At 55.3% G+C, this 56595-nt stretch carries 65 protein-coding genes, 2 tRNA genes and 1 other RNA gene (2 of these 68 only partly in view); 24 read left to right on the top strand and 44 right to left on the bottom strand.

The features are described from left to right. The 5 genes from DW724_RS02805 to DW724_RS02785 all read left to right on the top strand — a co-directional run. Nucleotides 1-683 carry the final stretch of a spore germination protein gene (locus tag DW724_RS02805; RefSeq protein ID WP_118760569.1) on the top strand. Its footprint begins 766 nt before the window's first position, so the window shows 683 of its 1449 coding nt (coding positions 767-1449); its start codon lies off the left edge, out of view; it ends in the stop codon at nt 681-683. After that, complete coding sequence (locus DW724_RS02800; RefSeq protein ID WP_118760568.1) at nt 680-1306, top strand: Ger(x)C family spore germination protein; 627 nt, start codon at nt 680-682, stop codon at nt 1304-1306. Before DW724_RS02805 ends, DW724_RS02800 begins: the two co-directional genes overlap by 4 nt. Beyond that, nucleotides 1299-2129: a hypothetical protein gene (locus DW724_RS02795; protein ID WP_118760567.1), complete on the top strand. Its 831-nt coding sequence runs from the start codon at nt 1299-1301 to the stop codon at nt 2127-2129. Before DW724_RS02800 ends, DW724_RS02795 begins: the two co-directional genes overlap by 8 nt. A 61-nt stretch (nt 2130-2190) precedes the next feature. Next, nucleotides 2191-2526: an arsenate reductase family protein gene (locus tag DW724_RS02790; protein ID WP_110436962.1), complete on the top strand. Its 336-nt coding sequence runs from the start codon at nt 2191-2193 to the stop codon at nt 2524-2526. A 207-nt stretch (nt 2527-2733) separates the two neighbouring features. Next, nucleotides 2734-3150: a hypothetical protein gene (locus DW724_RS02785; protein ID WP_118760566.1), complete on the top strand. Its 417-nt coding sequence runs from the start codon at nt 2734-2736 to the stop codon at nt 3148-3150. Nucleotides 3151-3506: 356 nt separating this feature from the next. On the opposite strand, the gene DW724_RS02780 is transcribed toward DW724_RS02785, so the two are convergent. From DW724_RS02780 to DW724_RS02750, 7 genes are all read right to left on the bottom strand, one after another. Beyond that, a complete protein-coding gene (locus DW724_RS02780) occupies nt 3507-4865 on the bottom strand; it encodes a PFL family protein (protein WP_110437238.1) in 1359 nt (452 codons plus the stop codon). Nucleotides 4866-4937: 72 nt separating this feature from the next. After that, nucleotides 4938-5207 (bottom strand): ACT domain-containing protein, encoded by a 270-nt coding sequence (locus DW724_RS02775; RefSeq protein ID WP_118285197.1) that lies wholly within the window; start codon nt 5205-5207, stop codon nt 4938-4940. 81 nt (nt 5208-5288) lie between these two features. Beyond that, nucleotides 5289-6431, bottom strand: coding sequence for a radical SAM family heme chaperone HemW (gene hemW, locus DW724_RS02770; protein WP_118760565.1), 1143 nt, complete (start codon nt 6429-6431; stop codon nt 5289-5291). Beyond that, nucleotides 6418-8229, bottom strand: coding sequence for a translation elongation factor 4 (lepA, locus tag DW724_RS02765; protein ID WP_118760564.1), 1812 nt, complete (start codon nt 8227-8229; stop codon nt 6418-6420). The genes hemW and lepA overlap by 14 nt, the downstream gene beginning before the upstream one ends. 431 nt (nt 8230-8660) lie before the next feature. Next, nucleotides 8661-8736 (bottom strand) — tRNA-Gly (locus tag DW724_RS02760). A gap of 264 nt (nt 8737-9000) precedes the next feature. Then, nucleotides 9001-9076, bottom strand: a tRNA-Phe gene (locus DW724_RS02755). A gap of 223 nt (nt 9077-9299) precedes the next feature. Beyond that, the gene (locus tag DW724_RS02750) at nt 9300-9986 is read right to left on the bottom strand and encodes a hypothetical protein (RefSeq protein ID WP_147358627.1); all 687 of its coding nucleotides are present in this window, start codon (nt 9984-9986) and stop codon (nt 9300-9302) included. 198 nt (nt 9987-10184) lie between these two features. On the opposite strand from DW724_RS02750, the gene DW724_RS02745 reads away from it, so the two are divergent. The 5 genes from DW724_RS02745 to DW724_RS02725 all read left to right on the top strand — a co-directional run bounded on the left by DW724_RS02745 (nt 10185) and on the right by DW724_RS02725 (nt 16458). Further along, the gene (locus DW724_RS02745) at nt 10185-10718 is read left to right on the top strand and encodes an RNA polymerase sigma factor (RefSeq protein WP_118760562.1); all 534 of its coding nucleotides are present in this window, start codon (nt 10185-10187) and stop codon (nt 10716-10718) included. After that, nucleotides 10719-11399, top strand: coding sequence for a DUF4367 domain-containing protein (locus tag DW724_RS02740; protein ID WP_118760561.1), 681 nt, complete (start codon nt 10719-10721; stop codon nt 11397-11399). A gap of 571 nt (nt 11400-11970) precedes the next feature. After that, the gene (locus DW724_RS02735; RefSeq protein ID WP_118760560.1) at nt 11971-13980 is read left to right on the top strand and encodes an S-layer homology domain-containing protein; all 2010 of its coding nucleotides are present in this window, start codon (nt 11971-11973) and stop codon (nt 13978-13980) included. A gap of 24 nt (nt 13981-14004) precedes the next feature. After that, nucleotides 14005-15435 (top strand): MBOAT family O-acyltransferase, encoded by a 1431-nt coding sequence (locus DW724_RS02730; RefSeq protein WP_158580192.1) that lies wholly within the window; start codon nt 14005-14007, stop codon nt 15433-15435. A gap of 12 nt (nt 15436-15447) precedes the next feature. Next, nucleotides 15448-16458 (top strand): hypothetical protein, encoded by a 1011-nt coding sequence (locus tag DW724_RS02725; protein WP_118760558.1) that lies wholly within the window; start codon nt 15448-15450, stop codon nt 16456-16458. A gap of 57 nt (nt 16459-16515) precedes the next feature. Here DW724_RS02725 and DW724_RS02720 read toward each other — a convergent pair whose 3' ends face one another. Beyond that, on the bottom strand, nt 16516-17931 hold the full coding sequence (locus DW724_RS02720; RefSeq protein WP_118760557.1) for an alanine/glycine:cation symporter family protein: 1416 nt from the start codon (nt 17929-17931) through the stop codon (nt 16516-16518). Between the two features lie 109 nt (nt 17932-18040). Continuing rightward, nucleotides 18041-18673, bottom strand: coding sequence for an alpha/beta hydrolase-fold protein (locus DW724_RS02715; RefSeq protein WP_118760556.1), 633 nt, complete (start codon nt 18671-18673; stop codon nt 18041-18043). Between the two features lie 133 nt (nt 18674-18806). Between DW724_RS02715 and glpK the strand changes: the two genes are divergently transcribed. Next, nucleotides 18807-20294 (top strand): glycerol kinase GlpK, encoded by a 1488-nt coding sequence (gene glpK, locus DW724_RS02710; protein WP_118760555.1) that lies wholly within the window; start codon nt 18807-18809, stop codon nt 20292-20294. A gap of 69 nt (nt 20295-20363) precedes the next feature. Here the strand turns inward: glpK and DW724_RS15525 are convergent, their stop codons facing one another. From DW724_RS15525 to DW724_RS02695, 4 genes are all read right to left on the bottom strand, one after another. Next, nucleotides 20364-20519: a hypothetical protein gene (locus tag DW724_RS15525; protein ID WP_158580191.1), complete on the bottom strand. Its 156-nt coding sequence runs from the start codon at nt 20517-20519 to the stop codon at nt 20364-20366. Next, nucleotides 20516-20893 (bottom strand): HAD family hydrolase, encoded by a 378-nt coding sequence (locus DW724_RS02705; RefSeq protein WP_330426313.1) that lies wholly within the window; start codon nt 20891-20893, stop codon nt 20516-20518. The genes DW724_RS15525 and DW724_RS02705 overlap by 4 nt, the downstream gene beginning before the upstream one ends. 142 nt (nt 20894-21035) lie before the next feature. Further along, nucleotides 21036-21710 carry a response regulator gene (locus DW724_RS02700; protein ID WP_118760553.1) on the bottom strand — a complete coding sequence of 225 codons (675 nt, stop codon included), beginning with the start codon at nt 21708-21710 and terminating at the stop codon, nt 21036-21038. 12 nt (nt 21711-21722) lie between these two features. Then, nucleotides 21723-23345 carry an ATP-binding protein gene (locus tag DW724_RS02695; RefSeq protein ID WP_158580189.1) on the bottom strand — a complete coding sequence of 541 codons (1623 nt, stop codon included), beginning with the start codon at nt 23343-23345 and terminating at the stop codon, nt 21723-21725. Between the two features lie 197 nt (nt 23346-23542). Between DW724_RS02695 and DW724_RS02690 the strand changes: the two genes are divergently transcribed. The 9 genes from DW724_RS02690 (at nt 23543) to DW724_RS02650 (ending at nt 30214) form a co-directional block, all read left to right on the top strand. Next, complete coding sequence (locus DW724_RS02690) at nt 23543-24229, top strand: F0F1 ATP synthase subunit A (protein ID WP_118760551.1); 687 nt, start codon at nt 23543-23545, stop codon at nt 24227-24229. Nucleotides 24230-24260: 31 nt separating this feature from the next. Continuing rightward, nucleotides 24261-24476: an ATP synthase F0 subunit C gene (atpE, locus tag DW724_RS02685; protein WP_110436420.1), complete on the top strand. Its 216-nt coding sequence runs from the start codon at nt 24261-24263 to the stop codon at nt 24474-24476. A gap of 15 nt (nt 24477-24491) precedes the next feature. Beyond that, nucleotides 24492-24983, top strand: a complete 492-nt coding sequence (gene atpF / locus DW724_RS02680) for a F0F1 ATP synthase subunit B (RefSeq protein ID WP_118760550.1) — start codon at nt 24492-24494, stop codon at nt 24981-24983. Beyond that, nucleotides 24980-25486, top strand: coding sequence for a F0F1 ATP synthase subunit delta (locus DW724_RS02675; RefSeq protein WP_118760549.1), 507 nt, complete (start codon nt 24980-24982; stop codon nt 25484-25486). The genes atpF and DW724_RS02675 overlap by 4 nt, the downstream gene beginning before the upstream one ends. A gap of 14 nt (nt 25487-25500) precedes the next feature. Then, nucleotides 25501-27009 carry a F0F1 ATP synthase subunit alpha gene (gene atpA / locus DW724_RS02670; protein ID WP_118760548.1) on the top strand — a complete coding sequence of 503 codons (1509 nt, stop codon included), beginning with the start codon at nt 25501-25503 and terminating at the stop codon, nt 27007-27009. Beyond that, nucleotides 26997-27950, top strand: a complete 954-nt coding sequence (atpG, locus tag DW724_RS02665) for an ATP synthase F1 subunit gamma (RefSeq protein WP_118760547.1) — start codon at nt 26997-26999, stop codon at nt 27948-27950. The genes atpA and atpG overlap by 13 nt, the downstream gene beginning before the upstream one ends. Nucleotides 27951-27967: 17 nt before the next feature. Next, on the top strand, nt 27968-29365 hold the full coding sequence (atpD, locus tag DW724_RS02660; protein WP_118760546.1) for a F0F1 ATP synthase subunit beta: 1398 nt from the start codon (nt 27968-27970) through the stop codon (nt 29363-29365). Continuing rightward, the gene (gene atpC / locus DW724_RS02655) at nt 29365-29763 is read left to right on the top strand and encodes an ATP synthase F1 subunit epsilon (RefSeq protein WP_110436414.1); all 399 of its coding nucleotides are present in this window, start codon (nt 29365-29367) and stop codon (nt 29761-29763) included. Before atpD ends, atpC begins: the two co-directional genes overlap by 1 nt. A gap of 112 nt (nt 29764-29875) precedes the next feature. Beyond that, the gene (locus DW724_RS02650; protein WP_442861248.1) at nt 29876-30214 is read left to right on the top strand and encodes a threonine/serine exporter family protein; all 339 of its coding nucleotides are present in this window, start codon (nt 29876-29878) and stop codon (nt 30212-30214) included. A 247-nt stretch (nt 30215-30461) separates the two neighbouring features. Here DW724_RS02650 and ssrA read toward each other — a convergent pair. The 5 genes from ssrA to DW724_RS02625 all read right to left on the bottom strand — a co-directional run bounded on the left by ssrA (nt 30462) and on the right by DW724_RS02625 (nt 33899). Further along, nucleotides 30462-30815, bottom strand: a transfer-messenger RNA (tmRNA) gene (ssrA, locus tag DW724_RS02645). 67 nt (nt 30816-30882) lie between these two features. Beyond that, a complete protein-coding gene (smpB, locus tag DW724_RS02640; protein WP_117490323.1) occupies nt 30883-31353 on the bottom strand; it encodes an SsrA-binding protein SmpB in 471 nt (156 codons plus the stop codon). Nucleotides 31354-31437: 84 nt separating this feature from the next. Further along, nucleotides 31438-32043 (bottom strand): Ltp family lipoprotein, encoded by a 606-nt coding sequence (locus DW724_RS02635; protein ID WP_202183500.1) that lies wholly within the window; start codon nt 32041-32043, stop codon nt 31438-31440. A gap of 435 nt (nt 32044-32478) precedes the next feature. Continuing rightward, on the bottom strand, nt 32479-33528 hold the full coding sequence (locus tag DW724_RS02630; RefSeq protein ID WP_118760545.1) for an IS30 family transposase: 1050 nt from the start codon (nt 33526-33528) through the stop codon (nt 32479-32481). A 125-nt stretch (nt 33529-33653) separates the two neighbouring features. Next, nucleotides 33654-33899, bottom strand: a complete 246-nt coding sequence (locus DW724_RS02625; protein WP_118760544.1) for a helix-turn-helix domain-containing protein — start codon at nt 33897-33899, stop codon at nt 33654-33656. A 165-nt stretch (nt 33900-34064) separates the two neighbouring features. Here DW724_RS02625 and DW724_RS02620 point away from each other — a divergent pair, with 165 nt between their 5' ends. Further along, complete coding sequence (locus tag DW724_RS02620) at nt 34065-34757, top strand: hypothetical protein (RefSeq protein ID WP_118760543.1); 693 nt, start codon at nt 34065-34067, stop codon at nt 34755-34757. Nucleotides 34758-34802: 45 nt separating this feature from the next. On the opposite strand, the gene DW724_RS02615 is transcribed toward DW724_RS02620, so the two are convergent. Continuing rightward, entirely contained in the window at nt 34803-35075 is a 273-nt protein-coding gene (locus tag DW724_RS02615; protein WP_177799781.1) for a hypothetical protein, read from the bottom strand. 277 nt (nt 35076-35352) lie between these two features. Between DW724_RS02615 and DW724_RS02610 the strand changes: the two genes are divergently transcribed. From DW724_RS02610 to DW724_RS02600, 3 genes are all read left to right on the top strand, one after another. Beyond that, a complete protein-coding gene (locus DW724_RS02610) occupies nt 35353-35895 on the top strand; it encodes a hypothetical protein (RefSeq protein ID WP_118760542.1) in 543 nt (180 codons plus the stop codon). A gap of 445 nt (nt 35896-36340) precedes the next feature. Next, nucleotides 36341-36754 carry a hypothetical protein gene (locus tag DW724_RS02605; protein ID WP_118760541.1) on the top strand — a complete coding sequence of 138 codons (414 nt, stop codon included), beginning with the start codon at nt 36341-36343 and terminating at the stop codon, nt 36752-36754. A 1-nt stretch (nt 36755) separates the two neighbouring features. After that, nucleotides 36756-37040, top strand: coding sequence for a hypothetical protein (locus DW724_RS02600; protein WP_243105675.1), 285 nt, complete (start codon nt 36756-36758; stop codon nt 37038-37040). A gap of 63 nt (nt 37041-37103) precedes the next feature. On the opposite strand, the gene DW724_RS02595 is transcribed toward DW724_RS02600, so the two are convergent. The 25 genes from DW724_RS02595 to DW724_RS02480 all read right to left on the bottom strand — a co-directional run. After that, nucleotides 37104-37505, bottom strand: coding sequence for a hypothetical protein (locus DW724_RS02595; RefSeq protein WP_118760540.1), 402 nt, complete (start codon nt 37503-37505; stop codon nt 37104-37106). A 22-nt stretch (nt 37506-37527) separates the two neighbouring features. After that, complete coding sequence (locus DW724_RS02590; protein WP_202183499.1) at nt 37528-39108, bottom strand: glycoside hydrolase family 73 protein; 1581 nt, start codon at nt 39106-39108, stop codon at nt 37528-37530. A 13-nt stretch (nt 39109-39121) separates the two neighbouring features. Continuing rightward, on the bottom strand, nt 39122-39487 hold the full coding sequence (locus tag DW724_RS02585; RefSeq protein WP_118648522.1) for a hypothetical protein: 366 nt from the start codon (nt 39485-39487) through the stop codon (nt 39122-39124). 15 nt (nt 39488-39502) lie between these two features. Continuing rightward, nucleotides 39503-39808: a hypothetical protein gene (locus DW724_RS02580; RefSeq protein WP_117490758.1), complete on the bottom strand. Its 306-nt coding sequence runs from the start codon at nt 39806-39808 to the stop codon at nt 39503-39505. A 5-nt stretch (nt 39809-39813) separates the two neighbouring features. Next, nucleotides 39814-40290 carry a putative ABC transporter permease gene (locus tag DW724_RS02575; RefSeq protein WP_118760539.1) on the bottom strand — a complete coding sequence of 159 codons (477 nt, stop codon included), beginning with the start codon at nt 40288-40290 and terminating at the stop codon, nt 39814-39816. Next, nucleotides 40287-40772: a DUF4376 domain-containing protein gene (locus tag DW724_RS02570; protein WP_118760538.1), complete on the bottom strand. Its 486-nt coding sequence runs from the start codon at nt 40770-40772 to the stop codon at nt 40287-40289. Before DW724_RS02570 ends, DW724_RS02575 begins: the two co-directional genes overlap by 4 nt. Continuing rightward, nucleotides 40769-42487 (bottom strand): DUF6273 domain-containing protein, encoded by a 1719-nt coding sequence (locus DW724_RS02565; protein WP_118760537.1) that lies wholly within the window; start codon nt 42485-42487, stop codon nt 40769-40771. Before DW724_RS02565 ends, DW724_RS02570 begins: the two co-directional genes overlap by 4 nt. Further along, nucleotides 42472-43596 carry an RNA-directed DNA polymerase gene (locus DW724_RS02560; protein ID WP_118760536.1) on the bottom strand — a complete coding sequence of 375 codons (1125 nt, stop codon included), beginning with the start codon at nt 43594-43596 and terminating at the stop codon, nt 42472-42474. The genes DW724_RS02565 and DW724_RS02560 overlap by 16 nt, the downstream gene beginning before the upstream one ends. A 366-nt stretch (nt 43597-43962) precedes the next feature. Next, nucleotides 43963-44412, bottom strand: coding sequence for a four helix bundle protein (locus tag DW724_RS02555; RefSeq protein ID WP_118760535.1), 450 nt, complete (start codon nt 44410-44412; stop codon nt 43963-43965). After that, nucleotides 44400-44630 carry a hypothetical protein gene (locus DW724_RS15400; RefSeq protein WP_147358625.1) on the bottom strand — a complete coding sequence of 77 codons (231 nt, stop codon included), beginning with the start codon at nt 44628-44630 and terminating at the stop codon, nt 44400-44402. Before DW724_RS15400 ends, DW724_RS02555 begins: the two co-directional genes overlap by 13 nt. Then, nucleotides 44624-45499, bottom strand: coding sequence for a phage tail protein (locus DW724_RS02550; protein ID WP_118760534.1), 876 nt, complete (start codon nt 45497-45499; stop codon nt 44624-44626). The genes DW724_RS15400 and DW724_RS02550 overlap by 7 nt, the downstream gene beginning before the upstream one ends. An 18-nt stretch (nt 45500-45517) precedes the next feature. Then, a complete protein-coding gene (locus tag DW724_RS02545; protein WP_118760533.1) occupies nt 45518-46177 on the bottom strand; it encodes a phage tail protein I in 660 nt (219 codons plus the stop codon). After that, nucleotides 46170-47297 (bottom strand): baseplate assembly protein, encoded by a 1128-nt coding sequence (locus tag DW724_RS02540; RefSeq protein ID WP_118760532.1) that lies wholly within the window; start codon nt 47295-47297, stop codon nt 46170-46172. Before DW724_RS02540 ends, DW724_RS02545 begins: the two co-directional genes overlap by 8 nt. Further along, nucleotides 47281-47604 carry a hypothetical protein gene (locus DW724_RS02535; RefSeq protein WP_118760531.1) on the bottom strand — a complete coding sequence of 108 codons (324 nt, stop codon included), beginning with the start codon at nt 47602-47604 and terminating at the stop codon, nt 47281-47283. Before DW724_RS02535 ends, DW724_RS02540 begins: the two co-directional genes overlap by 17 nt. A 12-nt stretch (nt 47605-47616) precedes the next feature. Next, the gene (locus DW724_RS02530) at nt 47617-48018 is read right to left on the bottom strand and encodes a phage tail protein (protein WP_118760530.1); all 402 of its coding nucleotides are present in this window, start codon (nt 48016-48018) and stop codon (nt 47617-47619) included. 3 nt (nt 48019-48021) lie between these two features. Continuing rightward, a complete protein-coding gene (locus DW724_RS02525; RefSeq protein ID WP_118760529.1) occupies nt 48022-48357 on the bottom strand; it encodes a hypothetical protein in 336 nt (111 codons plus the stop codon). Then, the gene (locus DW724_RS02520) at nt 48357-49391 is read right to left on the bottom strand and encodes a phage late control D family protein (RefSeq protein WP_118760528.1); all 1035 of its coding nucleotides are present in this window, start codon (nt 49389-49391) and stop codon (nt 48357-48359) included. The genes DW724_RS02525 and DW724_RS02520 overlap by 1 nt, the downstream gene beginning before the upstream one ends. Then, nucleotides 49388-49600 carry a tail protein X gene (locus tag DW724_RS02515; RefSeq protein WP_118760527.1) on the bottom strand — a complete coding sequence of 71 codons (213 nt, stop codon included), beginning with the start codon at nt 49598-49600 and terminating at the stop codon, nt 49388-49390. The genes DW724_RS02520 and DW724_RS02515 overlap by 4 nt, the downstream gene beginning before the upstream one ends. After that, nucleotides 49593-52892 (bottom strand): phage tail tape measure protein, encoded by a 3300-nt coding sequence (locus DW724_RS02510; protein WP_243105674.1) that lies wholly within the window; start codon nt 52890-52892, stop codon nt 49593-49595. The genes DW724_RS02515 and DW724_RS02510 overlap by 8 nt, the downstream gene beginning before the upstream one ends. A 162-nt stretch (nt 52893-53054) precedes the next feature. Further along, complete coding sequence (locus tag DW724_RS02505) at nt 53055-53465, bottom strand: phage tail assembly protein (protein ID WP_118760526.1); 411 nt, start codon at nt 53463-53465, stop codon at nt 53055-53057. Between the two features lie 83 nt (nt 53466-53548). Further along, nucleotides 53549-54064: a phage major tail tube protein gene (locus DW724_RS02500; protein WP_118760525.1), complete on the bottom strand. Its 516-nt coding sequence runs from the start codon at nt 54062-54064 to the stop codon at nt 53549-53551. A gap of 14 nt (nt 54065-54078) precedes the next feature. Further along, nucleotides 54079-55509: a phage tail sheath family protein gene (locus tag DW724_RS02495; RefSeq protein WP_118648492.1), complete on the bottom strand. Its 1431-nt coding sequence runs from the start codon at nt 55507-55509 to the stop codon at nt 54079-54081. A gap of 3 nt (nt 55510-55512) precedes the next feature. Then, complete coding sequence (locus tag DW724_RS02490) at nt 55513-56067, bottom strand: hypothetical protein (protein WP_118760524.1); 555 nt, start codon at nt 56065-56067, stop codon at nt 55513-55515. Continuing rightward, entirely contained in the window at nt 56058-56546 is a 489-nt protein-coding gene (locus tag DW724_RS02485) for a hypothetical protein (protein ID WP_118760523.1), read from the bottom strand. Before DW724_RS02485 ends, DW724_RS02490 begins: the two co-directional genes overlap by 10 nt. 4 nt (nt 56547-56550) lie before the next feature. Then, nucleotides 56551-56595 carry the end of a phage tail protein gene (locus DW724_RS02480; RefSeq protein ID WP_118648486.1) on the bottom strand. It continues 522 nt past the right edge of the window, so 45 of the gene's 567 nt are visible here — the last part of the coding sequence; its start codon lies beyond the right edge, outside the window; the stop codon is at nt 56551-56553.

Raw genomic sequence — 56595 nt, 5'->3', positions numbered from 1 at the left:
TCACAGCGCCGTTTCTGTTTCAGGAGTGCTTTCAGTCCAACGACGACTACTATATCAGCTTTCTGCAGGCAAATCTTTCGCGCATCCTGCGTGTCATCGGATTTGTATTCACGATCACGTTTCCCGCCATGTACGCCGCACTCATGCTCTATCACCGAGAATTAGTGCCCGCGCGGCTGCTGTTCGCTGTCTCTGCCGCACAGCGCGGCGTTCCCCTTCCCATCGGTTGGGAGATTCTCCTGATGCTGTTCGTGCTCGAGGCACTCAAGGAAGCCGGAGCGCGAACGCCCGGTGCCATGGGACAGACGATGAGCATTGTCGGCGGTCTGGTGCTCGGTGACGCAGCGGTTTCCGCGCGATTTGCCGCCGCACCGACCGTTATCGTAGTCGCTATCGCGGGTGTCACCGGTCTGATGGTGCCCAAGCTGCAGACTGCTGCCCTGTGGCTTCGCTTCGTGCTGCTCGCTGCTGCAGCCTCCTGGGGACTGTACGGCGTTGGTCTTGCACTCGGATTAACACTCGCAGCACTGTGCCGCATGCACTCGTGCTCGGTACCGTACCTGCTCAATCTGGTACCGCGCATCTCTGCCGAGCACGAAGACACCTGGCTTCGCTATCCATGGTTTTTCATGCGCTGCGACCGCTTTGCCGTCAAACGCCCGTCGAAGGAGGAACGCCCGTGAAGCTGCTCAGATTCCTGCCGCTGCTGCTGTTGCTGTGCGGCTGTGCGAGAGAGGTTTCGCCGGTGTCCGCACTTGCGCTCGACTGCGAAAACGGTGTATACTGCCTGACCGCCGAGGTTGTGCGGCAGGACTCGCCGGACGACACCGCCGCTCCGGCTTACCTGTCCGCTACCGGAACCGATGTGACGGACGCGCTGCGCAATCTGCGCAGTATCCTGCCGGGAGATCTGTATTTAAGCCATGCACAGGTGCTGCTTTTAAGTGAGGAAGCAGTTTCCGAGAGCATTCTTCCTCTGGCAGACTATCTTTGCCGCGAAAACGATGTGCGGCTCAGCCTGCGGGCAGCCGTCGTGCGGGACGGCTCTGCCGCCGAACTGCTGGAGAACGACAACGAGGTGTACGCGCTCAGCGAGCTGCTTGACCGCTCCGCGCAGGACGGTATTCTGCCGGATATGCCGCTGTACCGCGTTACCGATGTGCTGCACGCAGACGGCACGGCCATTCTTCCGGCCTTGCGCGTGGATGCGTTCGGACAGACGGCACCGGCAGGCACGGCAGTGTTCAAAAACGAACGGCTGAACTGCTTTTTAGACGGTGAGATCGGCGGTGGTGCCTATGCGTGAGCGGCTGTTTCCGCGGTGGTGTACGGCGCTGTTTGCCCTGCTGCCGATGAGTGAATTACTGTATCTTCCCGCCGACGGGCAGAGCGTGTACGCCGCTGCACTCGCGTGTACGGTCTGTGCACTGGCCGGTATCGGAGCGGCAAGGCTGTCCGACCGGGTTCGGCATTCAGCTCCTGCACAATGGGTGCTCGCCCTGACCTCGCTGTTTCCGCTGCTGGCGTCCATCGCCCGCATGAGCATTTTCCTGCAGAAGACCGTGTTCACCGGACGCTCATGCGGCAGCACAGTTGTGCTGCTGACAGTCTGTATCCTGCTCACGGCCTCAATGGGACTCAACCGCTGTGCCATGTGGGCACTGCCGATCGCGTGGCTTGCCGGTGCGGTACTCCTGCTCTCCGGCGTGCTGACACTCACGCAGCTTACGCCCGCGAACTTTTCCGCACCGACAACGGCATTGCTGCCGCAATTCCGGCATATTCTGTACTCCCTGCTGCCGGTATCGGTCGTACTGGCGTTATCTCTGCCGGAGGCCAGGCTGTCCGCAAGCGTGTCGCGCGGACTCAGCGCAGGCGGTGCATTGCTCGCACTCCTGCTGCTGCGCACAGTGCTGCTGCTTGGAGCAAACACTGCTGCCCTGCTCCCCTATCCGGCGTTCACCGCCGCCGGACTGGCTGCCATCGGTAATTTTGCCCGACATGGTGAGGTATTCTTCGCAGCGCCGCTCCTCCTGTGTGAAATCGGCCGATGCGCAGCACTTGTCTGCGTGCTGCTGTATCCGTTCACACGCACCTGCGGCGTTTTGCACCTGCGCCGACCGCAATAGGACTTGTTTTCCTCTCTCCGTTCTGCTATAATGCAAACAGCAGAGCAAAGGAGATTACGGCATGAATATACAGATTTTCGGCAAAAATAAGTGTTTTGACACCAAAAAGGCGCAGCGCTGGTTCAAAGAACGCGGCATTAAATTCCAGATGATCGACCTTGCGCAAAAGGGCATGTCCAAGGGTGAACTGGACAGCGTGCTGAAGGCTGTCGGCGGACTGGACAACCTGCTCGACCAGAAAAGCAAGAGTTATGCGTCGCTTGCCTACCTCGCCTACGACGAGGACAAGAAGGAAAAGCTGCTCGAGGACGGCACGCTGATGAAAACGCCAATTGTCCGCAACGGCCGTCAGGCAACTGTCGGCTACCAGCCCGATGTTTGGGAGCAGTGGGAATAACTTCTCCAAAGCCGTTCTATGCCTCAGAACGGCTTTTTCCGTGTCCGTTGTCCGCTTTAGCGCCTTGTATAAAATATTTTTAGGAAAATGCTGTCATTTCGCAAAATATACCCTCTTTCTGTATCTGCTGTCTGATAAACTATGTTCGATAATAAGAAGCGGCATTGATTTACGCTTCTGATTTCATGCGAAAGTGAGGGAGAGCTCATGAAGAGAAAAGGCAAGCGTTTTCTTGTTCTGCTGACCACCGCCAGCCTGAGTCTGAATATGCTCGGCATCAGCGCTTTTGCAGCAGGAGATTCTCCGGAGACGGACGCTGCTTTCGTTTCAGAGATCTCAAAGAACGAGACTGATTTATCTGTAAACCGTCCGGATTCCGATGTTCCGGAGGTTTCCTATGAGCCGATCATTATCGACATTCCCGATGGACCGATTCCGGCCGGTGAAACCTTGGATAACGAGGTTTCGGCTACTGATATTGCAGAGAACGATATCCCAACGGCTGACAGCTTCAAGGAGCACCTGTCCGGCGGCTCATCCAAGCTGTGGATAACCGTAGGGGTTGTCTCCGGTGCAGGCGTGATTTTCACTACCATGTGCCAGAAAGGCAGCGAGAATCGGTAAAAACCATAAACGCCCGCTCATTTTTGAGCGGGCGTCAGTCTGTCAAAAAAGTATTATTTTAATTTTTACGCTTCGTGCGGCAGCACGCATAAAATAGAAGTTGCGGAGCAAATTCATAAAAAGTCGGGGCGTGTACCTGACTTTTTATACAAGGGAAGAAAAAATGTGCCCGCAGGGCGCGGTTTTTCTTCAGTATTCGCTCGAAAGCGTGGTTTCGAGCGAGAGGCTGCTCGAAAAACGAAGTTTTTCGACAGTCTCACGCCCGCTCATTTTTGAGCGGGCGTCTTTTCGTCTCACTGGCATAGCATAAAAAACAGCTCAGACATTGCTGAGCTGTTTTTATGCGCTTTATGCAGTTAATTCTTGAGACTCTGAATCGGAGCCGGAATACGACCTCCACGGTTAATGAACTTCGCGGGAGAACCGGTCTTGATCGGCATGATCGGAGCCGAGCCAAGCAGGCCGCCGAACTCGACCATATCGCCGACTCCCTTGCCGATGGCCGGGATAACACGGACAGCGGTGGTCTTGGTGTTGACAACGCCGATTGCGATCTCGTCCGCGATCAGGCCGGAGATGACCTCGGCGGTGGTGTCACCCGGAACAGCAACCATGTCGATACCAACCGAGCATACCGCAGTCATTGCTTCGAGCTTCTCAAGGGTCAGTGCGCCTGCCTGAGCCGCCGCAATCATGCCCTCGTCCTCAGAAACCGGAATGAATGCGCCGGACAGACCGCCGACACTCGAGGATGCCATAACGCCGCCCTTCTTAACGGCATCGTTCAGCATCGCGAGGATTGCGGTCGTGCCGCAGCCGCCGCAGACCTCCAGACCAACTTCCTCGAGGATACGCGCAACCGAGTCACCGATCGCCGGCGTCGGTGCGAGAGACAGGTCAACGATGCCGAACGGCACACCCAAGCGCTGGCTTGCCAGTGCGCCGACCAGCTGGCCCATACGGGTGATCTTGAACGCAGTTTTCTTGATCACGTCGGCAACCTCACCGATGGAGCAGTCGCCTGCACGGCGGATTGCGGACTGCACAACGCCCGGACCGGAAACGCCAACGTTGATAACGGTCTCCGGCTCACCGATGCCGTGGAACGCACCGGCCATGAACGGGTTATCGTCTACCGCGTTGGCAAAAACAACCAGCTTGGAGCAGCCCATGGAATCGTTGTCCTTGGTCAGTTCTGCGGTCTGCTTGATGATGCGGCCCATCAGACCGATGGCATCCAGATTGACGCCTGCCTTGGTGGACGCAACGTTGACCGACGAGCAGACCAGATTGGTCTCCGCCATTGCCTCCGGAATGGAGTTGATCAGGATTTCATCGCCCTTGGCGAAGCCCTTCTGCACCAGAGCCGAGAAGCCGCCGACAAAGTTAACGCCGGTGGTCGCAGCGGCACGGTCAAGCGCCTTGGCCAGCGGTACATAACTGTTCGCCGAGGAGGTCGCACCGACCATGGCGATCGGCGTTACCGAAATACGCTTGTTGATGATCGGGATGCCAAGCTCGCGCTCAATCTGCTCGCCGGTGGCAACCAGCTTTTCCGCACGGCGCGTTACCTTGTCGTATACCTTGTCCGCCAGCACATTGATGTCGTCCGCCGCAAGGTCGCGCAGCGAAATGCCCATCGTGATGGTACGAATGTCGAGGTGCTCCTCCTCGATCATCTTAATGGTTTCCAGAATATCTTTCGTGTTGATCATAGACATTTAACTAAACCTCCTGAAAAATTGAGAGTTGAGAATCGGTTACCTGCTCTCGATTCTGTCAATTTGTCAGATTTTGTGCATTGCGTCAAAGATGTCCTCATGCATGGTGTGAATCTTCATGCCGAGCTCCTCACCATCCTTGTCAAGCAGGTCGATGAGCGTGTTGAAGTCTACGGTGCACTTATCAATGTTTACCAGCATGACCATTGCAAATACATCGTCCATTACATTCTGAGAAATGTCGATGATGTTGACCTGATGCTCATAGAGCGTGTTCGAGATCTTGGCGATGATACCGGTACGATCCTTGCCTGTTACTGTGATTACTGCGCGCATGTTGATTCCTCCATTTTTGCGTATATGTTAATTTATCACAAACAAATGAATAATGGAAAATTGAGAATCCGTCGTTCTCAATTATTCTCCGGCTTCCACCACAGCATTGATAATGCTGTTGGAAACCAGAAAGCCCTGTTCGGTGAGATACCACCGTGTACCCTCGTGAGCGGCAAGGCCGTGCTTTTCCAGCATGCGGAATACCTGCTCGTAAGGAGCCGCACTGACATGGTATCGGTTTTCGAGATCGTGCATATCCGCACCGTCCGAGGTCCGCAGACGCACCAACAGGTATTCGCCCTGCCGCTGGAAGTCCGAGACCTCCTCCTCGTCCTGCGGGATGCTCTCACCGCTGATATAAGCCCTGATATCCCGGGCAAACGCGAACCGGCGGCCATTCAGGAAGGAATGGGCGCCCGGTCCCAGTCCGAGATAGTCGGAAAGATCCCAGTATTTGAAATTATGCCGGGAACGAAAACCCGGTTTTGCAAAATTTGATATTTCATAGTGCTCGAAGCCGTTCCTGCTGAGCAGCCTGCACATGGCAAGATAGGTATCTGCCTGCGTGTCATCATCCGGCAGAACCGGATTTTCACGTCCCATCGGTGTTGCAGGCTCCAGTTTGAGTCCGTAGCACGACAAATGCTGCGGGTTCAGCGTCAAACACTGTGTCACCGAGTCGAGAAACTGCGCCTGCGTCTGGTTCGGCAGGCCGTACATCAAATCAAGGCTGATGTTGAAGAAGCCGCTCTGCCGCGCGAGTTCTACGGCTGCCTGCGCCTGTGCAAAGTCGTGAATACGGCCGATGCGTTTGAGCTCGGTGTCGTGCGCCGCCTGCACGCCAAACGAAAGCCGGTTAACGCCATGCTCGTGCATGGCCTCCAGCACCGCTTGATCCGTGCTCTCCGGATTACATTCCACCGTGATTTCAGCGTTTTCCGCGATCGCAAAGCATGCCCCGACCGCCTGTAAAATCCTGCTGAGATAGTCTGCGCCAAGGCAGGTCGGCGTGCCGCCGCCAATATACACGGTATCGACCATGTAACCGGAACAGCGTTCGCCGTACGCCTTTATATCACGAATCAGCGCCGCCGTGTAATCGGCTTTGAGTGACGCATCCGTGATCGAATAAAAATCGCAGTACGCGCACTTTTTCACGCAGAACGGGATGTGCAGGTAGAGGCCGAGCAGCTTGCCGCCTGTTGCAGCGTTAGTTTTCCTCATCGAGTTTAAGCACAGCCATAAAAGCCTCGGTCGGCAGCTGAACCGTGCCGAGCGCACGCATCTTCTTCTTGCCTTCCTTCTGCTTTTCGAGCAGCTTTTTCTTACGCGTGATATCGCCGCCGTAGCACTTGGCCAGTACGTCCTTGCGGAGCGCCTTGACCGTCTCGCGGGCGATAACCTTGCCGCCGATGGCTGCCTGGATCGGTACCTCGAACAGCTGGCGCGGGATATTCTCCTTCAGCTTTTCGCAGATACGGCGGGCACGGCCGTAGGCCTTGTCGCGGTGCGCGATAAAGGACAGCGCGTCCACCTGATCGCCGTTGAGCAGCATATCGACCTTAACGAGATCGCTCTTGCGGTAGTCGATAAATTCATAGTCGAGCGACGCATAACCCTTGGTACGAGCCTTGAGCGCGTCGAAAAAGTCATAAATGATCTCACCGGTCGGCATTTCATAGTGCAGCTCGACCAGATTGGAGTCCAGATACTGCATATCCTTGAAGATGCCGCGTCGGTCCTGACACATCGGCATGATATTGCCGACGAACTCCTGCGGCGTCATGATGGATGCCTTAACATACGGCTCGCGGGCCTCCTCGATGACATCCGGACTCGGATAGTCGTGCGGATTGTCGCAGCGCTGCACGGTGCCGTCAGTCTTGCTGACCTCGTAGATAACACTCGGCAGGGTGGTAACAAGATCGAGGTCAAACTCACGTTCGAGACGCTCCTGAATGATCTCCATGTGCAGCATACCGAGGAAGCCGCAGCGGAAACCGAAGCCGAGTGCGACCGAGCTTTCCGGCTCAAACGACAGTGCCGCGTCATTCAGCTGCAGTTTTTCAAGTGCGTCACGCAGATCGGGATACTTGGAGCCGTCCTCGGTGTAAATGCCGCAGAATACCATCGGACGTGCCGGACGATAGCCGGGCAGCGCCTCCGGCGTCGGATTTTCCACACCGGTAACGGTATCACCCACGCGGGTGTCGGACACCTTTTTAATAGAGGCGGTAAAGTAGCCAACCTCACCCGCACACAGCTCCTGCTGCGGAGACAGACCAAGCGGCAGCATGTAGCCGCACTCAAGTACCTGAAATTCAGCACCGGTGGCCATCATTTTGACCTTCATGCCCGGGCAGATCTTACCGTCAAGCAGACGCATGTAAACGACAACGCCCTTGTATGGGTCGTACTGGCTGTCGAACACGAGTGCACGCAGCGGCGCATCTGCATCGCCCTCCGGCGACGGAATATCAGTGACGATACGCTCGAGCACCTCATGAATATTGATATTCATTTTTGCGGAAATTTCGGGCGAATCCTCTGCCGGAATGCCGATGATATCCTCGATCTCCTTCTTGACACGCGGCGCGTCTGCCGCCGGCAGGTCGATCTTGTTGATGACCGGCACGACCTCCAGACCGGCGTCGATGGCAAGATAGGTGTTGCCGAGCGTCTGCGCCTCAATACCCTGTGCCGCATCAACGACCAGAAGCGCACCCTCACACGCCGCCAGAGAACGTGAAACCTCATAGTTGAAGTCCACATGACCCGGGGTGTCGATCAGGTTCATTTCGTAGGTCTTGCCGTTGTCCGCGGTGTATTCCATGCGGACAGCGCGCGCCTTGATGGTAATGCCGCGCTCACGCTCAAGCTCCATATTGTCGAGTAACTGCTCCTCCATTTCACGCACGGAAACGGCCTTGCACTGCTCCAGCAGACGGTCTGCCAGCGTAGATTTGCCGTGGTCAATATGTGCAATGATGGAGAAATTACGAATTTGCTCGCGATTTTTCACGTCGAAAGCTCCTTATCTGTAAACTGTAAACCTAATAAATATAGGCTCATTATAGCATATTTGGCGGGGTGTCACAAGCGTTCTTTCGCAGTTTACGTTTGTTTCTCTGCTGCAAACGTGAATTTTGTATTTTTTCATAAATTTCATTTTCTGATAAGAGGAATTTCATGCAAAGCGGTTATTGTATTATCATGATGAAGCAGTAAACCGACAAAGAATTAGCGGCGGCCGGCGGTTTGGGGTAAAACAAAAGCACCGATTTTACTCGGTGCTTCTAATTGGAGCGGCTGACGAGGCTCGAACTCGCATCCACACCCCGCAAAAGCCGCAGGCTTTCACGGGGACCCCGACCTCTGATTTCATGAAGGTGGAGGAAGCGAGTGTGCTGCGGATAAAAGAAAAGCACCGAATGACATCGGTGCCCTTTGATTTGGAGCGGCTGACGAGGCTCGAACTCGCTACCTCCACCTTGGCAAGGTGGCGCTCTACCAGATGAGCTACAGCCGCATATTTGGTTTTTCGCGCTAACGCGATTTTTTAACTCGAAGATGGGTTACTTGCCGCTCCGACGCTATATCTCCGGGCGGAATCGCTTTTGCTGCGGCAAAAGCCACGGCGGTTGAAACAATCCACCGGATTGTTTCTAAGAGCCGCCTGCTCTCATTTCAATGTCGCAAAGCGACAATTCAGAGGTTAGAGGGCTACGGCCTCGATTCCTTACTCGAAAGGGATTATTTTTATAATGAGTGCTTGTGGCACTCATTATAAAAATGGTGCCTCCGGGCGGAATCGAACCACCGACACGGGGATTTTCAGTCCCCTGCTCTACCGACTGAGCTACAGAGGCGTTTTTACAGCGCTTGTTTAGTATATTATATTCCCTCGGAAATGTCAACAACTTTTTTCAAAATTTTTTGTATATTCTGCAAGCAGGAGAAAACAGTCACAGAAGCTCAGTCTGCGACTGTATCACTTTTCTCTTCCGTTTTACGGCGGATTTGTCCCCACAACAAGTCCGCCGCTCTATCCTTTTCATGCGGGAGCAGCCACACGGTGCAGCCCAAAATAGTTCAACTGAAACGCGCCTCCTTTATGTATGTCTGGTCATTTATACTGTTTGCCGCCTGCCTTGCCATTTGAAATGTCGGATAGCGTTCTCTGCAAATCTCGTCATTGGCCGGCACGGCAGCCAACAGGCTGGTTCGTGAATCAATCGAATCCAGTTTCCATGCGCCGTTCTCCTTCTTTATGATCGCAGTGATGGTATCCCGATTGACCGGCAGCTCCACCGAAAATCCCTGCTCCGGATTGCCGGAGATTCGTTTATCCCAGACAACGATCTGTGCTTGCACTACTGCCGTCATTCGGTCTGCGGACAGTCTCACGCTGTCAAATCGGCAGTCAGCTGCACCGCAGGACTCGCTGTATTCTACATTTGGGTCGGCAGCCGTCAAAATCCCCTCGTTCAGCGCAATGTATCGTTTCCTGCAGGGATTTTCCTCGGTGTAGTACTGCTCCACCCGTGAAGTGTATGCCGTCTGCAGTTCCGTGCGTTCCCGCTCGGTCAGGTCGGCCGGTGAGTCGGTCTCCGACGGATAGCACCCTATCTGCATCTGCGTTTCCATCGCGCCGAGGAACGCCCTCTGTACATTTTTCGCTTCCTGCGCACGGTCGGAGACAACGGCCGCACCGCCTGTGCAGACAGCTGCCGCAGCCAGTACGCCACCCAATCGAAACCATATCCTGCGATTGTTCATGCACTCCCTCCTTTCCAGCTCTCCTGTCCTGCTCATACTATATAGACGAATGTCCTTCCGGTTTTGTGACACGCTCCCGCAAAAATTTTTGAATTTTTTCGGCATGAGAAAAACCGGCCTGCAAATCCGCTCTTTGGATTGCACAGCCGGACACAATATGCTATAATCTGCTAAAATAACAGGCAGGAAGGCGTAAAAATGTTTCTCTATCTGGCAATGATCGACTCGGACGCAGACAAGTCCAAGTTCGAGATTCTTTACAGCGAATACAAAAATCTGATGTACTACACCGCAAACCGCATTCTGCGCAACAGCAGAGATGCGGAGGACGTGGTGCATCAGGCTTTTCTCAAAGTCATCGAAATTCTGGACACCATTTCTTCACCGAGGTGTCACAAAACGCGCGCGCTGCTCGTCACTATTACCGAGCACAAAGCGATCGACCTGTACCGCGAAAAGCAGCGCCGCAATGTCCTGCCGCTTGCCGAAGAATATGTCGGAGCCGCGCCTGCTGCTGAGATTGAGCGTCTCGCCGAGCGCGACACTCTGGCGGCCGCTATCGCTGCACTGCCGCCGCGTTACCGCTCGGTACTGCTTCTGCGGTACGACTGCGGCTATTCTAACGCGGAGATCGCGAATATTCTGGATACAACCGAGCCGAACGTACGCAAGCTCATCCAGCGTGCCAAGGAAAAACTCAGCGCAGCGCTGAGTGGGATGGAGGAACCGTAAATGAAGATCACTGACGATATGCTGTCCGCGCAGACCGCCGAAGCGCGCGAGCTGTGGCTGCAAGCCTGTACGCCGGATGCGCTGCCTGAGCACCGTTTCTCCCGGAAATTCCGGCGCGAAATGCGCTGTCTGATGCGCGCGCAAAAGCACTCTGCGGCGTTTAACCGGAGCCTCCGTCTTGCGCGCCGCACGGCCGCTGTTCTGCTGCTTTCCGCTGCGGTTTCGTTCGGCTGCGCGATGAGCGTAGAAGCATATCGCGTATCGTTTATCAGTACTGTCGTACGCGTGTTTAACGACCTGACCGACTATCGTTTTTCGTCTGCCCTGCCGTCCGAAACCGGCAGCAAGGCGTTCACGCCGCCGGTTCTGTCCGGCCTGCCGGATGCCATGCACAAAACCGATGAGCGCAGCACGCCCAACGGCTATACCGTCACCTACGAAAGCACTACCGATTTTCTTGACCTGACCTGCACCCGGATTACAGATACTTCAGAGGCACACAAGTTTGTAGACACGGAAAACGCATCTGTTACCGAATTCGCTCTGCACGGCAGTCCGGTTACGATGATCGAGAAAAACGGTACGGTCACGCTCCTCTGGACGCACGATGACATCGTCTATCACCTGTACAGCAGCTTGTCCGCCGATACCTGCCGTAAACTCATCGAGAATCTGCAGTGATTCTCTGCTGATATTGCAAAGAATTGCTATATCCCATCAAATGCGCAATCTCCGAGATGCATTCAGCAAATATGATGATATTATTTACCAACCCGCAAGCTACTCCGGCAACAGCCGCCGTGTGCATGCACTCTATAAAAAACTTACTGTATGTTAGTGTATGATAGTGTAGGTTGCTATACAGATTATCTCCTATATACAGCCTGTTACCCACACTAACATACGCTGACATACACTAATCTGTTTGTTATCTCTCTACCGCAGGGCGGGAACACACCGGAGCACCCTGCCGCCCTCTGCGGGATACCTGCACAAGATAGGAAAAGAGTGGAAAGCACTTCACTCTCCACTCTTTCTTATTTTAATTCAGTTTAGTTCAGCGCTGCAATGGACTCCTCCAGCTTTGCGAGGTGCTCGCGCAGCTTTTCAGCCTTTTCGCGCTCGGCTGCTGATATTGCAAAGAATTGCTATTGCGGCCCGCCCTGTCGCGGTGTTATAATGATAAATTGTGAAAGTGTATAAACCACGCGCATGATTTTCTGCGCGAAAACAATCACGGAGGTTTACTCTTTTGAAAAAACATCGCTATACCGCGGCGGCCGTAATGCTCAGTCTTTCGATGCTGACCGGCACCGCTGCCGCCGATTATTCCGATCTAAAGCCGCACTGGGCTGAACAGGCCATGGAATTCGCCGTACAGTCCAATCTGATGGACGGCATTTCGGAATACACCTTTGCCGCAGATGCACCTGCGACCCGCGCCTGTCTGGTGCAGGCGCTTTACCGCATGGAGCACGCGCCTGCATCTGACACAGTGCTTACCTTTCAGGATGTCGCGGAGGATGCGTCCTTCCTGACCGCGGTTCAGTGGGGTGTGTCCAACGGCATCATCACCGGCTACAGCAACACGGTATTTCGCCCCGGCACCTCACTTACGCGCGAGCAGTTCGCCGTTATGCTGTACCGCTTTGCCGAATACAAAAAGCTGGACGTGACGGCACAAAGCGCGCTCTCCGGCTACACGGATGCTTCTTCGATTCATCCGTATGCGCAGGCCGCCATGCAGTGGGCCAACGCCGAGGGACTGATCACCGGCACGACCGCGACCACACTGTCTCCGCAGCGCACAGTCTCCCGCGCACAGCTGGCGACTATTTTGCAGCGTTTTGCACCGATGGTCTCCTACCAGCAGCGGGAAACCGATGCGCCGAAGCCGCCGCAGACCCATTCCTACACGGCCTTCACCACCAAACTGGGTGACGTGACGCGCAGCGAGACCGAACAGGACCTGACCGAAGTTCATCGAGCGACCCGCCGTTACACGGACGGTCAGGGCTGCGCGGTCGAGATGGGACACTCTGCCGCCGTGCTGGACGCACCCGCGCACACAGCCGCGCAGTTTGAGATGAAGGGCACGTCCGGCACCGTTCGCTGGTACGACACCGCAGCGTCCTCGTGGAAACAGCAGCCGCTCACTGCGGGCACGCTGCCGAGCGGCATGTACTTCCTGTGGGTGGACGGCATGGACAGCATTCTCGTCACGCCGATGACCTATGCCGCGCGAGACAACGGCATGATCGAGTATTTTCCGGGCAAAAACGGCTCGCTGAAGATCGAGCGGACAGCTTCCGGCTTCCGGTTCTCCGTGCAGGTTGCGGCTCTTACGCAGGGCACCTACAGCGACTATCTGCTGCTGACTTCTCAGCAGACACTCATCGACTGGAGCGACCCGTCCATGCTCAGCCGCTGGGCGAACTACAGCCTGATCGGCACCAACCGCTGGTGCTACAACGGCTACTACTATACCGCGCCTTCGACCTACTATCCGTTCGATGAGAACTATTTCTACTCGCTTCCGGCGGCGCATATTGCCGGCAAGATGGCAAACGACACCGATCAGCCGGCCTCCCGCGCGATCGGTCTGGCGATGATCGACCTGATGCGCGAGCAGCAGAACGAGTACGGCTTTATCCCCTCTCAGGCAGGCAGCACATGGCTCAAGACGGATTACGGCATCGAACCCGGCTACTACGACACCCGCTTCAACACGGATTTCTGGCTGGCGAACATCAACGCAGCCGAAAACTTCGGTGTGACCGGCTGGCTGGACAAGACCCGCAAGTATGCGGATTTTCTCGTCAGCTTTGCCGAGCAGCATCACTTCACCTTCGGGGCCGGCGATGACGAGGGATGGCTCGTGCAGGATTACTGGCACCCGAACGGAGAGTCCTCGCCGACACACGCCTCGCTCAACCATCATGCCGCCGAAGCCGAATTCCTGTACCGGATGGCAGACGCAGTTAATGAGGACAGCTACGCCGTTCTCGCTGACCGCATGGTGCGCGGCATTGAGCAGAGCGAACTGCTGTGGTACAAGCCGGACGGTGATCTGAACTACTCCTACAAGCCGGACGGCACCTGTTCCGGTCAGGATTATCCGTATTTGACCTACAACGACCTGCTTGAGCTGCAGCGGCTGTATGCAGCCCGGCACGGTCAGGAAAATCCGGCGATCTCCCGTTTGCTGCAGGTCAAGCTGACCTGGATGAATAAAAACGGCGTGACCGGCTACAACAAATAATTTTGGGGACGGAGAGAAATAAACGTGACACCAAATTCATTCGCTTATATCGTCTTTCTGGTGATAGGCGCACTCATTTACCACCCACTGTCACAGAAGGCCAAGAAACCCTTTCTTCTGCTGCTGAGCATCTGGTTTTACGCCATCGGCGGTGTAAAATTTCTGCCGTTGCTGGCGCTGACCGTTGCCTTCAACTTCTTTGCGGCGCAAAAGCTGGAACGCACCGAGCGTAAGCGCGGTCTGCTCACGCTGGTGCTTGTGCTCAACCTCGGCGCACTCGGGTTATTCAAATACCTCGGCTTTTTCGGAGAGCTGCTCGGCTGCACCGGTGTGCAGCTCAGTCTGCCTCAGCTTGCTCTGCCGATCGGCATTTCGTTCTACACGTTCGTCATCTGCGGCTATATGATCGACGTGTACCGCGGTCGTGAAGCCGAGCGTAATTTCCTCGATTTTGCGCTGTTCACCACCTTCTTTCCGGCAATCCTGTCCGGCCCGATCGAGCGCTCAAAGAGCCTGCTCCCGCAGATCAAGCAGCCGCGCCGCGCAACTGCGGACGATGTGCGCTTTGCCGCCGAACGGCTGATCGAGGGCACGGTCAAGAAGGTGCTGCTCGCGGATAATCTGGCGGTTCTGGTCAACACCGCGTACGCCGATCCGGCGCAGTTTTCCGGTCTGGAGCTGGCGTTTGCCGCGGTGGCGTATGCCCTGCAGATCTACTGCGACTTTTCCGCCTACTCCGACATGGCGATCGGCTCCGCGCGGCTGTTCGGCATTACGCTGATGGAAAACTTCCACGCACCATACATGGCGCAAAGCTCCAAGGAATTCTGGCACAGATGGCACATTTCCTTGTCCACCTGGTTCCGCGACTACTTATATTTCCCGCTCGGCGGCAGCCGCAAGGGCAAAGCGCGCACCTACATCAACGTGCTGATCGTGTTCGCACTGAGCGGCCTGTGGCACGGTGCCGCCATGAAATATGTGCTCTGGGGACTGCTGTTCGGCGTTTTCCAGGTTATCGGCGGCCTGCTGACACCGGCAAAGCAGCGCCTGTGCGCTGCACTGCACATTCCGTGGGACGCAGGCTGGCTGCAGATCATCCGCGTGATTATCACCTTCGGCCTTTCCACGTTTGCGTGGATATTCTTCCGCGCGGATTCCGCTTTGCAGGCGTGTGCTATTATCAAACGCATTGTGACGGCGGCAGGCGCATGCTTCCCGCTTAACCTGACGCATCTCGGTCTGACCGAGCGTGCGCTGCATGTGCTTGCCGTGAGCCTCATCGGACTGGTGCTGACCGACATCATCGGTGACCGTTTTCCGCTGCGGGAAAAGCTGCTGGAGACCGTCTGGCTCCGGTACGCGGTCTGGGTTATCCTGCTGGCAGTGACGGCCGTGTGCGGCGCGTACGGCACCGGATTCAACCCGCAGGAATTCGTCTATTTCCAGTTTTAAGGAGGAATCGCCGTGAAACACATTTTCAAGAGAGAACTGGCGGCCTTCCTTGCCGCTGTGGCAGTGCTCGGCGGTATCCTCGCCGGTGCGACCCATTATCTCACACCGCAGCAGCATGATTACGGCTCGGTCTGGGGCATGTACGAGCAGGAGCAGACGGATTCGATCGACGTGCTGTTCTTCGGCTCGTCCGTCGCCTACTGTGATGTAGTACCTGCCGTATACTGGGAAAATTCCGGTCTGACCGCCTTTGTGCAGGCCGGACCCGAGCAGCCGCTTCCGCTGACACTGGATTACTTAAAGGAAAGCCTGCGTACACAGTCACCCAAGGCGGTTTTCGTGGAGTGCACCGGTATAGCGTTCCATAAATACATGGGCTTCACCAAGACCAACATCGGTCAGATGCCGTGGGGCATCAATCGTCTGCACGCGACCTTTTTTAATGCCGAACCCGAGGTCCGCAAGGGACTGCTGTTTCCGCTGTACTTCTATCACGACCGCTGGACGACCCTCAAGAGCGAGGATGTGCAGCCGTACACCGAGGATATGCTGGCCGGCTACACCTTTCTGTCCGGCGGCACGGACAAGGGTCCGGACGACTGCGAAACGGTTGATATTGCCCCCGAGGACTGGGCGCGCAACATGGACGCCCTCGAGGACATTTACGCGCTCTGCCACAGCAACAATATTCAGCTGGTGCTGTACCGTGCTCCGACAAAGCGTCTGCACGACGCTGACTGGGACAGGCTGACCGCGCAGTTTGACGGACGCGACGGCGTATCAACACTGAATTGCAGCGACTACACCGCGCAGATTGCCGCAGATCCGGAAAACGACTTCTACGACTCACTGCATTACAACTGTGTCGGTGCGGAGAAATTCAGTGCGTTTCTCGCGGACTGGACGAAGAACAATCTCTCGATCTCGCCGGATGAACCGCAGGATACCACGCTGTGGACGGCACGCCTGCAGCATTTCCGCGATTTAACGGCAAATCCGCCGCAGGAGAACACAAACGCATAACAAAAAAAGACTGCTGCACAGGTTTTATCCTTGTGCAGCAGTCCTTTTCTTATGCGCTTATTTCCAGAAATCAGTTTCTTCCTTGATGCCAATGTTCTTCGCGTGAAATACCGGATTCTCACCGCGCTTGCGGCTTGCGACGTAATCGTTCAGGCACCTGATGGCCGTGCCGCCAAGAATCAGGATGGTCGGCACGTTGACTACGACGATCATACCCTGCAGCATATCCGCAGTATCCCATACCAGACCGGCGTTTGCGATCGCACCGATGAACACGATGGCCGTAGCAAACAGGCGGAAGAAGAGCAGCTCATGCTTTTTGATGCTGCGATGCAGGATGAACTCCAGACAGCCCTCGCAGTACGAGTAGTTGCCGAGCAGCGTGGTGAACGCGAACAGCATCATCGCCACTGCCAGGAACACCGGACCTGCCGTGCCGAGCGTGGATGCGATAGCGTTCTGCACATAAACCGCACCGGCGATTTCCTTGGTCGGAACAATGTTAGTGGACAGACACATGAACGCCGTTGCCGTACAGATGAGCAGCGTGTCGATGAATACGGACAGCATCTGCACCAGACCCTGCTTGGCCGGATGAGAAACAGATGCGGTCGCGGCTGCATTCGGCGCAGAACCCATACCTGCTTCGTTCGAGTACAGACCGCGCTTTACGCCGTACATGATGCAGCTGCCGGAGAAGCCGCCCATCACAGATTGGAGGTCAAATGCGTTGTGGAAGATGGACGCAAACATGCCCGGTACATTCCTGATGTTCAGGCAGATAATGAGCAGCGAAACCAGTACATACAGGATACCCATGAACGGAACAAGGATTTCGGTGATGCTTGCCAGACGCTTTGCGCCGCCGAGTACCATTACGCCGAACAGGAACGCCAGAATGACACCGATGAACGCCGGTGTGATAACCGGATGGTAGAACTTGAACACCGAGAACGTAGACTGCAGATTGTACGCCGCCAGCATGTTATAGCCGACTGCGTAGATCAGGATGATGAGCACCGAGAAGATAATACCCAACCAGCGCTTGCCGAGTGCGTCGCGCATGTAGTACGCAGGACCGCCGTAGCAGCTGCCGTCCGGTGCACGCTTTTTGTAAATCTGCGCGAGCGTAGACTCGATGAAGGCGGTTGCACCGCCGAGCAGTGCGGTTACCCACATCCAGAAGATAGCGCCCGGTCCGCCGAGGCAGATTGCCGTGGATACACCGATGATGTTGCCCGTGCCGACACGCGACGCGGTGGAGATCATGAGTGCGCCGAACGAGGAAATGCTTCCCTCACTTTCCGGCTTCTCCATGATGACCCTGCACGCATCCCTGAACAGACGAATCTGGATGAACTTGCATCGGAACGTGAAGTAAATGCCGCTGACTACCAGAAACAACGGCACAAACCACGGCTGATACAGCACGCCTGATATTGCTGCGATAACGGAGTTGATCGTTTCCAACATAATTTCTATTCCCTTTCCAAAGTACTTCTGTTACCGGTTGTAGTCAACCGGTAACATTTATTTATTATTATACAGGAATCCGACAAACTTCTCAAGTACAAGTTATACCTTAATAAAATAAGTGTTCCAGCACCCACGCAAACGCCTTTGCCGTGCGGCGGTCCGGCTGCTGAAAGTGCCCGCCGCTGTTCCATTCCAGTGTGCAGCTTACGTTTTTCTCCTGCAGGAGCGCATACGCCGCCCGCATGCGGTCGCCGACGGTGGACATCACCGGATTGCGCGTTTTTTCCTCGCGGTTGCCCAGGCTGAGATAGACGGCAGCGCTGTGCAGATCATGCGCCTGCATGTACTCCAGAAATTTCGGAAACCACAGAGACGGCGAGGCTGCCGCGATGCCGGAAAAACGGTCGGTCCGATATGCGCTCCACAGGGCAAACAGCCCTGCCATTGAGTATCCGCCGATGATGTATCGTCTGTCTGCGTCCTCACACAGCGGCAGGATTTCGCGGAGCAGTGCCGCAGCACCGTCTCCGAAGTCCTCATGACCGAAAACTGCCGGTGCACACCACGGAGACAGGTCGTCGTTCCAGCTTTCAACCTTGACGGCAATCAAACGGAACGGCTGTGCAGTCAGTCGCTTGATCTCTCGGATTTCGTTCTCGATGACCGGCAGGTCGTGGTCCCCAACCGGTTGCAGCAGCACGTTTTTCGCATTCGGCTCGCCGTATTCATAAATTCTCATGCAATCACCTTCTTCTATGCATTTTTTCGCACTGATTTTACCACAAAATGCACCGCACCGTCAAATTTGCAGCGATTGACAATCCGCGTCCGCAACGGTATGATAGATGCAAAGAGTAAAAGGAGTTTCCGCTATGGGAAAATATATACTGGCGCTCGATCAGGGCACGACAAGCTCACGAGCGATCTTATTTGACAGCGAACAGAATATTCTCGCCATCCGGCAGCATGAGCTGACCCAGCACTATCCGCACGAGGGATGGGTCGAGCAGGACCCGATGGAAATCTGGTCCACGCAGTATGCAGCTATGCTCGAGGTGCTGGCGGCCGCCGATGTTTCTCCGTCCGATGTGGCGGGCATCGGCATCACCAACCAGCGCGAGACGACCATCCTGTGGGATAAAAATACCGGACGGCCGATTCACAACGCTATCGTCTGGCAGTGCCGCCGCACAGCGGATATTGTGGACAGGCTGGTGCAGGACGGTCTCTCCACGCACATCCGCCGCACGACCGGTCTGGTGCCGGATGCGTATTTTTCGGGCACCAAGATCAAGTGGCTGCTCGACCATGTGGAGGGCGCACGAGAGAAGGCCGAGCGCGGGGAAATCCTGTTCGGCACGGTGGATTCCTGGCTGGTGTGGAAGCTGACCGGCGGCAAGGTGCACATCACGGACGCGACCAATGCCGCACGCACGATGATCTTCGACATTCACCGTCTGGACTGGGACGATACCCTGCTCCACGCGCTCGATATTCCCCGGGCGATGCTGCCGCGCGTGTGCTCCTCAAGCGAGGTGTACGGTTCTGTTTCCCTGCCGGGCGGCGATATTCCGATTGCAGGCATTGCAGGCGACCAGCAGGCGGCGCTGTTCGGTCAGACCTGCTTTGCGGCAGGCGATGCGAAAAACACCTACGGCACGGGCTGTTTTCTGCTGATGAACACCGGCACGACCGCCTGCGAGAGCAAAAACGGCCTGCTGACCACCATCGGCATTCAAATCAGCGGAGAGACGCAGTACGCGCTCGAGGGCAGCGTGTTCGTCGGCGGTGCCGTCATCCAGTGGCTGCGGGATGAGATGCGCTTTTTCTCCGAGAGTCGTGATGCGGAATACTACGCGGACAAGGTGAAGGACACCGGCGGCGTGTACCTCGTGCCCGCATTCACCGGTCTGGGTGCGCCGCACTGGGATATGTACGCACGCGGCTGCCTCATCGGTCTGACACGCGGCACAACCCGCGAGCACATTATTCGCGCCGCACAGGAGTCCATCGCCTATCAGGTGAACGACCTGCTGACCGCCATGAAGCGCGATACGGGCGTTTCCCTTTCCTCCCTCTCGGTGGACGGCGGTGCCAGCCGCGACAGCTTCCTGATGCAGTTCCAGAGCGATATTTCGGACTGCACGATTCGCCGTCCGGTCATCCGCGAAACGACCGCGCTCGGCGCATGCTATCTCGCCGGACTCGCGACCGGTGTGTGGCACAGCCGTGAGGAGCTGAAGCAGCTCTGGCGGTGCGATACGCTGTACGCGCCCTCGATGGACGAGAATAAGCGCCGCAAGCTGCTATCCGGCTGGGATAAGGCGGTTGGACGGTCGCTCGATTGGGCGGAGCATTAAAAAACAGCACAAACAAACCCGAAGTACAGGCGCAAAACCTGCACTTCGGGTTTTGTATTTCAGTATGCTTTAATCATTCGCCCGAATCCACGCGGGCAGCTGCTCGATGTTCAGCTGCACATCGTCCGCACCGGCCTCGAGGAACACCTGCCGCGCACGATCGAGTGCAGCCTGCTTTTTCTCAGCAGAGAGTGCCTCATAGGCCGCCTGCGTCATGCCCATCACACTGCTGCCTCGAGCACGCCGAGCGAGCGGACACCGGCATTCCTGCCTTCCTGAATGTCAGACACAGTGTCACCGACCTTGACGACCACCTGCACGGACGGCACCTGGAATTTCTGCATGTTGGCAAAAATCATATACGGGTTCGGGCGGCCCAGACCGTCCACCGAATCCGGGCTGAACCACGCGTCCGGTGCGTAGCCCTGTTTTGTCGCATTTTCGGTGACAACTGCCATCATTGCATCGGTATAACCAGTCGTAGAGCCGATTTTCAAACCCATTTCATGCAGCTTCGCAACCGTCTCCACGACACCCGGCTTAGGCGCCGCATACTGCTCCAAGCTGCGCACGAGCGAGTCCTCAAACGCGCCGTAGATGGTTTCGACCGCCGCTTCTATCGCTTGCGCATCAAGTTCTTATCAAAATCCTGTAAAGTGAGGTCAGGAAATGTAAAGTAAAAAATCCTCCGTAAAACGGAGGATTTTTACAACACTCATCTTATATAGAATGATATAGGATTTATTTCCGCAGAAAATACACCAGACACGGTCGTCCGCCGGTGCGGTAATCCATCTCACTGCCGATGACCTGCTGCTCTGCCAGATAATTCATATACCGCCGCACGGTCACGACCGACAGACCGACATGCGATGCGATCTCATCACTGGTATGCCGTGTATCCGGCGCAGCCCGCAGATATGCCTCAATGCGCGAAAGCGTCTGACTCTGCAAACCTTTTGGCGGCGTGACAGGCTGTGTCGGCATCGCAGCCTGAAACAGCGTATGATCGAGCGCCTCCTGACTGAAGCTGTCGCGCTGCACGCTCTCTCTCCGGCGGCAGAACACGTCCAGCGCCTGCCGGAACCGCTCATATGCGAATGGTTTGACCAGATAATCCACTGCACCCAGTCGCGCGGCATCGTTGACCGTTCTTGCGTCATTCGCCGAAGTGACCATGATGACATCCGCGTCCACACCTTCTGCGCGAAGCTGCAGCAGCAGCTCGGTGCCGCTCATCTGCGGCATGTAAACGTCTAAAATAATCAGGTCGATCGGGTTGCGCTGCAGCCAGAACAGCGCCGGATGCGCCGCTGAAAACGTCTGCACGACGGCAAACCGGCTGTCCTGCTCGATATACCGGCGGTTGAGCCGTGTAATCATCGGATCGTCCTCAATAATAACCGTTGTGTACATCGGATTTCCTCCTTACTGCTGTCCGTTTGCGGATTCCGCAACCGTAATGATGAACGAGCTGCCGATTCCCGGCTCGGATTCGACGCGAATCGTTCCGTGGAACGCGTCTACGGTCTCCTTGACGAGTGACAGACCGGTGCCTCTGCCCTCGCCCTTGGTGGAAAAGCCGCGCTCGAAAATGCGGTCCAGCTTATCGGCAGCAATGCCTGCACCGCTGTCGTCCACGCTGATGAGCATGCCATGCTCGCCCTCGCGAATGCTGACCGTCACTTCCTTCTGTGCGTTTTCCGGTGCATCCCGCAGTGCGTCAAACGCATTCTCAGTCAGGTTTCCAAGAATGGTGATCAGACTGCTCACCGGAAGATACTGTCCGTCTCCATGCAGCTCACTCGCCGGGTCGAGCACAAACCGGATGCCCAGCTCTGCCGCACGATACGCCTTGCCGATCAGCAGCGCCGCAACCGACGGCTCCCGAATACGCTCAGAAATATAGCCGATCGAGTGTGCGCGCGTCTGCGTTAAATGCAGCACATAGTCCTCCACCTGCTTGTACTCGCCCAGCTGTAACAGACCGAGGATCACATGCAGCTTGTTGGTAAACTCATGCGTATACGCCCGCAGCGCACCGACAATATGCTGCACGCCGGTCAAATCCTGCGCCAGCCGCGTGACCTCGGTCCGGTTGCGGAAAATAGCGATAACACCCTCCACCTTGCCGTCCCGCCAGAGCGGCATACGGTCGGAAATGACCGAAACATGCTTGATGGACTCCAGACCGATGTTGTATTCACTTTTGCCGGTCTGCAGCACGCGCGCCATCGTTGAGCGCGGATAGACCGTCTGTAACGGCTGACCGAGTGCATCCTTCACCTTGATTTTGAGGATATCCGCTGCCGCACGGTTCATATAGGTGATCATGCTGTGTTCGTCGATCGCCATCAGACCCTCATCCAATGCATCCAGAATATCCATGCGCTGCAGAAACAGCTGACGGAACGCGTCCGGCTCATAGCCCAGCAGTTCCCGCTTGACCCGCTTAGAAAACCGCACGCTGAGCAGACTGCCGATGCCAAGCGCGAACAGCGTGATGAGCAGATACGACAGCAGCACACGCAGCACCGTCCGATGGTAGGAGCGCAGATACAGCCCTGCCATGACGATACCGGTCGCCTGCCCGTTTTCATCGCGCATGACAGCATAGGCACAGCGATCCGCGCCGTCCGGCATCTCATCGTTCGAGAGCACCGGCTTTTCCTCGCTGCACAGGCGGCTGACCGTATCCGCTTTCAGTTCGGGCAACAAAGATGCGTCGCCTGCACCGGACACGAGATCGTAAAACACTGTCGGCTTTCCCTTAATATCATACACGCCGAGCATATCTACTTCAGATACACGCTGTACGGTCCGCGCCAAATACTGCTGTGCGTTATCTGCCCGAATATCCTCGATCAGCAGCGGCGCATCTGCCGCCATCTGCGCCGCATTGGACAGCAGTTGGTCACGCGTCCGCACCTCCTGATACAGGCCGATGCCCAAACCGACCGACGTGGACAGCAGCACCACCACCGCAATGCACAGGATCAGCATCCGGCGCACCTGCCGGTGCAGTGAGCCGGAAGAACGTGCATTTATCAAATTCATCCACTCCTTTTAAGAAGATACTTCATATCATAACACACTGGTCAACATTCATCAAATCCCCTCTGCAGATTTATGCAAATCTGTCAAATTGCGCGGGTTAATTTTTTTTAGTTTCATAAGCTTGCGTAAACTCCGACAGGTTTTTACAATAAGCGCGTAAACCAACTTATAGACAAACGAGGTGATGCCCTTTGGGTGAAATCAAAGCGGAATTGAATGCCGAACTGCAAACCCATATTGCGTTCGAGATTCCGCTGTTCGGCGGAATACCGATTCCGGAATCCGCTGTGGTAAGCTGGGCGATCATAGTTGTGCTGACCCTGCTTGCCATCTGGCTGACGCACGGACTGCGCAAGCGTCCCGGGCGAAAGCAGATTGCCGCAGAGATGCTGGTGGGCTTCATCAACAATTTCTGCCGCGACACACTGGGCGACAAATACTGGCGCACCTTCGCTCCGTACCTCGGCACGGTAGGCCTGTATCTTGCGCTGGCGAACATGGCCGGTCTGTTCGGCGTAACGCCGCCGACCAAAGACCTGAACGTCACCGCCGGTCTGGCGATCATGAGCGCCCTGCTGATCTACGGCTCGCAGTTCCGTTTCCACGGTCTGCGCGGCGGACTGAAAAAGTTCAGCGAACCGGTTTCGGTCGTCACGCCGCTCAACATTATGGAGATCGGCATTCGGCCTTTGTCGCTCTGCATGCGACTGTTCGGCAACATTTTCGCCGGATTCGTCATCATGGAGCTGGTCAAAATGGCCGTTCCGGTCGTTGTGCCCATCCCGCTGAGCCTGTATTTCGATGTATTCGACGGTATGATACAGGCAATCGTATTTGTATTCCTGACAACACTTTTCCTGTCGGAATCGCTTGAGTAACCACTGTTTTATCTGAGAAAGGATCACAAAAATGAGTATTGCTATTGGTGCAGCTATCGCAGTTATGACCGGCATCGGCGCCGGTCTCGGTATCGGCTATGCAACCGCGAAATCCTCGGAAGCCATTGCACGTCAGCCGGAGGCCTCCGGCCAGATCAGCAAAAACCTGATCCTCGGCTGTGCACTGGCCGAGGCAACCGCCATCTACGGTTTTCTGATCGGTATCCTGCTTATCTTCATGAATTGATCGGGGTGAGATCGAATGATCCTCAATCTAAATTCGCAGATTATCTGGGTGTTTGTTGATCTGCTCATCCTGTTCGTGCTGATGAAGAAATTCCTGTTCGGACCCATCACGAAAATGCTCGATGACCGTGCACAGCAGGTGTCGGACACGCTCGATCAGGCGGACAAACGTCTCGCCGAGGCTGAGCAGCAGCAGAACGCGCACGCCGCACAGCTTGCTTCCGCAAAGCAGGAGGCCGCGCAAATCATCGAGGAGGCCCGCACGCGCGGTCAGCAGGAGTACGACCGGCTGGTTGCAGAAGCGCAGACCGCTGTGCAGCGGCTGGACGAGCAGGCTGCCCGCCGTCGGGAGTCCGAGCGGACGCAGATGCTCCGTGAGGCGAAAAAGGAGATTGCCGCTCTCGTTCTGCTGACCACCGCCAAGGTATCCCAGCAGACGCTGAACAGCAACACCGACCGCGCTATGATCGACGATTTTCTGCGGGAAGAAACGGAGGCCGCGCGATGAACTCGACCGCCGTACAGTATGCCGGTGCCCTGCGTCATACCGGCTGCACGCTGAGCGATCTGCAGCACACTGCCGATTATCTGACCGATTGTGCACCGTTATGGGATGCACTGTGCTCTCCTGCCGTTTCCGCGCGGGAGAAAAAGGCTGTGCTGTCCCGTCTGCCCGATTTTGATGCGATGGGCGAGCTGAAGCACTTCTATCTGCTGCTGGCGGACAAAAACCACTTTGCGCTCCTGCCGGAGATCGTCCGGCAGTTTCGTCTGCTTGAGCTGCGCGACAGCGGCGAGGGCCTGTGCGTATTTCGCTGTGCCCGCGAACCGGATGATGAATCGCTGCGTTCGCTTGCCAAACTGCTGTGCGCACGACACAGTTATTGTGCGGTTACGTTTGAAATCGTGCAGGACGACACGCTGCTCGGCGGCTTTACTGCCGAAATCGACGGCGTAACCTACGATAAAAGCGTGCGCGGACAGCTTCGCGCACTGGCGCATGACCTGTAAAGGGGTGAAAACCATTGAACCATTCAGATGAGATTTTATCTATTCTCCGCGAGGAGATTGAACAATATGACAACCGCACGCGCTGTGACGAAACCGGCACGGTCATCGAGGTCGGCGACGGTATCGCCACCGTTTACGGACTGAACCGCGCTGTATACGGCGAACTGGTGCAGTTTGACACCGGTGTGCACGGCATCGTGCTCGACCTTAAACGCGACAGCGTCGGCGTGGTACTGCTCGGCAGCGAGGACGGCCTGCATGAAGGCTCGGCGGTCAGCCGCACCGGACGTGCGGCTGACGTTCCGGTCGGCGATGCGATGATCGGCCGCACGGTCAACGCTCTCGGCGAACCGATTGACGGCCTTGGACCAATTGAAACGACCGAGCGCCGTCCGATCGAGCGAGAGGCTTCAGGTGTGGTATCGCGTGAGCCGGTAAACCAGCCGATGCAGACCGGCATCCTTGCCATTGACGCGATGGTGCCGATCGGACGCGGTCAGCGCGAGCTGATCATCGGCGACCGCCAGACCGGCAAAACGTCCATTGCCATCGACACCATCCTGAACCAGAAGGGGCAGGATATGATCTGCATTTACGTTGCCATCGGCCAGAAGGCATCCACAGTGGCGCGCCTGCGCGGCACGCTCGAGAAATACGGCGCACTCGATTACAGCATCATTGTTTCCGCCACCGCAGCAGACGGTGCGCCGCAGCAGTATATCGCGCCGTATGCCGGCGCCGCTATCGGCGAGTATTTCATGAGTCAGGGCCGCGATGTGCTCATCGTGTATGATGATCTGTCCAAGCACGCGGTCGCTTACCGCACGCTGTCGCTGCTGCTGCGCCGCTCGCCCGGCCGTGAGGCGTATCCGGGCGATGTATTCTACCTGCATTCCCGTCTGCTCGAGCGTGCCTGCCGCCTGACGCCGGAGTACGGCGGCGGCTCGATGACCGCTCTTCCCATTATCGAAACGCTGGCAGGCGATGTTTCCGCCTACATTCCGACCAACGTCATTTCCATCACGGACGGTCAAATTTATCTGGAAAACGACCTGTTCTTTGCCGGTCAGCGTCCGGCGATCAACGTTGGCCTGTCGGTATCGCGTGTCGGCGGTGCGGCACAGACCAAGGCCATCAAGAAAACCGCCGGTACACTGCGTATCGATCTTGCCCGCTTCCGCGAGCTGGAGGTATTCACCCAGTTCAGCTCGGATCTGGACAAGGACACTCAGCAGGCCCTCGAGCACGGCAAACGCCTGATGGAAATCCTCAAGCAGCCGCTGTGCCACCCGATGCCGGTATGGCGGCAGGCGGTTATCCTGTATGCTGCGACCAACGGTCTGCTGAGCGATGTTCCGCTCGACCGGGTACGCGATTTTGTGCAGAAATTTGCCGACAGTCTGCCCGATTCTCTGCTGACAGAGATTCAGTCCACCGGTACCCTGACCGGCACGGCTGCCGAGCAGATTCGGGTAGCCCTGAAAACCTATAAAGATCAGGTGAGCGCACCATGGCAGGCATAAAAGAGATCCGCACCCGCATTGACAGTGTACAGCAAACGCTCAAGATCACAAACGCGATGTATCTGATCTCGTCCTCCAAGCTGCGCAAGGCAAGGCAGCAGCTGAACAATGTGCAGCCGTATTTTCTCAAGATCAGCTCCACGATTGCCGATATTCTGCACCATTCCCCTGAAATCGAGCATATTTATTTCGACAAGCGGCCCGAGGTCAAGCGCCGCAAGTCCGGCTACATCGTTATCACGGGCGACAAGGGACTGGCCGGTGCGTACAATCACAACGTGCTGCGTCTGGCCGAGAAGCATCTTGCGCAGGAGGACGATCCAACGCTGTTCCTCATCGGTCAGATGGGCCGCGCGTACTTCGCCGAGCGCGATATCCGCGTAGACGGCGAGTTCATGTTCACCGTGCAGGATCCGACGATCGCCTGTGCACGAGACATTGCAGATATTTTCATCCGTCTGTTCCGCGAAGGTCAGCTGGACGACGTGTACGTTGTTTACACCGAAATGGTAACGCCTATGCGGCTTAAGCCGCGCGTGCAGAAGCTGCTGCCGCTCGACATTGACGCATTCCCATGGGAGCCGCGCCCGAGTGAACACGGCCCCTATCATCAAATGGTGCAGTATGTGCCCTCGGCAGACCGCGTACTCGAGCATCTCGTGCCCGGCTATGTCAAGGGTGAGCTGTTCGGCGCGCTGGTCGAGTCCTTCTGTGCCGAGCAGAATGCCCGCATGACAGCAATGGACTCCGCGACCGACAACGCACGCGATATGCTCAAATCGCTGTCATTGCACTACAACCGCGCACGGCAGTCCGCCATCACGCAGGAGATCACCGAGATCGTCGGCGGCACACAGGGCAGCGCCGCGGAAACACCGCAGCCCCGCCGTCCGATTCCGACGCGGACCGTCCGCTTTCTCGCAGACGGCAGACGCGCATAGAAAGTGAGGAAATTACTATGAAACGCAAAGGTACCGTGGTACAGGTAACAGGTCCGGTTGTGGACGTTGCTTTTGACGGCGGCAGCCTGCCTGAGATAAATGAAGCGCTTACCGTTGCACCAGACGGACAGCCGCGCATGATGGAGGTCGCACAGCACGTCGGCGGCGACACCGTGCGCTGCATCATGCTCTCCCCGAGCGAGGGCATCGGCCGCGGCGATGAGGTGCTGTCCACCGGTCGCACGATCGAAGCGCCGGTCGGTGAAGCGACCCTTGGACGCATGTTCAACGTGCTCGGTCAGCCAATTGACGAAAAAGGCGATGTGAACGCACCGGAAAAGTGGTCCATCCACCGTGCTCCGCCCTCTTTTGCCCAGCAGAACCCGACGACCGAGATTCTCGAGACCGGCATCAAGGTCATCGACCTGCTCGCGCCGTATGCCAAGGGCGGCAAGATTGGTCTGTTCGGCGGTGCCGGTGTCGGCAAGACCGTGCTCATTCAGGAGCTGATCCACAACATCGCCACCGAGCACGGCGGCTACTCCATCTTCACCGGTGTCGGCGAACGCACGCGAGAAGGCAACGACCTGTGGCGCGAGATGGCGGAATCCGGCGTACTGAGCAAGACCGCGCTCGTGTTCGGACAGATGAACGAACCGCCCGGAGCGCGTATGCGCGTTGCGCTGACCGGTCTGACCATGGCGGAATACTTCCGCGATGTGAAAAAGCAGAACGTGCTGCTGTTTATCGACAATATTTTCCGTTATGTGCAGGCAGGCTCGGAGATTTCCGCGCTGATGGGCCGTATGCCCTCGGCGGTTGGCTACCAGCCGACGCTGGCTGATGAGGTCGGTGCGCTGCAGGAGCGTATCGCCTCCACCAAGGACGGCGCAATCACGTCCGTGCAGGCGGTCTACGTTCCGGCGGATGACCTGACCGACCCGGCTCCGGCGACCACGTTTACCCACCTGGACGCCAAGACCGTCCTCTCCCGTAAGATTGTCGAGCAGGGCATCTACCCTGCCGTTGACCCGCTGGATTCCACCTCGCGCATCCTCGAGCCGGATATTGTCGGTGAGCGGCATTACAAGGTCGCACGCGGCGCACAGGAGCTGCTGCAGCGTTACCGCGAACTGCAGGACATCATCGCCATCCTCGGTATGGAGGAGCTTGGCGCGGATGACCGCCGCATTGTCGATCGTGCCCGCCGCATGCAGCAGTATTTCTCGCAGCCGTTCTCGGTTGCCGAGCAGTTTACCGGTCTGGAAGGGCGCTATGTAACGCTTGAGGACACCATCAGCGGCTTTGAAGCGCTGCTCGGCGGTGAACTCGACCAGTATCCGGAGGCTGCCTTCTCCATGGTCGGCACGGTAGACGAGGTCCACAAAAAGGCCAAGGATATGGGGGCACTCTGATGGAGAACACCTTCTATCTGGAGATCATCACGCCGGACCGGCAGTTTTACACCGGACCGGCAACCAATTTGACTATGCCTGCACTCGACGGTGAATACGGCGTGCAGCCGGGACATGAGCCGGTCGTTACCGCACTTCGTCCGGGTACGGTGCGGTTCCAGACAGACGGCACACCGCACGAGGTCGTTGTCAGCGATGGCTTCGCAGAAATTATGCCGGACTACTGCATTCTTCTGGTATCCAGCGCCGAACGTCCTGACGAAATCGACCGTGCGCGTGCCGAACGCGCCAAAGAGCGCGCGGAAGAACGGCTGCGCCAGAAGCAGAGTATTCGTGAATATCATCTCTCCAAAGCGGCTCTGGCCCGTGCTATGGCACGCCTGAAGGCTACCCGCTGACTCCCCTTTTTATCGCCTGCTCCGATGTTATCAGATGGAACATCGGAGCAGGCGTTTTCGCAGATGCTTACGCTGACCAGTACAGGTGCCAGCACCTAAAAACTCAACCGACTTGAGCAATTCATTGCTGATGCTCGGTCTGGCTGCCGCACTCGCCTGCTGTGCCTTTACATTTCTACTCGGCGGCGCCTGGGTCGAGATGATACTCGCGTTCTTCGGTGCAGGTATCGGCAACGCCGTGCGCTGTAAGCGGTCCAAGCACTACCGGACTCTTGTGCTCTGCACAACCGTTTCGGTCGCGGCGGCCTATCCGGTGTACGCAGGCTGTCTCAAGATTGCCGAAATGACCTGCGGCATCGCCATGGTCAAGTCGGATATGCGGTCGGGTCTCGAGCGGCATCATTCCTGCGCTGCCGCTCGGACTCATCTTCGCCCGCATTATGACGGATAAGATGTTCCGCCACTGCACCTGATATCGCAGAAAAATCCCGCTGACCTAAAACCAGCGGGATTTTCCTGTTTTCTGCGTTTTCACAGCTGCAGAACACCGTAACGCCCGCAAAATGCAGAAAAACCGCTGTGAAAATGCTCCGCAGCGGTTGCTTTTTATGTAGCTGAAACGGAAAAATCTTGATTTTATGCAGTTTTCGAGCATAGAAAAAGACCACCGTAATTCTATCAAAATTACGGTGGACTTATGGTGGAGCCGAGGGGAGTTGAACCCCTGTCCGAAAGCGCATCCACAAGGACTTCTCCGGGCGCAGTTTGTCGATTAAAATTCCCGCCGCGGCACGCCGGCAAACAGGCTTACCGTTTTGGTAGAGTCATTTTACATGACGAGGGCAACTCTTACCCCGTACACGTTCACCACTAATCGACGCCGGGTCTCTGAGCCGTGGTCCTCTCTGAGCCGACGGGCTAAGCCTAATTAGGCAGCCTGAAGAGTATAATTGTTGTTGTTTAATTTATAAACAGTTGGAGCTTTTATCGCAGATCCCCACTGCGGCCCGCTATCCCGGCTTCAACACCCCCGTCGAACCCGTTACGGCCCCATTTTGAAATGGAGAATGGAAAATTGAGAATGGAGAATATTCTGCTCTCAGCTTTTCCATTTTTTAATTAACGATTACGCTCTTTCATCGCGCGGTCCATCTCGCGTTTTGCGTCGCGTGCGGCGATACTGTCACGCTTATCATGCAGCTTTTTGCCCTTGCACAAACCGATTTCAACCTTCACGCGCGAGCTTTTGAAGTAAACCGCCAGCGGAATGACCGAATAGCCGTCCTGCTTGGTCTTGCTGAACAGGTTGACAATCTCACGCTTGTGCATAAGCAGCTTACGCACGCGCAACGGGTCCTTATTGAAGATATTGCCCTTTTCGTACGGCGAAATATGCATGCCGCGCACGAAAATCTCACCGTCCTTGAACGAACAGTAGGAATCCTTGAGATTGATCTGTCCCAAACGGATGGACTTTACCTCGGTGCCCGCAAGCTCGATGCCCGCTTCATACTTTTCCTCGACAAAGTAGTCATGCCATGCCTTTTTGTTGGCAGCGATCTGCTTTGTGCCCTTTTTGTCAACAGCCATGGCGAAACCTCCCTTACCGTAGTATATACTATAATACCATGGTAAAGGAGGTTTGTAAAGTTACTTCTGTGTTACAGTTTTCGATTATTTCAGATTTGCAATTGCATAATCTGCTTCTTCTGCTGTGAATTTTTCTCCATATTCCGAAATCAGCTGATTTCGAACGGCATCTTTAGACATATTCATATCTTCATAATAAGATTTCGCTTTTTCTAATGCATTTTCCTTGTAATCAGCATCAAGATGGTCAATTGCATACTGTGCCGCATCAGCTGGGAATTTTTCTCCGTATTCCGAAGTCAATTGATCGTAAATCCCTTGTTTCGACATATGCATCATCGAACTGTACGACTCAGCTTTTGCCAGAGCGTTTTTATATTCCTGCGGCACTTGGGGTTCTTCTGTTTTCGGCTCCTCGGTTTTCGGTTCTTCTGTATCCTTTGCTGTCTTTTGTTCCGTACCCTGTTCTTCATTTTGAACTGTGCTTTCCGGCTGTTTGGTATTGGCATCAGCGGTTGTATCTCCGGAACCGCCTGCAATCGCCACAATCACGATTGCAACAATCACCCATAGCCACCATTTTTTATAAAACGGTTTCTTATTCTTTGCTCCGCAATGCGGACATGCTTTGCAATTTGCGGCAATCAGTTGTCCACAAGTTGCGCAGTTCTTCATTTTGTCCTTTGCCATGATTTTACCTCTCTTGATGTGAAATTTTCCCCACCGGGGGACAAAGGGCGGTAAAACCGCCCTGCCCACGGTTTGGGAAAACAAAAAATCCGTGCAAGCGCGGCCGCAACGGCCGTCCACACACGGATCTTCACACAAGAAGTATATGTGAATGCGCAGCAACATCAGCCAATGTATTATGAAACTGCAATGCAAATCTTGTAATTTGCACGCACTTCCGCTATAATACATAATTGTGGTACGGTAATGTTGCCGTTGTGTATGGTGGGTATAGCACCTGCATAGGTCATAGGGTGTTGGCGCACCCTATGACTGCCGCATTTTCTGTTTTCCTTGTGTTTAGTATACCATCTTCATGATTACTCTGCAAGACTTGACAGAAAAATTAACCGAAAATGTCAATAGTAAATGCGAAAAAAATATAAAAAAATATAATCAGGCTTCCCGCGCCAATTCTTCAAGGCATTCCGCAAACACGATTTCAGCAGTTTTCCAGCCCAATATTTCACGCGGATAGTTGTTCATCCATTCTTCGGCTTTCTTTACTTCCGCTCGACTGACCTTATTGAAATCAGTCCCTTTCGGGAACTTCCGCCGAATCATTTTGTTTGCACACTCATTTGACCCGCGTTCGCAACTTGTGTACGGGTGGCAATAATACATTTTGGTTCGTCTGCCTTTCCGTAGGATAGACCGTTCAAGGCTCTTCACGTCGGAGAACTCCCCGCCGTTGTCTACGGTGATTGTCTGGAACACGCGCGGAAACAGCGCCCCGAACCTCCGTTCAATACGGTTCAAGGCGCGAACGGTGCTGATTGCGGTTCTGTCGCGCATTTTCTCTATAATTTCTTTTCGTGATAGGCGTTCCGTCAGCACCAACAGGGCGCACGAGCCGTCCTTGCCGGAATATACAGTATCCATTTCCCAATGCCCGAAAGTGATTCTCTGGTTAATCACTTCCGGGCGTTTTTCTATGCTCTCTCCGCGCGGTGCGCGTTTCGTCGTTTTAACTTTGTGATATGGGCGCTTCCGCTTTGGCTTTTCTGGTAAGTCTTTATTTGTCAGGTTCAGAAACACACCCTTTTCAATGTAACCGTAAAAAGTGCTGACACAAATAGAGGTTTTGAATGTCCGGCCCTCTATCGTTATGTCAGCAAGGGCCGCGGCAGGCGAACGGTCTTCTTCTATGACCTTGCGTTCCAAATAGTCAGCAAGTTCATGGTCGTTTCCGATTTTCAACGGCGCACCTTTCGCCGCGAGATTTTCACGGTATCTTTTTTCTGCTCCATCCGGGTTATAGCGGTCTTCCATAATCCATGTATCGCCGTCCAGATGCTCCCAACGGGCGCGTTTGATTTCTCTATAAATCGTGCTGACATGAACATGAAGTTCCGCCGCGATCTGCTTCGGCGTATCGCCGCGGTTCAAACCGTATTCGATTTTCCGTCGATCTGTAAGCTGTAAATGACTGAAACAATGCCCCATGCTATAACCTCCCAAAATGCGAAACCCGCCCAAGCTATCAAGCCGGGCGGGTTTTGTTCCTCTTTTCAGCGGTTCCCCGCAAAAAGATTATAACAATATTTTTATACTAACGCAAGTATAAAAAACTATTGCTCATTTTCTGTCAGCCATTCCATAGATACGCCAAGTATCTTCGCAAGCACCGCAAGTTCATAATCGGTCACAAAGCGGGTCCCGATTTCAATTCTGCTTACGCTGTCCCGCTCCATTGTAATTCCTGCAACTTGTAGACGCGCCGCAAGGTCTGTTTGCGTGATATTCAGCCGGGCGCGTGCTTCTTTGACGCGATTTCCGCAAAGGTTCTTTCGTCCCTTATAGTCGTATATCTTCAACCGCCGATTCCTCCTTTTGTGTTAAAGGTCTGCATTTTTCTTGACTTTAACACAATAAGCGTTGATAATTGTGTTAAAGGTCAGAATCCAGAAAAAGCAATGGTCCCGGCCTTTGAAAATAACGCAAGCCGCCCGGACGCTGGGCGGCAGAACGGAGGATTCCACATGAAAAAGGTTCTATCTCTTGTCCTTGCGGCGGTGCTTGCCGCGTCCCTCTCCGCCTGCGGCGGCGCTCTTGTCGATCTGGACACGCCCAAATCGGAGGAACTGACGGCGCAGTATGATTTTTACCCCGATGCCATGAACAGCATTCGGGCAGATATGAAAATCACTCCCGAACAGGCTGATGAAGTTTTTATCGTTCTGACTTCCTGCGGCCTTGACGGGAAGATTACAAGCATTTCCGAAAGCAAGGGCGCGTATACCGTCTATTACGGCGGTTCGTCCCTCGACGTTACACTTTCTGACGGTGCGGTTGAAACCGTCTATTCCGGGCGTGATATGCTGTACCCTGAATATCGCAAGCACAACGTCTTGATGGACTATGACTTGACCGTAAAGGACGTGAAAACGGGTTCCGGCGATAAAATCGGTGAATACGCCTATATCCGCATTACGAAAGCACAGCTTCAAGCCATTACGGAAGAAAACTACAAAGAATTCGTTGAAACCGTCGTCAAGGACAGCGGCTACAACTGGGTTGCAATTCTTTGTGATGACGGCACGGGTATTTGTTTCCCCGGTTCTATGTACTATGTCGGTACATACGGGAAGCAAGATACCGACGGTTCCATTCTTGAAGATTACGGCGCTATCACGCTGGACGAAAACGGCGGCTATACATACGAACAGTTCTGAACAGCAGGAAAGCAAAAGCGACGGGCGCAACGCCCGCCGCTTTCTTTATGCCTTTTCCTGCTCCGCGTCTGCCGCGGCCTGAACCTCTGCCGCGAACTGCTCCGGCGACAGTCCCAACACCGCCGCCGCCCGTTCGTCCATCAGCGATTCGATCATATCGTTTATGCTATCAAACCCGCTTGCCTTTGCCGCTCTCTGATATACGGACTTCTTACCTTTCTTTACATACGGGTAAATCCTGTCATAGTTTTTGCTGTTGTATTTCCGCTTCGCGTCTGTCGCGGCTTTCCCGCGTGGGTTTCCATATTTGCTTGCCATTGTCACCACTCCTTTACTTGTCCATTTTATCACGCTGTTTATACTAACGCAAGTATAAAAACGTACAATCTATCGTTAGTATATTTGTGCATCATTCCAACTTGTATTTATACTAACGTTAGTATATAATCATAATCAGAAAGGGAAACCAAAGCCGCCCGGTTGTCGGGGCGTAGAGTTCGACAACAGCCAACCTTACGGGCTGACACGAAAAGGGAACCGACACGGCGTACAACAACACTTCGACTTCTGGTTTTTATATATGGGGGTAATCAATATGAAAAAGTTCGAGATCGGCAAGGAATATTTTGACCGTAGCGCCTGCAATCACGATTGCATTTTCACCATCAAGATTATCAAGCGCACCGAAAAGACGGTGACGTTCGAGCGTAACGGCAAGACCCGCCGCGCAAAGCTGTTCTTCGATGAACACGGCGAATATATCATTCCCGAACGTTATTCTATGGCCCCGGTCTTCCGTGCTGAAAACGAGGTTCAGCCGGAAGAGGAACCCAGCGTCGAGGAAACCGCCGCCGAAACGTCCTGCGGCGTTGAAATCGCCCAGCCCGCCGACGTGAACACTGTTGTTGTTATGGTGGGCCAGCGCGTCGAACGTGTCTGCGGCGCTTGCTATCCTCCGCAGGGCGGAACCGTCATCGGCTTTGTTAGCCTGCCTGATACCCGTTTCTTTCACGGCGGCGTTTTCGCTATGGTCCTGTATGACGGCGCAAAGGCTCCTGAACGTGTCCGCCTGTCCGACATTCACCGCCGCGGGTGGCGCTCTCCCGGCGGTTCTCCGTTGGGTGTGTTCGTCGCCTGACGCTTTACCGGTGCGGCGGTTTCCGCCGCTCCGTTTTTCGCGCCGCTGTATCTACCGCAACGGCGCAAAATTTTTCTGCTTTTTCGTATTTTCCCTATTGACTTTATACTAACGTTAGTATATAATAAGAGCATAAAGAAAGGGGGTGACAAGGTGAAGAAGAAAAAGAAAAAGCCCACGAAATCGCGGGTCGATGTTCGGACCATCGTGATAACCGCAATCGTGGACTTTCTGGTAGGGCTTGCGTTACTGATAGTCGATAAGCTGACGTAAGCCGAAACCCCGTATTCTATGGGCGGGTTCACCGCCCACCCATAGAATACACTTTTTCTTCTGAACTGTCAATCATGCTTGTGAAAATCGGAATTTTCCTGATTGCTGTTGCCGTTGTGAAGCTGATTATCGCCGCCGCGGTCCATTACCGCCGCAAGAAAGGGGAATGAACATGAAAAGAACTGCAAACAAGTTCCAGCGGGCCTATATGGTCGCCAAAGCCCGCGTGCAGGAAGTCGAATCCCAGCAAGAAGCCATCGAAAAGAAGTTCATTGCCGACAAAGGCATTGTCAATCCCGACGGCTCCGTTCCCAAATTCCTTTACTGCATGGAGGATGACGCGGCCTTTGAAAAGGCGAACGACGAATGCGCCGCGCTGATTGTTTCCGCCGGGCTTGAAGAAGAACTGAACGCCGCCCGTTCCGTCCTGAAAGCGTCGGAAGATAGCTTGATTGCCTACGGTCTGTCCCTTGCTCCCGCTGGGGTCCGGGCCACGTTGGAAAAGGCCGTTCAGCACAACGCCGCAACCCGCGCAAAGGTCCTTGACCTCGCGTTCCGGCTTGACGTGTCCACGGTCAGCGCGTAAGATGAAAGCAGGCGGCGCAAACGCCGCCTGCCCCAGCAAAGAAAAGGAAATTTGTATGAACAAAATCCGTCGCAAGGCTCTTCAAGAAATCTTCGATAAACTGTCCGCTCTCTCTGACGAACTCGAATCCATCAAAGAGGAAGAGGACGAAAGCCGGGAGAATATGCCCGAAAGTCTGCAAGGTTCGGAACGCTATGAACAGTCCGAATCTGCCTCATACAGCATTGATGAAGCGATTGAATCTATCTCTTCCGCGTGCGACAGTATCGAAAGCGCAATGGAGTAAACAAAAAAGCCCGCCGGGGAATGACCCCCGACGGGCTTTCGTTTTTGTCCGAATCGGACGTGTTTAGTTTTCTGCGGGTTCGGTCTGGACGGCCTGTTCTTCGATACCGACAAGCAGGCTTTCCACGGATGGGGTGTCGATGTAGCCTTTCAAATTCTCATTCGCGCCCCATGCTTTCTTCGCTTCCTCCAAAGCGGCTTCGATCATTTTTTCAATATCGCTGGACGTGAAAAGCAGTTTCAGCACCGCCGGGATTCGCTGATAAATCCAGTCCGCGACGGCGGCGTATTTCAGGGAACCCGTACCGCTTCCAAACTGCTTTTCAGCCTGCGTTACAAGGTTGAAAAGGATTTGCTTCAAAATCTTTGTTTCGCCGCGCTTGATAAGCGCGACAACCAGCGCGAGGAAAGCAACGACGACAAGCACGCTGTCCCAATTCTTCGCAAGGAATGTAAGAATGTTCATTTCCGTTTCTCCTTTCTATCTGTCAACTGATGACGGCACAGCCGGATTCGGGGACCCAGCCCAAACCGTCGATGTGTACGCCGCACTTGCGGCCTGGATAGTAATACTTCACCGTATACGTTCCGTTTACGGTCTTGCCCTGTCCGCCGCCGTTGCTGTCACGGTACAGCGGGCCGGAATACTTCACCTTTGCGCCGACGCGCATTTTCGGCGCGGTCGCGCCGCTCCCGACGGCCTGCACGTCCGCCGCATTGACCCAGCCGTAAACGGTGGAACCGCCGCCGGGCTGTTTGATAAGGTGGTACGGGTGCTTTGCCCCCTTTGCAAGCGCCGTTACCTTTGCCGTTCCCGGCTTGCAGACCGCGCCGCTTGCCGCCGCCGCGTTGGTGTAATGGGTGTTGCCCGTAAAGCGCACCACGTCGCCCACAGCGAACGCAAGCGCCGCCGGGGTGGTAGTTGTGCCGCTGGGCTTTGTCGTGCTTCCTGCGCCGTCCTGTGCGCCGCCTGCGGTGTCGTAGGTGATATACGGCAACTTCCCGTGCTTCGTCCACTTGCGCCCGTTCATGCCGGAAATAGCGCCAATGTTCAGGCACGCCGTCACCTGCACGCAGTTCTTGAAAGCGGGCGAACATTCGATGACCTTTCCGCCGCCGATGTATACGCCGATATGACCGGGCAACCAGACAGCTTCACCCGGAACAATGCCGCTGAAATCAGCGGACACGCCGGAACACTTCGTAATCATGGTGTCGGCCCCAAGATCGGGAACGCCGTTGGAAGCATAGGCCGCGCCGCCGTATGGCTTCGCGGCGTTTCCGCTCCAACCCCAAAGAACGCCTTTGATAAGGCATACGCAGTCGAACCCGTAGACGGGCGGGTTCTTATCCGCCGCCGCCCGAATCATCGCCGTTCGCGCGGCCTGCTTGTTGTACCTGTGATTTGTGCAATAGCGGGACACGTTCGCGCCCGTCAGGGGCGCACCGAAACAGCCCATGACGTACAGCGTTTTATAGTTGTCCACAATGTTTTGCAATTTGTTGATAAATTCAGACGCTTTCATTTTGCCTGCTCCTTTCGCGTCTGCGGGGCTTGTGGTCCCCGCCGTGGTATTTGAACCGCCGGGCTTTACGGCGCTTCCTGCGCCGTCGTAGGCGGTCAGGGCGTATGCTTCGATGATTTGAACCAGTTTGTCGGCATACTTCGGGTCGGTCGCATAGCCCGCCGCGGCGATTGCCCGGCACGCGGCTTTATAGTCCCGCTCCCCGATGACCGCTTTATAGCGGGCATTGCACGAAAGCAAGTCGGAATGATCGGCGACGCTTTCCGCCCAACTTCCATAGGCCCGGAAAAGGCCCGTCACGGTCGTAAAGGTCACGCCGTCGTAGCACTCTTGCGTTTTGCCGCTGTAAACGGCCCCAGTCCAGCTTGTCCCGGCTTTGATGCCGAACAGGGCGTTCCCCTTGACCGTCAAGCCGGATTTGCCCCAACCGCTTTCAAGGATTGCTTGCGCTATCGTCATGGACGCGAGGACCCCGCTTTTCTGCATATCCGCCGCGGCAAGTGCGCCCACCCGCTCGATGAATTTCTTTTGTTCCTGTGTCATGTGTATTCCTCCGTTACGGCTGAACGTTGTTCAGGTCAACGGGCATTCCCTCCGTTTCCTCCGGGTTTGCCTTTTTGATTTTCACAACGTTTTCAGCCTTTGCTTTCCACGAATAAAAGCCGATGACCGTTGCCGTCGGTGTCCCAACGTAGGCAAGGAAAACGCCAAGCTGTGAAACGTCGAGGACAACAGCCCATACGCCCACGCCGAACCCGGCGAAATAGGTACAGAGGACCGCCCAAAGAACCAGCTTTGAACACTCTATCTTCCGGCGGCTCTGCTTGCCCTCTCTGCGTCGGCGGGGCCGTCGTCCGCTCAACAGCAGGACGGCGGCGAACCCGCCAACCAGCCCGGCGGCAACGCTGAAAAGATAAATCATGCCGCGCCGCCTTTCTTACTCTTCGTGTTCGTGCCGCTCCCGGTTCTCGAACGTGTCAAGGCGCTTGTGCGCCTGTTTTGCGGACGCTTCAACGGCGGTCAGGCGCGTAACGACTTCAACGTTCGTTTTGCGCTGTTCCTTTTGCTCTGCCTTGATTTCGTCCGTGTTGGCCTTGATGTAGCCGATTTCGGTAAGAACGGTCGCGTCGCTCTTCGCTTCGTCGGCAACGTCCTTTTTCCCATTCCGGGCAAAGGCAACGTAGCCGAACACGATAGCGCAAATCGTACTAACGACGCTCAAACCTGCAAGTATTTCATTCATGTTCTTCACCTCCCGCAAATGAAGTCCCCGTAAACGCTTTTCAGCGAATACGGGGCGATTGTGGGCGGCGCTTCCTGCGAGTGATAAACCGCGCAGTCATACGCCCAAATCAAATATCGCGTTGTGTCCTCCGCCCAAATAGCAAGCGGCATAATAAAGAACCACAGCAGGCCGAACGCCGGGCAGATTTGGCCCAGCACGTTTCCCGGCTGATTGCTGTAATCCCAAACGCCCAGCCCTAACCACAGGTTCAGGACACACCCGGAAACAAACTCTACCGCAAGCACGATAACGGCCCCGATGACCGATTGCACGATGACCGGGGCGCGATAAAAGCGCGGGGCCTGATTGATAGTGCCAACCAGAACCCCGCACAGCCCGCCTACAACGAACATAGACGGGTGGGAGTACCCACGGAAAAGCGTTTCAAATACGACGTAAGCCGCGCCCAGCGTGGCCCAAATCGTCAAGATACGTTTCACGCGTCGCCACCTGCTTTCTCAATCAGCGCCGCCATGCTTGCCGCAAGGTCGGCGGGCAGGTCCGCGCCGTACACGATAGCCGGGATTTCATCAAGCCCGGCCCGTTTAATCCACGCGTTCAGGTGGTTGCAGTAAGTGCGGTGATAGAAGACGTGGGCGGTCGCGGCCTGTGTAAGCGCGGTGAATTCCTCCGCGGTATACATACGGCAAAGTTCACCGTCGGCGTGATACGGCACTTCCTCCGCGCCCTCCTTGACCGTCTGGAACTGCGCCATAAGTTCGGTTTGGTCGTGTTCGGTCAGGCTGTAATGTGCGCCGCCCACGTCGATTCCGGCATAGATAGCCGCGGAACACGCAAGGCCGATTTCCGCTTTCTTCGCCGTGCGGACCTGCTCAACGTCGTTCCAGTCCTGCGGCGGGGTCACGCCCAGCCGCTCCAACTTCATATCACGAATGCTGTCTTCTCTGTGCTGAATGCTCATTCAAAGTTACCTCCCGCAGACGTAATGAAGCAATCGCCCGTTGCCGTTCCGCGCTTTACCTTGATGCGGAAATTGTAGCCCCAAGCGCTCGCCGTTTTGGTGGTGTTGGAAAGGAAGAACTTACTTCCGCTTACGACGTTCTGCGTCACGTCCTCCCACGTCGGGGAAGCGTCGTTGCCGTTGTTGCAGACTTTCACGGTGAATTTTGCACCTGCTGGAATTTGACGCACGACAGACATGATACCCTTTGTCACCATATCATCGGCAGTAAGCGGGGTAGCAAGCGTAAGTTCGATTTCCGTTTCGTTCTTCGTGAACGTATACGTCCGGGTCGCGCTTCCGCCGTAGTTGTCCGCCGCAACGATTTTCAGCGTATGGGACCCGTTCAACAGCTTCACCCACTCTGCGGCGGTGATGTTGAACGAATAGGTCTGTCCGCTTGTCGCGGTATAGGAACGCTTCTGCGTGCCGTCGATGTACTCCGTCACGGTCAAGGTCTGCCCGCTGTCTTTGTCCGTCACGCTGTAACTCTGCGTGAACGCGGCGGTCTTCGTTCCCAAGTTGGAATCCGTGCCGCTGATAACGGGCGCATGGTTGTTTACCACCGTCCGCGTCGCGCTTGTCTGATACGCCGATTCCGCGCCCGCGCTGTCATACGCCTTGACGCGGTACGCAATAGAGGTCCAGCCGAACGTGATTGCGTCGGTGTAACTGCGGTTGATGCCCTTGTATACCTGCGCCCATGCGCCGCCGTTGACCTGCCGTTCGAGGATATAGCCGGAAAGATTGCCGTCTTCGTCCGTGGAAGCCCCCCAACTGATAGACAGGCTTTCGCCGCCGCGCACGCTGGACGGAACCGTGATGGAAGAGGGCTTCGAGGGGGCGCGGTTCCAAATGATCGTGTATGCTCCGTCGGAATCCGGTCTATCAGATACCAAGATTCCAGAGGACAAATTACAAAGCGGGCGAACGCCGAGGCTGCCGAGGTAAGCGCTGAACCAGTCCATCGCGCCAGAGGAATAGACGTAGCGGACGTTGCAAGAGTTGGACGCGTAAGCGTCGGCAAGCCACCAATACCACGGCGAATTTACGTTGAAATTTCCGTCCGTGTATTCGCTCTTGCTCACGGCTTCCGCCGTTGGGTAGGCAAGACGGGAATTGTTGTCGCTGAACAAGGCCAGCTTGCTTTCTGCGGTCACGTCGCCGGACAAGCCGACTTCCGTACAGGTCGCAAGGAAGATTTTGTCGGTGCAACTCTCCGTACCGCCGCCGTCTACGGACGCTTTGCCGACGGTGTGGGTCGTCGAAAGCAGGGCCGCAACAAAGTTCGCGGAGAAGCCCGCAAGGAAGCCCGCTTCCGCGTCGTATTCGTTGTAGTTGCTCCATACATTCGCATTCGTCGGGGCCGCGTCTGCGCTGTGCTGGGCGCTGTACCACTTCCCGGCGGTGGCCTGACTGTTCAGCCATTGCCGCACGTTGGAAAGGGTCCAACGGTTATTGCCGTAACTGCGGCGGTTGCCGTCACTGTTGCCGGATTCGATAGCGTCAAAGCATTTCAGCGAAATAATGCGCTCCGTAATCAGGGTCACAGCGCCGGACGGGTAGCCCGTGTGTCCCTTGTCGGCGATTTTCCAAATGATCGGCTTACCGTTGTAAAGCGTGCCTGTATCTTTGACAAGCGCACCGACGGCAAGCGCATTCAAACTTTGGGCCATTGTTTTTCACTCTCCTTGAATAGATTTTGAAACAGGCTGTCGGTTTTCTGTATCAGGTGATAGCAGTTGCCCTTTGCGGCGTGGCTCCGCCAACTTCCGTATGACTGTTCAATGTCCGAAAGGCTGATTTTCTCCCGGTCCAGTAGACCGCGCTGTTTCTTCAATTTGCGTTGTGCGTTACTTTTGCTTGACCGCCGGACCTTGCGAATGATTTTGCCCGATTCGGTCAAGTAGGTGTGGAAGCCCAAGAAATCAATACCGTTCCGCAATGGGAAGATATTTGTTTTCTTGTTCATCCGCAGGCCCAGCCGGGCAACGTATTGTTCGATCTCGCCCCGGCAGTATTGCAAATATGCCTTGTCCTCATGTATCAAATAGAAATCGTCCATGTACCGCCCATAATAGCGAATACCCAGCTTTTCTTTTATGAAATGGTCCATGCCCGAAAGATACATGACGGCGAACCATTGTGAAGTCTGGTTGCCGATAGGAATTCCCGGATTTTCCGTGCTGTCAACGATAAGGTCAACTAACCACAGAATATCCGGGTCTTTGATGTACTTCCGCGTCATCTGCTTTAACGGTTCATGCTGGATTGAATAGAAATACTTCGATATGTCGCATTTCAAAACCCAGCCGTCCGAATAGTGCCGCACTTCCTCCGGGCCGGGCGGCGGCAATCCCGCGGCCCGCCGCTCCCGCTCGGCGTTCGCCTTGCGTGTGAAGTAGTAGGACCGCATGAATTCTTCAAGGCGGTATAACCCGTCATGTGTTCCGCGCCCGCTCTGCGATGCGTAGTTATCCCGGATAAAGGCTTTTGAAAACGCGGGTTCAAGTATGTTGTCGCATAGGGAATGTTGAACCACCTTGTCTTTGAATGCGTTCGTCATAACGATTCGTTCTTTCGGTTCATAGACCTTGAAAACGAAATAATCTGACGGTCGGTATGTTTTGGTTTTCAGCATTTCCGAAAGTAGGCATAGGGCTTCAAGAAGATTTGCTTCAAATTTTGCAACGCTGGGTTTGTGTCGCTTGCCCCTGCGTGCTTTCAGGAACCCCGCGTATAGGTTCCCGAAATCATATACCTGCTCGAATTCTGCGCCTTGCATATAAAAAACTCCTTGCCGTGTATAGAATCGGCCTTGCGCGTCTGCGGCTCCCGCCGCACGCAACGCGTCATCATCGGACCGCGCCGCGCGTCCGCGGCGGGCGGAAGCTGGTTTCCGTGGACCTTGCTTCACCAATCTTGTATTTACCGTCGTGCTGTCACCACGGCGGAGGGATGCGGCTTCCTTTGATAGTGGTCCTCTGTTTTCAGCCTTTCGGCCTACTCAATCGCGGTTTCCACCAAAGCGGGCGAACGCCGTTGTTGCCGTTGTAAGCGTTGTTCCAGTTCATCGCGCCAGAGGAATTGACGTTGCGGACGTTGTAAGAGTTGGACGCTACAAGCCGCACCCCAAGAAAAACGCCGGGCGTTACCGCCGCGGCGTGATTCCTCTATTCTGTTGTAGTGCGGCGAACCGCTCTCTATCCTGCTTCCTCCACTTTGCCGTCATGTTCTTCACGTTCATAACGTGCCGGGTCCATTCCGCGCATTGTTCGGAAGAGATAAGTTCCTTTTCAAAGGAAAGTTCGATCAGGAAAAGAACCGTCTTGCACTCTGTCAGCGCCTTTTTCTGTTCGTAGCGCCGTTCGCGGTATTCCTGCGGGTCTGTAAGGTCAAGTTCGTTCGCTTCCTGTATGTGTTGAAAAATATCAAGCGTCAAATCATGCAAGCGGTTTACGATGGTGAAGCGGTACTTCTTCGGAAATCTCCGTTCGCTTGTCATCATAAACGTGTGCTTGACTAAATCTTTCGCTTTCGTGATGATTGCAAATTCTTGTGCGGGCTTTTGTTCGGTTTGTCGCTGGTCTATTTCAGACACCGCCTTTCCCGGATTTGTTCGACTTCCTCCGGCGGTCCGTCAAAGGTAAATCCGTATTCGGTGACGGTCAGCGTTGCCCGTGTCCCGGCGTATGTCGTTCCGCATATCGTCAGGCTGTCCCCGGCGGCGCAATGGTCGCAGGGTGGTTCCAGTTCGACGAACAGGTTTCCGACGATGCAGGACAGTTCCCGCCGCGGGCAGGCATATTCCGTCAACATTCGATGCGCTTTCTTTCTTCGTTCCAGATACCCTTAACAAGCGTGATGCCGTCGAGGGAATCAAAGGACGCAAGAAACGGGTTTCCGGTGATGTTGTTGAACAGGCCGTCTTCCACGCGAGAAACGCGGCTTTCAATTCCTGCAATGGCGTTAAGCGCTTCGGTTACTCTGTTCGCGTCCGCCGCCGCCTGCTCTGCACCCTCCGTCCACGATGCTTTTTCTTCCGCCGTCACATGAATTTTCGTATCTTCCTTATGTTCGATCAGCCCCGAAATTGCCGTGTCGTAATTTCCCATCGTAGACGGGTTTACATGAATATCCGTATTATTCGCGTGTGCGTTTAGGTCGGTAACGTCTGCTTTTTTCTCAAACTCTGCGGCGTGCGCCGTCTTCGATGCGTCGTGGTCTGCAATGTCTTTTTTCGTTGCCGTTACTACGTTCGGGTCGATGATAAAAGAGATAGCGTCCGCGTTGGAAATCTCAATGTGCATCGTCAATTCGATTTCGCCCGCCGCTCCGCTTGAAATGATGACTTTTTCCGTGTCAGGGGTATTGCAAACCGCGATAAGGGTTTCTGTTTCGTCCAGAACGCCCATTTCGCGGATTGTCCACCCGCCAACATCGGACGGAATCACCGCTACTACGTCAATCATGTTTGGGGATTTCTCGTTGATCTCTACGCGGTTTACTTTTCCGCGCCACTTTTCGCCCTTTAATGCGGTCATGGTAGAATTCGGCTTGTAGTAGCTTCCGCCGCCGTCACCCACAGCAAGGTCCGTAATATTGATTTTCTTTCCCTCCATGACCGCCGCCCCAATCAGTTGTATTCCGCAGTCGGTCACAAGGGTTCCATACGTTTTATCTTCCATTTCTTCACCCTCCGTTCGTTATTTATTTGGGAATACTGCAAGTTTCCGCCCGTACTGCGTATAGCCGCCGCAGTAGAACCCGCCGTGCGATTCCATATTTCGCGCCAAGTATGGGTAGACTTCGACGCGTTGCCCGATAGCGTGGACGGCGGCAACCTTGACCGCTGTTCGCTTTTCGATTTGGTAACTGATTGCTTCAAGGTGGGACCGCAGGTTTTTATAAAAACGCACACGGTCGAGGACCGCCGCTTGACGGTCTGCGGTGATGCCCGCTTCCGTTGCGCCGATGACGACGCGGAATTTATACGGGTCGCCGCCGTACTCGAACCACTCTTCCACTTTCGTTCCGGGGTACACAGCCCCCAACGCCTTTTCAACGGCATACTTCGTTCCCAATCTGCGGTGGACCTGTATGCTGTCCCGAATGGTCCGGCGCTTTACCTCGATAGGATAGGAATAGTCGTACCAGTCAACGTGCAGGTCGTAAGCCAGCACGTCCAACGTCGCTTCGTCCAGTTCGTCGATACGGGCGTAAATGATGTTCTTTCGGACTTCCGCCGCGGTCGTCTGCAACTGCGCTGAAATGGTCTGTGCAAGCGCCATCATGTCAGGGTCGTTTTTCAGCGCGGGCGGAAGCGAATTCGTGAAGTCTGCCGAATAGAAGTCTTCGTTATTCACGTTCCGCACCTCCGTTCACGACGGAAACCGTGCCGACTTGTGCAACTGCGTTGTCTGCCACAGCCGCAAAGACGGGGGAACGGACTTCAACACGCTTCACGCCCGTTTGCATCAACAAGGCGATAAGCTGGGATGGGTTCACGTCCCGTCCCATCTTTTCGGCCTGCCACTTCTGGAAAGACTTCACCGCCGCGGCAACGTCCGCCGCGATGGTGTCGGCGCTCAATGCGCCGCCCTCCTGCGTGTAGTAGGTCACGTTGATGTTATACGGAACGGCCTGCGGCGCGGCGACGGTCACATGGTCCGTCAGCGGGCGCACCGTGTCGGCGTTCAGAATGTCCAAAACCTCTTTCAAGATTTCTTCCCCCGGCAGTTCGCCGCCTGTCAGCAGAACGCGCACGTCTACTTCTCCCGGCTTCGGGGACGTTGCTTTCACGTCTGCGATCAGCGCCGACGCGGATTTTGCGAAATACTCATACCCGCCCAGCGGTCCCGCCGTAGAATAGGTTTCCACACTCTCGCGCATACGCTCATAGAATGCCGCGTCGCTTTCCCTGTCTGCTCCCCCTGCGCTCTCCGTGATGTTCTCGACGCTTTCGTAGTAAGGGAAAACGTCTATCGGCTGGTTGATTTGTCCGGGGATAAATCCGTTTCCGTTTTCGCCCTCTATTTGGCACTCCGCTTCCACGCTCCCGGTCCGCTGTCCCGCAGGAATTGTCAGGTCCTCCAGCGTAGCGAACACGATTTCACCGTCAGGCGTGGCCCGCGTGCCTGCCGGAATGGTCGTTGCCACTTCCAGCGGGATAGAAAGCGTATATTGCAGGGTCGTTCGGGCCTTTTCAGGCTCCAACCGCTCCGCGCCCTTGAACAGTTCTGCGAGGGAATCAAGATATTCGCCCTCTGCATACCGCGGGATATTCTGTTTCGCGGAAAAGTCAATGTTCACCCGCTCTTGAACGATAATATCGGCAACCCACAGAATGAACAGCCGCGCCGGGTCCGCCGGGTACAGCGTGCGCCCGGCGATTTTTTCGTACCCCTGTATCAGCGCATTCACGATTGTTTCCGTGTCGGTTTCGACGTAGGAAATGTCGGGGTATGTTCTACTCTTCGTTGTCAACGATATTCACCTCCAATACGGGGACCAGCAGGCCCGGCGTTTCGCCCGCTTCAAACGTGACGTTTGTTACCTCTGCCCGCGGTTCATACTCTTCTACCGCGTCCAGAACCTCCGAAATCAAGATAGATTGTGCAACCTGTATCGGCTTGTCGATGAACCGTTGCGCCAACCCAAGCCCCCTATCGAGTGGGACAGAGAATTTCGGCGTTGACACGATGATAGCGACGTTCTGCAAAACTTCCTCTTCCAGCGTCTCCGGCGCAAGGTTGAGTTTGCCGGGCGTAAAGGCTTTCACGATATATGCCATTTCCCGCCCTCCTTATCTGACTGCGTAAGACTGCATCGTAACATTCACCGACGCGACAAGCAGGTTGCCCCATCGGTCGAACCGCTTCAAGGAATTTGACAGCTTCGTAATGACCCATTTGTTCGTGCCGTAGGCTTTCGGCCCGATGACAAGTCGGTTCACTTCGCCCCGCCGCATAGCTTGAAGCAGGCTTGCAATTTCTTTGATAGGGTTTACCCCCAAGAACACGGAAAAGAACATGGTGAACGTTATCGTTTCAACGTCCGTCCCGGTGTACTCTAACAGGGGTTCCCGTAAGTGTCGGTCGTGGGTGGAATACTTTGCCGCGCTGTCCCATTTCAGACTGTCGAACGTCTTGATTTGGTCCGCGGAAACGTAGAATGTGAAGTCACCCCAATTCCCGATAAGCGCCATTGTTTATATCCCTCCAATCACGAACCCGTCGCCGTCGTCCGTCGGGATATACAGGCATAAAACATAGTCGCCCGGCGACGGCAACCACGGGGCTATTTTGACGGCGTGCGAATGGTCGGCAAATGCGGCTTCACCGCTTCCGCCGCTTTCACTCTCTGTCCTCTGTGCCGCTCCCTTTGCCGGAATGAACGGCGGGTTCTTGATGACCTTTAGTTCTCCCGATACAAGCGGCGATTGCCCCTTGTCCTCGAACGTGACGCGGGCGGTACGCGTCCCGGCGTTGACCGACGAAACCCGGCCCGTCCTCACGATATTTTTCAAAACTGATAGATCGGCCATCAATACCCCTCCAATACCCGGCGTAGCGTCAAATCGGTTTTATAGCCGCTCTTTGACACGGAATGCGTCGCCGTTTCGATGATGTATTTCCCGTCGAACGCGCCGTAGCCCGATACCTGAACCGTGATGCCAGCCACAAGCCGCGCGTCCCCGGTCAGTTTGAACGATGCCTTGAATTCGCCCTTGTTCTTCTGCCGCAGGCGCTTCATTGCCAGTTGCCGGGCTTCCTCTCTGTTGGAAACCTTTTCGTTCACTTCCAGAACTTGACCGTCCTTATCCGCGTTTCGCGGGGTGTAGGTGTATTCGATGGTCTTTCCCGTCGTTGGGTCGGTATAGGAAACGTGGCACTTGCTATATGACGCGTCGTGCAAGCTGGTTGAAAAGGACCACGAACTAACGTCCGCCGTCCCGCGCTTGATGACGCGCACCGCGTCTTTCTGCTCATAAGCCGCCGCGTCGAAAAGAACGATGATTTTTGCGGTAACTTTCAGGCTGATTCCCGCGGCCTTGCAAAGCCGTTGAAGAAAGGTGATGTCCGATTCCTGTATCTGCTCTTTCCGGGTATACAGAGGGTCGAACGCGGATTCAAACATACAGGTAAGCCCGTTTTTGCCCGCAATTTCCTTTGCGATGCTGGAAAGCGTGTAGTTCTCCCATGCTTTCGTTTTCTTCTGCGTCCGCACGGTGGACTTGTAGGGAATGGACCCGGCCTTGATGGTCGCTTTTGCGGGCGGGCCGCTCCCGTCCACGGTGTCGATTTCAAAAACGCCACAGTCAAGCACACGGTCTTTCCCGTTGGATTCCCAATTCTTTTGAACGATGACGGCGGAGATTTCCACGCCCTTTGACGCGCCGGGTGTGTTCAGCCAGTTTCCCAGCCACACGCCCTCGCGGTCATCAAGCGATAGTTGCAGGTCGTCCGTTTTATCCTCTTCGTTGTCCGTGTAGGTCAGTGAAAGAAGATGCTTGTTTATGTCGGTCGAAATGTCCACCCCCGCAAAGGTCAGGCGGACAGCGGTTCTTCGTGCATTCATTCGGCAGTCCCTCGCTTCCACGGCGGCAGATCAGAGGAAACCCGCGTTTCCGGCTCTGGAACTGTCAGTGTGATTCCGGCGGGAAAAACGAAAGTGCGGCGGTACTGCGGGTTCAACTTCATAAGCCGGTCTGTGTAGGCTTCGTCGCCCAATGTCTTATAGGCGATGCCGTCCCACATATCCCCGGCTATTGTGGTGTATTTAGTCATAGTTCCGCCGCCTTTCGTCGTCCTGTCTTTGCCGCTCCCGCTCGTCGATTTCGTCCAACAACTCTTCGTCGTGGCGGCGTAGCATTTCTTCAATGTCCTGTGCCTGCGCGTCGTTTCCGACGTGGAACACGGGTGCGCTATGAATGACGACGGACGTTCTGCCGTCGCCTGCGTTCAGGGTCGGTGCGGCAACGCTGGGCGCTCCCGCATAGGCCAGTTGATACGGCGCGGCCCCTGCGGTGCGAATAGCGTTTACCGTGTCCGCAAGATTGCGGAAGATGCTTCCCGTCTGCGCCGCGGTGAATACGCTTCGGTTCTTTGCGTTGGTGATAAGTTCCGCGCCCTGCTCACCAGCTATGAACGTGTCCGGCGTGCTGTCTGTACCTGTTGCAAATTGCGGTATCAACGGAATGTTGATGCCCTTTCCTCCGATGCCGGGGACCCAATCAGGGATTTTCAGCTTGTTCAAGCCGGAAATCGCGCCGTTTACAAGGCTGATAATGCCGTTCAGTACGCCGCTTGCAATGCTCTTTAGAGAATTCCAAACGCCGCTGAATATGCTTTTCACGCCCTCCCAAACACGGGTCCAATCTCCCGTGAAGATGCCTGCGAAAACGTCTACAAGGCCCTTTATCGCGGTCAGCGCACCAGATACAACGCCCTTGATGGTTTCAAGCGCAACGCCGATGATGCTTTGTATCGTCGGCATAAGGAATTGAATAACTGCCATGATTGCCGTTGCAATGGTGGAAACCACTTCCGCAAGTCCTTGCAGGATAGAAGCGATAGTCGGTGCCCACTCTGCGAACGCCTGCGCGATCTGCGGAAGCACGGTCCCGACGATGAAAGAAAAGATTTGCTCCACAATCGGGCGAACATAGGTGTTCACAAACTCGATGAACCCGGAAAGAATATTCCAGACGGTTTGTAAAATCGTAATGGCCCCGTCGATAACGCCCGTTGCTTCCTCTCCGAACAGGTTTATCAGGAATTGCCGTGCGCCGCCCAAATTGCCGTCCGTGAAGACGTTGCGTATCGTATCGCCGATGTTTGTTATTGCCGCAACCACCTTGTCGAAAATGACAAGTCCAGCGTCACCGAACACCCGGCCTACGACTTCGCGCACCTTGTCCAGATTGTCCCGTAGGATTTGGACCGCGGCAACGATCAGCGAAATAACGCCCACCACGGGAAGCACTTTTCCAAGAATGCCGCTGAACGGCCCCAAGATAGCGCCGCCCAGCTTTTGAAGCGGGGCAATCAGGGTTCCTATTTTCCCGAAACCCTTTCCGATAACGGAACCGATTTTACCCAGCGGACCCGCCGCAACAGCGGTCCCGGCTTTGCCCAATATGTTGGTGATGGTCCCGGCAACGCCTGTGAATGCCCTCGTCGCAACGCCGCCCATTCCCGAAAACAGCTTCGAGAATACGCCGCCCGCCGCGCCGCCGATTTTGGAGAACGCGCCGCCGATTTTTGTTCCGCTGAACATTTGCCCGAACGCGCGGCCTACACCGCCCGCCGCGGACCCAATGCCGCCGAAATACCCGGTCACGCTCTTTGCAACGCCCTTGACCTTTCCTGCGAACCCGACGGCTTCCACGCCCGCAAGTGCTGTCTTTCCCTTGAAAAGCGCCATGACCTTTTGAATAGTCAGCACGCCGCCTTTTAGTTCAAGAAAGCCCAACTTTGCAGTCAGGGCCGCGGCCTTGAATGCCAACAGCCCCGCCGTCACCTTTACGATGGTCCGTACAAGTTCCGGGTTTGCGTTTATAAATTCCGTCAGTTTGGAAATCAGTTCGGCGGCTTTCTCTGCTCCCTGCGTGAATGTCGGTAACAGCGCGTCGCCCAGCGCGATTTGCAGGCCCTCGAATGCGGATTTCAGCAGGGTAACTTTACCCTCGAAATTGTCCAGCTTGATTTGTGCCATGCGCTCCGCCGCGCCTGCGGCGTTGTTGACCGAATCGGACAGTTTCTTGAAATCAGCGTCGCTTGCGTTTACGATAGCAAGCATACCTGCGAAAGACTCTTTGCCGAAAATGGCGGTAGCCGCCGCCACCTGTTCGGATTCGGAAAGCCCGCCCAAACTGGACCGCAGATTGTCGATGACCTCGCGGAACGTCTTCATGCTTCCGTCCGCATTCGTCAGGCTGATTCCGTACTTGTCCATGTAGGCTTGCATTTGCTTTGTTGGCTTTGCCATGTTAGCAAGGGCCGTCTTTAGGCTTGTGCCTGCGACTTCTGCCTTGATGGACGCATTCGCCATCAAGCCGATTCCAAGTGACATATCTTCCACAGAGTAGCCCAACGCGCCCGCCACGGGCGCTACTTTCTGGAACGTCGCGCCCATCATGGAAACATTGGTGTTCGCGTTGGAAGATGCCTGCGCGAGTACGTCCGCAAAGCGCCCGGACTGGTCTGCTGTCATGTTGAACGCTGTCAGTGCGTCCGTTACAATGTCGGAAACCTGCCCCAAGTCTTCGCCGGACGCGGCGGCAAGGTTCATAATGCCGGGCAAGCCGCCCAACATTTGGTCGGTCTTCCAACCCGCCATAGCCATATATTCAAGGGCTTTTCCGGCTTCAACTGCGGTGAACTGCGTTGTCGCGCCCATGTGCTTCGCTTCCTCTGAAAGCCGCTTCATGTCGTCCGCCGATGCGTTGGAAATGGCCTTGACGGTTGACATTTGGGCTTCAAATTCAGCAGCCTTTTTCACGGGTCCGGCATAGATAGCGCCGCCAAGCGCGGCAAGGGTTCCAAGCGTTCCCGCAAGCTGGGTCTTCGTTTGGGAGATTGCCGCGTTGTTCTGTTCAAGGGCGGCGCTTACCTTTGCCAATTCCTCTTGACTTTTCTTTACCTTGTCATAGGTCTTTGCAAGCCGTTCATTCTCCGCGCTCAAATTCGCCGTGTTCACGCCTGCGGCGGACAGTTCAGAACCAAGCGTCTGTAACCGCTGTTCCTGCGCTTCGATTTTCGCAGTTGTCGCGGCAATCTGCTTTTCATTCTTCGCCATCTTCTGCCGCAGTTCTTCCGACGGGGCGGCGGTTTCGCTTATTTCCCGTTGGAGTTTGTCATGCTCTGCGGTCAGGCGTTCCAGCTTTTGACGGTTCGATTCAAGGGCGGCTTCCTGCTTTTTGTAAGCGTCGATTTTCCCGGTGATGGAATTTAGCTTCGTTAGGCTGTTCTGCATCTGCTTTGTGGTGTTCAACGCGCTTTGAAAAACCGTGTTGAAGTTGCCGCCCAAAGCCGCTTGCAGTTTGAAAAGCAGTTCATATTCTTTTCGTCCAGCCAAATTCACCACCCCTTTTCGTCTATTTCTGTTTCGCGGCGGCGTTGATGTCCTCAATCCACGCCGTAATTTCCGTCATGTTCATATCAAGCCAGAACGAGACGGGCGTATACGTTGCCTGCGCCAGCTTGAAGCACTCCCGCCGCCACCACTTCGCCGGGCTTTTTAATAGCCCGTGTCGATTAAAAAACTCCTTGCCGCGTTGGTGATGCGGTTAAAGTCCTTGATAGGCATAGCGTCGAGAACGTCGCTACCGATACCCGCGGCCTTTGCCGCCATTTTCGCCTGAAAACTCCGGGACACTTCCGGCGCAAGGCAGTATTCATTGTTCATCTGCATTTCGGTTTCGATAGAAACCATGTCGCGGCCCGTCATTTTCTCGAAATCGAACGTCAGGGTCGTATAGGTTTCGCCTGCGTACTCGAAAGGCTTCTTGAACGTGTGCGTATAAACGCCTGCGTCAGCCTGTACGGGTTCGTTTACGGCTTCCGCGGTCATATCATGGGTGACAGCTTCCGCCGCTCCTGCGGCGTTCTGTGCGCTCTCTGCGGCGGTGTTTTTGATGTTCTCACTCATTGTCAATTCCTCCGATTTAGAAATTCATATTTTCAGATACAGAAAAGGGCATAATAAAACCCAGCGGGAAGCCCCGCCGGGTTTTACTTGCCAAGTGCCTTTCGCACGTCTTCGAGGTAATCAACGCCGTTGACGTAGTAGATAAAGTTCAGAATGTCGATTTCCAGAACCTTTTTACCGTCGATGTACGTTGCGTAGTAGGTCACGGGATATTCGCCGGACGCTTCCGCGGAAGATGCCGGGGCCAGCTTGCCGGGGGCAAACTTTTTCGGATTGACGACAAGGACGTGCTTCACGGCCTGCTGGACATAGCGGCCCGTGCTGTTATCCCAAGACTGCTGAGCCGCCCGCAAATCAAGCTGGTGCTTGCGCGGCTCTGCCAGCTTGATAGCGTCCGTAGTGACGGAACGGAAATTCAGGGTCAGGGACATAGCTTCAAGGTGTCCGACAAACGTTCCGTCGAACGTACCTGCGATGCCCGCGCCCTTGACCTCTTCCGAAATCTGCGTGATTTCAGGAAGTGTGACTTCTGCCATGCCGTAATATTCGGTCGCGTCCTCATATACGGCAAAGTTGGTTACGCCGTTTTCAATTTTCATTGTTCTTTACCTCCTTACGCCGACAGCGCCGCAGTCACATAGTCCGCGTCGTATTCAAGGACGAATTCGCATTCCCTCATGGGGCTTGCGGGGGTCATGTAGATATGGAAAACAGCCTTGCCCGCCATAAGCGCGGTCGTGCTGTTCTCTTCGTCCAGAAACTCCACGCGTGCGCCCAACAGCTTTTCTTCCGAAACAAGGCCGTTCAGCCAAATGTTTACGGAATCAACGATGCTGTCGATAAGGCGGCGCGTCATTTTCTTGTCGATCTTGCTCCAATAAGTAAGAATGACAGAACGGGCAACCCAACCGAACATACGGGAAACGGAAATGAAGTAGTTCTTCACGTCCGTATCGGCGGGGAAACAGGCGGTTTCGTCGCCCCACAGCACATAGCTTCCAATGAAGTTCAGCGCCGTAACGATACCGTTACTGTTCAGGTAGTTTGCCTGCGCGAGATCGAGAAGCACAGTCGTTCCGTCCGCAAGCATAGCGCGGTCGATCTGCAAGGACTTGTTCGACGGGCTTTCCGCCGGGCAACCGCCGTTGTCCGAATCGGTCTTTCCCATCAGGCCCGCGGCGTGGACGGACGCATGAAACGCACGGTCGCCCAGCCCGAACATAGGCCAGCAGAGAATTTCCGCCTTGCTGTTCATGTTCTGTGCTTTCTTCCATGCGGGAACGTCCGCGTAGTGGCGAACGGTGTTGGTGTCCGCGTCGATCAGGGCTTTTGCACCCGTGAACACGGTGTTGATTGCATCCGCCTTTGCGGTCATAACCGCCGCGACGTTGGATTTGTCGGACCAGCCGGGGGCAACGATAAGGTCGGGGACGATGCCGTATTTCGGGAAAACCTTGTCGATCAGTTCAAGGCCGGAATACTTCTTCGTGCTGGTGTCGAAGCCGCCGATAATGTCGTTTTCGTTGATTTTGGAGGGGTCCACCGCGTCGAACGTGATTGTCAGTTCTCCCGTTTCAGCGGGAATACTGCCGCCGTCCAGAACTTCAAGAATCAGGTTTTCGCCCTCATAGAAAAGTTCATAGTCGGTCCCGGCGGTGTAGCTTGTCACCTTGACCGTGTTTTTCAGGGCTTCGAGGGGAAGCAGAACTTTTCCGTCTGCGACGGGGTAGTTCTGTTCTGCGACGCTCTTCTTGTGCTTCGCAGGGTCAAGCACGTTCACGAACACCACAGGGGCCACGCCGTACAGCTTGAACTGCGAATAGATAGCTTCGCAAATGGGGTACTTCTCCCAATCGTCGCTATACCCCAAAGCGGCGACGGCTTCCGCGTAAGACTGACACATGATAGGGTCGTTCGGTGCGCCGCCCACGGTATGACCGGGGGCCGCGCCGACGACGAACGCAATACCAGAATCGGCGGTTACAGGGGTAGAAATCGACGTGTCGTTCTGACGCGTCGAAACGCCGTGAAAATAGTTTGCCATCGTTTATACCTCCTTGTTTCCTCGCATTGTCGAAACAATGTCGTTGTAATACTTGTGCGCGATATTGCCGGGGGTCTTGACCTTTGCGGCAAACGCGGAAAGCCGCTCCACGGGAACGATCAGACGTTCCGCCTGCGGGTAGTCTTCCAGCACGTCCGCAAGGTAGGCTTTCACGTCCTCGAACGTACCGTTGAATACGGCGTGTTCTTTCAAGCGTCCGTGCGGGAGGGAGGGACCGGCATACACGAACAGGCCGTAGCCCTCCGGGGCGGCTTCCTGCGCGTCCTCTGCGGGCGGCTCTGTGTCGCTGTCCCCGGTAGTGCTTTCCTCGCCGTCCTGCGGCTCCTGTGTCGCTTCGTCGCCCTCCGCCGGGTCGTTACCCTCCGGGGGCGTTTCTGCGCCGTCCTGCGGCTCCTGTGCGCCCTCTGCGGCGCGTGCCTGTTCCAGCAGTTTTAGAATGTCGTTTTTCTTCATGCTGTCGTCGGCTTCGATGCCGTGTTCCGCGGCAATTTCCAGCAGTTCGTTTTTGCTCATGCTGGACTTGAATTCTACTGCCATATCTGTTGAACCTCACTTTCGATAATCGGCATTGCCCATTTCGTCATCATTTCGCCCAAATAGTAAGGGGCTGTGCTGTCCGGGTACACAATCATTTCAAGTGGAGATTTCAAGACGAACTGCCCGCCGACAACGCCATCTTTCAGCAGGGCGACACGGATTCGCGTCAGCAGGTTCAAGACGCACATTGCGCCCTCGCTTTCGTCCTCCGAATAGGTGGCGGCGACGATACGCACGGCGCATTCGCTTTCCGGGTCCTGTCCCTGTTCCTGCGTGTCGGTGCTTTTGATGTACTGCAACAGCAGGTAGGGGACCCGCTCCGTCTGCGCGGTTTTGTTCGGCAGGCGCATTTTATAGACCTCCGCCGCGCGTTCCTTGTTCTCTCCGCTCTTGCGGTCCACCCGGACGGGTAAAAGAATGTCTTTTGTTTCTTGCTTCACAAACGCTTCCAACGCGTCAAGCAGTTGTAAAGGTGTCATGCGTTCAACCTCCGTACCCGTTCAGAATGCGGGTGATTTCGTGTTCAAC

It is taken from the genome of Butyricicoccus sp. AM27-36, assembly GCF_003480945.1.
Classification (GTDB): Bacteria; Bacillota; Clostridia; order Oscillospirales; family Butyricicoccaceae; genus Agathobaculum; species Agathobaculum butyriciproducens.
The sequence above is the reverse complement of the archived record's forward strand: the minus strand, read 5'-3'. Positions and strand labels throughout refer to the sequence as shown.

Coding starts and splice junctions, on each gene's coding strand:
- DW724_RS02795 (WP_118760567.1), top strand. CDS start 1,299: ATGCGTGAGCGGCTGTTTCCGCGGTGGTGTACGGCGCTGTTTGCCCTG.
- DW724_RS02790 (WP_110436962.1), top strand. CDS start 2,191: ATGAATATACAGATTTTCGGCAAAAATAAGTGTTTTGACACCAAAAAG.
- DW724_RS02785 (WP_118760566.1), top strand. CDS start 2,734: ATGAAGAGAAAAGGCAAGCGTTTTCTTGTTCTGCTGACCACCGCCAGC.
- DW724_RS02780 (WP_110437238.1), bottom strand. CDS start 4,865: ATGATCAACACGAAAGATATTCTGGAAACCATTAAGATGATCGAGGAG.
- DW724_RS02775 (WP_118285197.1), bottom strand. CDS start 5,207: ATGCGCGCAGTAATCACAGTAACAGGCAAGGATCGTACCGGTATCATC.
- hemW (WP_118760565.1), bottom strand. CDS start 6,431: ATGAGGAAAACTAACGCTGCAACAGGCGGCAAGCTGCTCGGCCTCTAC.
- DW724_RS02750 (WP_147358627.1), bottom strand. CDS start 9,986: ATGAACAATCGCAGGATATGGTTTCGATTGGGTGGCGTACTGGCTGCG.
- DW724_RS02745 (WP_118760562.1), top strand. CDS start 10,185: ATGTTTCTCTATCTGGCAATGATCGACTCGGACGCAGACAAGTCCAAG.
- DW724_RS02740 (WP_118760561.1), top strand. CDS start 10,719: ATGAAGATCACTGACGATATGCTGTCCGCGCAGACCGCCGAAGCGCGC.
- DW724_RS02720 (WP_118760557.1), bottom strand. CDS start 17,931: ATGTTGGAAACGATCAACTCCGTTATCGCAGCAATATCAGGCGTGCTG.
- DW724_RS02715 (WP_118760556.1), bottom strand. CDS start 18,673: ATGAGAATTTATGAATACGGCGAGCCGAATGCGAAAAACGTGCTGCTG.
- glpK (WP_118760555.1), top strand. CDS start 18,807: ATGGGAAAATATATACTGGCGCTCGATCAGGGCACGACAAGCTCACGA.
- DW724_RS02700 (WP_118760553.1), bottom strand. CDS start 21,710: ATGTACACAACGGTTATTATTGAGGACGATCCGATGATTACACGGCTC.
- atpE (WP_110436420.1), top strand. CDS start 24,261: ATGAGTATTGCTATTGGTGCAGCTATCGCAGTTATGACCGGCATCGGC.
- atpF (WP_118760550.1), top strand. CDS start 24,492: ATGATCCTCAATCTAAATTCGCAGATTATCTGGGTGTTTGTTGATCTG.
- DW724_RS02675 (WP_118760549.1), top strand. CDS start 24,980: ATGAACTCGACCGCCGTACAGTATGCCGGTGCCCTGCGTCATACCGGC.
- atpG (WP_118760547.1), top strand. CDS start 26,997: ATGGCAGGCATAAAAGAGATCCGCACCCGCATTGACAGTGTACAGCAA.
- atpD (WP_118760546.1), top strand. CDS start 27,968: ATGAAACGCAAAGGTACCGTGGTACAGGTAACAGGTCCGGTTGTGGAC.
- atpC (WP_110436414.1), top strand. CDS start 29,365: ATGGAGAACACCTTCTATCTGGAGATCATCACGCCGGACCGGCAGTTT.
- smpB (WP_117490323.1), bottom strand. CDS start 31,353: ATGGCTGTTGACAAAAAGGGCACAAAGCAGATCGCTGCCAACAAAAAG.
- DW724_RS02635 (WP_202183500.1), bottom strand. CDS start 32,043: ATGGCAAAGGACAAAATGAAGAACTGCGCAACTTGTGGACAACTGATT.
- DW724_RS02630 (WP_118760545.1), bottom strand. CDS start 33,528: ATGGGGCATTGTTTCAGTCATTTACAGCTTACAGATCGACGGAAAATC.
- DW724_RS02620 (WP_118760543.1), top strand. CDS start 34,065: ATGAAAAAGGTTCTATCTCTTGTCCTTGCGGCGGTGCTTGCCGCGTCC.
- DW724_RS02615 (WP_177799781.1), bottom strand. CDS start 35,075: ATGGCAAGCAAATATGGAAACCCACGCGGGAAAGCCGCGACAGACGCG.
- DW724_RS02610 (WP_118760542.1), top strand. CDS start 35,353: ATGAAAAAGTTCGAGATCGGCAAGGAATATTTTGACCGTAGCGCCTGC.
- DW724_RS02605 (WP_118760541.1), top strand. CDS start 36,341: ATGAAAAGAACTGCAAACAAGTTCCAGCGGGCCTATATGGTCGCCAAA.
- DW724_RS02600 (WP_243105675.1), top strand. CDS start 36,756: ATGAAAGCAGGCGGCGCAAACGCCGCCTGCCCCAGCAAAGAAAAGGAA.
- DW724_RS02595 (WP_118760540.1), bottom strand. CDS start 37,505: ATGAACATTCTTACATTCCTTGCGAAGAATTGGGACAGCGTGCTTGTC.
- DW724_RS02590 (WP_202183499.1), bottom strand. CDS start 39,108: ATGACACAGGAACAAAAGAAATTCATCGAGCGGGTGGGCGCACTTGCC.
- DW724_RS02585 (WP_118648522.1), bottom strand. CDS start 39,487: ATGATTTATCTTTTCAGCGTTGCCGCCGGGCTGGTTGGCGGGTTCGCC.
- DW724_RS02580 (WP_117490758.1), bottom strand. CDS start 39,808: ATGAATGAAATACTTGCAGGTTTGAGCGTCGTTAGTACGATTTGCGCT.
- DW724_RS02570 (WP_118760538.1), bottom strand. CDS start 40,772: ATGAGCATTCAGCACAGAGAAGACAGCATTCGTGATATGAAGTTGGAG.
- DW724_RS02565 (WP_118760537.1), bottom strand. CDS start 42,487: ATGGCCCAAAGTTTGAATGCGCTTGCCGTCGGTGCGCTTGTCAAAGAT.
- DW724_RS02560 (WP_118760536.1), bottom strand. CDS start 43,596: ATGCAAGGCGCAGAATTCGAGCAGGTATATGATTTCGGGAACCTATAC.
- DW724_RS15400 (WP_147358625.1), bottom strand. CDS start 44,630: ATGTTGACGGAATATGCCTGCCCGCGGCGGGAACTGTCCTGCATCGTC.
- DW724_RS02550 (WP_118760534.1), bottom strand. CDS start 45,499: ATGGAAGATAAAACGTATGGAACCCTTGTGACCGACTGCGGAATACAA.
- DW724_RS02535 (WP_118760531.1), bottom strand. CDS start 47,604: ATGGCATATATCGTGAAAGCCTTTACGCCCGGCAAACTCAACCTTGCG.
- DW724_RS02530 (WP_118760530.1), bottom strand. CDS start 48,018: ATGGCGCTTATCGGGAATTGGGGTGACTTCACATTCTACGTTTCCGCG.
- DW724_RS02525 (WP_118760529.1), bottom strand. CDS start 48,357: ATGGCCGATCTATCAGTTTTGAAAAATATCGTGAGGACGGGCCGGGTT.
- DW724_RS02520 (WP_118760528.1), bottom strand. CDS start 49,391: ATGAATGCACGAAGAACCGCTGTCCGCCTGACCTTTGCGGGGGTGGAC.
- DW724_RS02515 (WP_118760527.1), bottom strand. CDS start 49,600: ATGACTAAATACACCACAATAGCCGGGGATATGTGGGACGGCATCGCC.
- DW724_RS02505 (WP_118760526.1), bottom strand. CDS start 53,465: ATGAGTGAGAACATCAAAAACACCGCCGCAGAGAGCGCACAGAACGCC.
- DW724_RS02500 (WP_118760525.1), bottom strand. CDS start 54,064: ATGAAAATTGAAAACGGCGTAACCAACTTTGCCGTATATGAGGACGCG.
- DW724_RS02495 (WP_118648492.1), bottom strand. CDS start 55,509: ATGGCAAACTATTTTCACGGCGTTTCGACGCGTCAGAACGACACGTCG.
- DW724_RS02490 (WP_118760524.1), bottom strand. CDS start 56,067: ATGGCAGTAGAATTCAAGTCCAGCATGAGCAAAAACGAACTGCTGGAA.
- DW724_RS02485 (WP_118760523.1), bottom strand. CDS start 56,546: ATGACACCTTTACAACTGCTTGACGCGTTGGAAGCGTTTGTGAAGCAA.